This is a genomic window from Streptomyces sp. UG1, from assembly GCF_049974585.1.
Classification (GTDB): Bacteria; Actinomycetota; Actinomycetes; order Streptomycetales; family Streptomycetaceae; genus Streptomyces.
In genome coordinates this window covers 114,204-169,924 of sequence record NZ_JBNGGG010000018.1, presented here as the reverse complement: position 1 = coordinate 169,924, position 55,721 = coordinate 114,204, and the positions used below count along the sequence as shown (strand labels likewise).

Annotated in this window: 54 protein-coding genes, 2 pseudogenes and 1 riboswitch (2 of these 57 cut by a window edge); of the genes and pseudogenes, 24 read left to right on the top strand and 32 right to left on the bottom strand. The window is 71.1% G+C overall.

Features of this window, described 5'->3' with window-relative positions; genetic code table 11:
- The 3 genes in view from ACP4J3_RS21575 to ACP4J3_RS21565 are tightly spaced (each overlapping or abutting the next) and all read left to right on the top strand, a layout consistent with a single transcriptional unit that may run on beyond the window.
- Positions 1-11, top strand: partial view of a branched-chain amino acid ABC transporter permease gene (locus tag ACP4J3_RS21575; RefSeq protein ID WP_426536810.1) — the 3' portion only. 880 nt of this gene lie to the left of the window's left edge; the window shows 11 of its 891 coding nt (coding positions 881-891); its start codon lies beyond the left edge, outside the window; its stop codon occupies positions 9-11.
- Complete coding sequence (locus tag ACP4J3_RS21570; protein ID WP_426536808.1) at positions 4-1,086, top strand: branched-chain amino acid ABC transporter permease; 1,083 nt, start codon at positions 4-6, stop codon at positions 1,084-1,086. The genes ACP4J3_RS21575 and ACP4J3_RS21570 overlap by 8 nt, the downstream gene beginning before the upstream one ends.
- Positions 1,083-2,345, top strand: coding sequence for an ABC transporter substrate-binding protein (locus ACP4J3_RS21565; protein ID WP_426536806.1), 1,263 nt, complete (start codon positions 1,083-1,085; stop codon positions 2,343-2,345). Before ACP4J3_RS21570 ends, ACP4J3_RS21565 begins: the two co-directional genes overlap by 4 nt.
- 69 nt (positions 2,346-2,414) lie before the next feature.
- Here the strand turns inward: ACP4J3_RS21565 and ACP4J3_RS21560 are convergent, their stop codons facing one another.
- From ACP4J3_RS21560 to ACP4J3_RS21500, 13 genes are all read right to left on the bottom strand, one after another.
- Positions 2,415-2,678, bottom strand: a complete 264-nt coding sequence (locus ACP4J3_RS21560; RefSeq protein ID WP_426536804.1) for a hypothetical protein — start codon at positions 2,676-2,678, stop codon at positions 2,415-2,417.
- Positions 2,679-2,805: 127 nt separating this feature from the next.
- Positions 2,806-2,988 carry a hypothetical protein gene (locus ACP4J3_RS21555; RefSeq protein WP_426536802.1) on the bottom strand — a complete coding sequence of 61 codons (183 nt, stop codon included), beginning with the start codon at positions 2,986-2,988 and terminating at the stop codon, positions 2,806-2,808.
- The gene (locus tag ACP4J3_RS21550; RefSeq protein ID WP_426536800.1) at positions 2,985-3,230 is read right to left on the bottom strand and encodes a hypothetical protein; all 246 of its coding nucleotides are present in this window, start codon (positions 3,228-3,230) and stop codon (positions 2,985-2,987) included. Before ACP4J3_RS21550 ends, ACP4J3_RS21555 begins: the two co-directional genes overlap by 4 nt.
- A 284-nt stretch (positions 3,231-3,514) precedes the next feature.
- A complete protein-coding gene (gene pssA, locus ACP4J3_RS21545; RefSeq protein WP_426536836.1) occupies positions 3,515-4,333 on the bottom strand; it encodes a CDP-diacylglycerol--serine O-phosphatidyltransferase in 819 nt (272 codons plus the stop codon).
- A 22-nt stretch (positions 4,334-4,355) separates the two neighbouring features.
- Positions 4,356-5,015: a phosphatidylserine decarboxylase gene (locus ACP4J3_RS21540; RefSeq protein WP_426536834.1), complete on the bottom strand. Its 660-nt coding sequence runs from the start codon at positions 5,013-5,015 to the stop codon at positions 4,356-4,358.
- A 170-nt stretch (positions 5,016-5,185) separates the two neighbouring features.
- Positions 5,186-6,391 carry an acyl-CoA dehydrogenase family protein gene (locus ACP4J3_RS21535; protein WP_426536798.1) on the bottom strand — a complete coding sequence of 402 codons (1,206 nt, stop codon included), beginning with the start codon at positions 6,389-6,391 and terminating at the stop codon, positions 5,186-5,188.
- 2 nt (positions 6,392-6,393) lie between these two features.
- Complete coding sequence (locus ACP4J3_RS21530) at positions 6,394-6,906, bottom strand: MaoC family dehydratase (RefSeq protein ID WP_247465757.1); 513 nt, start codon at positions 6,904-6,906, stop codon at positions 6,394-6,396.
- Positions 6,907-6,911: 5 nt separating this feature from the next.
- Complete coding sequence (locus ACP4J3_RS21525) at positions 6,912-7,874, bottom strand: HpcH/HpaI aldolase/citrate lyase family protein (RefSeq protein ID WP_030948307.1); 963 nt, start codon at positions 7,872-7,874, stop codon at positions 6,912-6,914.
- Positions 7,871-9,919, bottom strand: coding sequence for a protein meaA (locus tag ACP4J3_RS21520; protein WP_426536795.1), 2,049 nt, complete (start codon positions 9,917-9,919; stop codon positions 7,871-7,873). The genes ACP4J3_RS21525 and ACP4J3_RS21520 overlap by 4 nt, the downstream gene beginning before the upstream one ends.
- A gap of 18 nt (positions 9,920-9,937) precedes the next feature.
- Positions 9,938-11,281 (bottom strand): crotonyl-CoA carboxylase/reductase, encoded by a 1,344-nt coding sequence (gene ccrA / locus ACP4J3_RS21515; protein WP_426536793.1) that lies wholly within the window; start codon positions 11,279-11,281, stop codon positions 9,938-9,940.
- 451 nt (positions 11,282-11,732) lie between these two features.
- Positions 11,733-11,951, bottom strand: a complete 219-nt coding sequence (locus tag ACP4J3_RS21510; protein ID WP_426536791.1) for a hypothetical protein — start codon at positions 11,949-11,951, stop codon at positions 11,733-11,735.
- Between the two features lie 77 nt (positions 11,952-12,028).
- Positions 12,029-12,841 carry a TetR family transcriptional regulator gene (locus ACP4J3_RS21505; protein ID WP_426536832.1) on the bottom strand — a complete coding sequence of 271 codons (813 nt, stop codon included), beginning with the start codon at positions 12,839-12,841 and terminating at the stop codon, positions 12,029-12,031.
- A gap of 187 nt (positions 12,842-13,028) precedes the next feature.
- Positions 13,029-14,834, bottom strand: coding sequence for a 3-hydroxyacyl-CoA dehydrogenase family protein (locus ACP4J3_RS21500; protein ID WP_426536789.1), 1,806 nt, complete (start codon positions 14,832-14,834; stop codon positions 13,029-13,031).
- 375 nt (positions 14,835-15,209) lie between these two features.
- Between ACP4J3_RS21500 and ACP4J3_RS21495 the strand changes: the two genes are divergently transcribed.
- Entirely contained in the window at positions 15,210-15,785 is a 576-nt protein-coding gene (locus tag ACP4J3_RS21495) for an adenylosuccinate lyase (protein ID WP_426536787.1), read from the top strand.
- Here the strand turns inward: ACP4J3_RS21495 and ACP4J3_RS21490 are convergent.
- The 4 genes from ACP4J3_RS21490 to ACP4J3_RS21475 form a co-directional block, all read right to left on the bottom strand.
- Entirely contained in the window at positions 15,776-16,312 is a 537-nt protein-coding gene (locus tag ACP4J3_RS21490; protein ID WP_426536785.1) for an N-acetyltransferase family protein, read from the bottom strand. The two genes, ACP4J3_RS21495 and ACP4J3_RS21490, sit on opposite strands and share 10 nt — an antisense overlap.
- A 40-nt stretch (positions 16,313-16,352) precedes the next feature.
- Positions 16,353-16,751, bottom strand: coding sequence for a RidA family protein (locus ACP4J3_RS21485; protein ID WP_426536783.1), 399 nt, complete (start codon positions 16,749-16,751; stop codon positions 16,353-16,355).
- A 62-nt stretch (positions 16,752-16,813) separates the two neighbouring features.
- A complete protein-coding gene (locus tag ACP4J3_RS21480; protein WP_426536781.1) occupies positions 16,814-18,361 on the bottom strand; it encodes an alpha/beta hydrolase in 1,548 nt (515 codons plus the stop codon).
- Positions 18,362-18,496: 135 nt separating this feature from the next.
- Positions 18,497-19,534, bottom strand: a complete 1,038-nt coding sequence (locus ACP4J3_RS21475; protein WP_426536779.1) for an Rv2578c family radical SAM protein — start codon at positions 19,532-19,534, stop codon at positions 18,497-18,499.
- A gap of 193 nt (positions 19,535-19,727) precedes the next feature.
- Between ACP4J3_RS21475 and ACP4J3_RS21470 the strand changes: the two genes are divergently transcribed.
- The 6 genes and pseudogenes from ACP4J3_RS21470 (at position 19,728) to ACP4J3_RS21445 (ending at position 26,195) form a co-directional block, all read left to right on the top strand.
- Positions 19,728-20,171 (top strand): SRPBCC family protein, encoded by a 444-nt coding sequence (locus ACP4J3_RS21470; RefSeq protein WP_426536777.1) that lies wholly within the window; start codon positions 19,728-19,730, stop codon positions 20,169-20,171.
- A 258-nt stretch (positions 20,172-20,429) separates the two neighbouring features.
- Positions 20,430-21,203 (top strand): MFS transporter, encoded by a 774-nt coding sequence (locus ACP4J3_RS21465; RefSeq protein ID WP_426536830.1) that lies wholly within the window; start codon positions 20,430-20,432, stop codon positions 21,201-21,203.
- Positions 21,152-21,547, top strand: a pseudogene (locus ACP4J3_RS21460) (MFS transporter); the annotation flags it as partial. The gene ACP4J3_RS21465 and the pseudogene ACP4J3_RS21460, both read left to right, overlap by 52 nt.
- Before the next feature lie 228 nt (positions 21,548-21,775).
- Positions 21,776-22,693 (top strand): MSCRAMM family protein, encoded by a 918-nt coding sequence (locus ACP4J3_RS21455; RefSeq protein WP_426536828.1) that lies wholly within the window; start codon positions 21,776-21,778, stop codon positions 22,691-22,693.
- A 186-nt stretch (positions 22,694-22,879) separates the two neighbouring features.
- Positions 22,880-25,315 (top strand): SpoIIE family protein phosphatase, encoded by a 2,436-nt coding sequence (locus ACP4J3_RS21450; RefSeq protein ID WP_426536775.1) that lies wholly within the window; start codon positions 22,880-22,882, stop codon positions 25,313-25,315.
- 154 nt (positions 25,316-25,469) lie between these two features.
- Positions 25,470-26,195 carry a class I SAM-dependent methyltransferase gene (locus tag ACP4J3_RS21445; RefSeq protein ID WP_426536773.1) on the top strand — a complete coding sequence of 242 codons (726 nt, stop codon included), beginning with the start codon at positions 25,470-25,472 and terminating at the stop codon, positions 26,193-26,195.
- 55 nt (positions 26,196-26,250) lie between these two features.
- On the opposite strand, the gene ACP4J3_RS21440 is transcribed toward ACP4J3_RS21445, so the two are convergent.
- Genes ACP4J3_RS21440 through ACP4J3_RS21425 form a run of 4 tightly spaced genes read right to left on the bottom strand, consistent with a single transcriptional unit; the run spans position 26,251 to position 31,137 of the window.
- Complete coding sequence (locus ACP4J3_RS21440; RefSeq protein ID WP_426536771.1) at positions 26,251-28,794, bottom strand: immunoglobulin I-set domain protein; 2,544 nt, start codon at positions 28,792-28,794, stop codon at positions 26,251-26,253.
- Between the two features lie 14 nt (positions 28,795-28,808).
- A complete protein-coding gene (locus tag ACP4J3_RS21435) occupies positions 28,809-29,336 on the bottom strand; it encodes a hypothetical protein (protein WP_426536769.1) in 528 nt (175 codons plus the stop codon).
- Between the two features lie 44 nt (positions 29,337-29,380).
- Positions 29,381-30,310: an HtaA domain-containing protein gene (locus ACP4J3_RS21430; protein ID WP_426536767.1), complete on the bottom strand. Its 930-nt coding sequence runs from the start codon at positions 30,308-30,310 to the stop codon at positions 29,381-29,383.
- A gap of 38 nt (positions 30,311-30,348) precedes the next feature.
- On the bottom strand, positions 30,349-31,137 hold the full coding sequence (locus ACP4J3_RS21425) for a hypothetical protein (protein WP_426536765.1): 789 nt from the start codon (positions 31,135-31,137) through the stop codon (positions 30,349-30,351).
- A gap of 85 nt (positions 31,138-31,222) precedes the next feature.
- Here ACP4J3_RS21425 and ACP4J3_RS21420 point away from each other — a divergent pair, with 85 nt between their 5' ends.
- On the top strand, positions 31,223-32,251 hold the full coding sequence (locus tag ACP4J3_RS21420; protein ID WP_426536763.1) for a heme/hemin ABC transporter substrate-binding protein: 1,029 nt from the start codon (positions 31,223-31,225) through the stop codon (positions 32,249-32,251).
- Positions 32,252-32,300: 49 nt separating this feature from the next.
- Here ACP4J3_RS21420 and ACP4J3_RS21415 read toward each other — a convergent pair whose 3' ends face one another.
- The 8 genes from ACP4J3_RS21415 to ACP4J3_RS21380 all read right to left on the bottom strand — a co-directional run bounded on the left by ACP4J3_RS21415 (position 32,301) and on the right by ACP4J3_RS21380 (position 37,524).
- Entirely contained in the window at positions 32,301-33,167 is an 867-nt protein-coding gene (locus ACP4J3_RS21415) for an ATP-binding cassette domain-containing protein (protein ID WP_426536761.1), read from the bottom strand.
- The gene (gene cbiQ, locus ACP4J3_RS21410; protein WP_426536759.1) at positions 33,164-33,913 is read right to left on the bottom strand and encodes a cobalt ECF transporter T component CbiQ; all 750 of its coding nucleotides are present in this window, start codon (positions 33,911-33,913) and stop codon (positions 33,164-33,166) included. The genes ACP4J3_RS21415 and cbiQ overlap by 4 nt, the downstream gene beginning before the upstream one ends.
- Before the next feature lie 3 nt (positions 33,914-33,916).
- Positions 33,917-34,267, bottom strand: coding sequence for an energy-coupling factor ABC transporter substrate-binding protein (locus tag ACP4J3_RS21405; protein WP_426536826.1), 351 nt, complete (start codon positions 34,265-34,267; stop codon positions 33,917-33,919).
- Positions 34,268-34,308: 41 nt separating this feature from the next.
- Entirely contained in the window at positions 34,309-35,010 is a 702-nt protein-coding gene (locus tag ACP4J3_RS21400; RefSeq protein WP_426536757.1) for an energy-coupling factor ABC transporter permease, read from the bottom strand.
- A 30-nt stretch (positions 35,011-35,040) separates the two neighbouring features.
- Positions 35,041-35,226, bottom strand: a riboswitch (cobalamin riboswitch).
- 492 nt (positions 35,227-35,718) lie between these two features.
- Positions 35,719-36,063, bottom strand: a complete 345-nt coding sequence (locus tag ACP4J3_RS21395) for a DUF6086 family protein (protein WP_426536755.1) — start codon at positions 36,061-36,063, stop codon at positions 35,719-35,721.
- Positions 36,060-36,542: a hypothetical protein gene (locus tag ACP4J3_RS21390; protein ID WP_426536753.1), complete on the bottom strand. Its 483-nt coding sequence runs from the start codon at positions 36,540-36,542 to the stop codon at positions 36,060-36,062. Before ACP4J3_RS21390 ends, ACP4J3_RS21395 begins: the two co-directional genes overlap by 4 nt.
- 21 nt (positions 36,543-36,563) lie before the next feature.
- A complete protein-coding gene (locus ACP4J3_RS21385) occupies positions 36,564-36,713 on the bottom strand; it encodes a hypothetical protein (protein WP_426536751.1) in 150 nt (49 codons plus the stop codon).
- Entirely contained in the window at positions 36,697-37,524 is an 828-nt protein-coding gene (locus ACP4J3_RS21380; protein ID WP_426536749.1) for an RHS repeat domain-containing protein, read from the bottom strand. The genes ACP4J3_RS21385 and ACP4J3_RS21380 overlap by 17 nt, the downstream gene beginning before the upstream one ends.
- A 48-nt stretch (positions 37,525-37,572) precedes the next feature.
- Between ACP4J3_RS21380 and ACP4J3_RS21375 the strand changes: the two are divergent.
- Positions 37,573-38,514, top strand: a pseudogene (locus ACP4J3_RS21375) (IS5 family transposase).
- A gap of 50 nt (positions 38,515-38,564) precedes the next feature.
- Here ACP4J3_RS21375 and ACP4J3_RS21370 read toward each other — a convergent pair.
- A complete protein-coding gene (locus ACP4J3_RS21370) occupies positions 38,565-40,835 on the bottom strand; it encodes an MMPL family transporter (RefSeq protein ID WP_426536747.1) in 2,271 nt (756 codons plus the stop codon).
- A 176-nt stretch (positions 40,836-41,011) separates the two neighbouring features.
- Between ACP4J3_RS21370 and ACP4J3_RS21365 the strand changes: the two genes are divergently transcribed.
- The 9 genes from ACP4J3_RS21365 to ACP4J3_RS21325 all read left to right on the top strand — a co-directional run bounded on the left by ACP4J3_RS21365 (position 41,012) and on the right by ACP4J3_RS21325 (position 51,435).
- Entirely contained in the window at positions 41,012-42,184 is a 1,173-nt protein-coding gene (locus ACP4J3_RS21365; protein WP_426536745.1) for a sensor histidine kinase, read from the top strand.
- A complete protein-coding gene (locus ACP4J3_RS21360) occupies positions 42,159-42,821 on the top strand; it encodes a response regulator (RefSeq protein WP_426536743.1) in 663 nt (220 codons plus the stop codon). The genes ACP4J3_RS21365 and ACP4J3_RS21360 overlap by 26 nt, the downstream gene beginning before the upstream one ends.
- 699 nt (positions 42,822-43,520) lie before the next feature.
- Complete coding sequence (locus tag ACP4J3_RS21355; RefSeq protein WP_426536741.1) at positions 43,521-44,354, top strand: M55 family metallopeptidase; 834 nt, start codon at positions 43,521-43,523, stop codon at positions 44,352-44,354.
- Positions 44,347-45,651 (top strand): M20/M25/M40 family metallo-hydrolase, encoded by a 1,305-nt coding sequence (locus ACP4J3_RS21350; protein ID WP_426536739.1) that lies wholly within the window; start codon positions 44,347-44,349, stop codon positions 45,649-45,651. The genes ACP4J3_RS21355 and ACP4J3_RS21350 overlap by 8 nt, the downstream gene beginning before the upstream one ends.
- Positions 45,652-45,656: 5 nt before the next feature.
- Entirely contained in the window at positions 45,657-47,621 is a 1,965-nt protein-coding gene (locus ACP4J3_RS21345; RefSeq protein ID WP_426536737.1) for an LpqB family beta-propeller domain-containing protein, read from the top strand.
- Entirely contained in the window at positions 47,618-48,553 is a 936-nt protein-coding gene (locus tag ACP4J3_RS21340; protein WP_426536735.1) for a S66 peptidase family protein, read from the top strand. Before ACP4J3_RS21345 ends, ACP4J3_RS21340 begins: the two co-directional genes overlap by 4 nt.
- Before the next feature lie 107 nt (positions 48,554-48,660).
- Positions 48,661-50,436: a CocE/NonD family hydrolase gene (locus tag ACP4J3_RS21335; protein ID WP_426536733.1), complete on the top strand. Its 1,776-nt coding sequence runs from the start codon at positions 48,661-48,663 to the stop codon at positions 50,434-50,436.
- Positions 50,437-50,554: 118 nt separating this feature from the next.
- A complete protein-coding gene (locus ACP4J3_RS21330; protein WP_426536731.1) occupies positions 50,555-50,809 on the top strand; it encodes a DUF1049 domain-containing protein in 255 nt (84 codons plus the stop codon).
- Positions 50,810-50,868: 59 nt separating this feature from the next.
- A complete protein-coding gene (locus ACP4J3_RS21325; RefSeq protein ID WP_426536729.1) occupies positions 50,869-51,435 on the top strand; it encodes a GNAT family N-acetyltransferase in 567 nt (188 codons plus the stop codon).
- Here ACP4J3_RS21325 and ACP4J3_RS21320 read toward each other — a convergent pair.
- A complete protein-coding gene (locus ACP4J3_RS21320; protein WP_426536727.1) occupies positions 51,426-51,773 on the bottom strand; it encodes a VOC family protein in 348 nt (115 codons plus the stop codon). The genes ACP4J3_RS21325 and ACP4J3_RS21320 overlap by 10 nt on opposite strands.
- A gap of 97 nt (positions 51,774-51,870) precedes the next feature.
- On the opposite strand from ACP4J3_RS21320, the gene ACP4J3_RS21315 reads away from it, so the two are divergent.
- Together ACP4J3_RS21315 and ACP4J3_RS21310 are read left to right on the top strand one after the other, a co-directional pair.
- Positions 51,871-52,299 carry a phage holin family protein gene (locus ACP4J3_RS21315; protein ID WP_426536725.1) on the top strand — a complete coding sequence of 143 codons (429 nt, stop codon included), beginning with the start codon at positions 51,871-51,873 and terminating at the stop codon, positions 52,297-52,299.
- 6 nt (positions 52,300-52,305) lie between these two features.
- Positions 52,306-53,364 carry an SDR family oxidoreductase gene (locus ACP4J3_RS21310; protein WP_426536723.1) on the top strand — a complete coding sequence of 353 codons (1,059 nt, stop codon included), beginning with the start codon at positions 52,306-52,308 and terminating at the stop codon, positions 53,362-53,364.
- Positions 53,365-53,593: 229 nt separating this feature from the next.
- Here the strand turns inward: ACP4J3_RS21310 and ACP4J3_RS21305 are convergent, their stop codons facing one another.
- Complete coding sequence (locus ACP4J3_RS21305) at positions 53,594-54,685, bottom strand: enolase C-terminal domain-like protein (protein ID WP_426536721.1); 1,092 nt, start codon at positions 54,683-54,685, stop codon at positions 53,594-53,596.
- Between the two features lie 188 nt (positions 54,686-54,873).
- Between ACP4J3_RS21305 and ACP4J3_RS21300 the strand changes: the two genes are divergently transcribed.
- Positions 54,874-55,721, top strand: the 5' portion of a protein-coding gene (locus tag ACP4J3_RS21300; protein WP_426536719.1) for an FAD-dependent oxidoreductase. The gene runs 640 nt beyond the window's last position; 848 of the gene's 1,488 nt are visible here — the first part of the coding sequence; its start codon is at positions 54,874-54,876; the stop codon falls past the right edge of the window.

Genomic DNA, 55,721 nt, shown 5'->3' with positions numbered 1-55,721 from the left:
CCCGTGTCTGAGGCCCTGGTCAAGCCGGTACGGCTGTTGCGCACGCGGACGTATGTATGGACCGCCGGTGCGGTCCTGCTCCTCGCCCTGCCCTTCTACCTGGACCGCTTCTGGCTGCAGGCGGGGCTGTTCGCGATGGCCGCCGCCATCGGCGCGATCGGCCTCAACCTCCTCACCGGCGCCACCGGACAGCTCTCCATGGGGCACGCCTTCTTCCTCGCCGTCGGGGCCTACGGCTACTGCGTCTTCGCGGGTGACGGCGGCGACGGGCTGTCCGGGCTCGGGCTGCCGACGTGGCTCGCGGCCGTCCTCGCGGTGCTCGTCGCCGGTGTCGCGGGCGGGCTGTTCAGCCCGATCGCAGGGCGGCTGAGCGGTGCCTACCTGGGCATCGCCACGCTCGCGCTCGTCTTCATCGGCCAGCACGTGATGTTCAACGCGCACGACCTCACCGGCGGTTCCAACGGCCGCGACGTCCCGCCGCTGAACCTTTTCGGCCTCACCTTCGACGACAGCGAACTCGTCGTCGCCGCCGTGCCGTTCGGCTCCGCCGAGAAGCTCTGGTACGCGGGCCTGGTGCTGCTCGTGGGCTGCGCGCTGTTCGCGCGCGGAGTGCTGCGCGGCCGTCCCGGCCGGGCCATGAACGCCATCCGGGACCACCGGATCGCGGCCGGGGTGATGGGCGTTCCCGTCGCCCGCTACCGGGCCGCCGTCTTCGTCCTGTCGTCGATGTACGCGGGTCTGGCAGGGGTGCTGCTCGCGCTGGTCTTCCAGCGGACGGTGCCCGACTACTTCGGCGTGGTGCTGTCGCTGGAGTACCTCGCCATGATCGTCATCGGCGGGCTCGGCTCGGTCGCGGGCGCGGTGGTCGGGGCGGTGTTCGTGTCCCTGCTGCCGCAGCTGCTGACCCGCTACAGCGACGCGCTGCCGCTGGTCTCCGCCCCCGGCACGGGCGGGGTCGCACCGGGCGAGGCGGCCCGGTATCTGTACGGCGCCGCCGTCGTGGCGGTGGTGCTCTTCCTGCCGGGCGGCCTGGTCAGGGTGGCCGCCCGGCGTCGCGTCAGCACCGATCCAGGGGAGGAACGATGAGTTCGACACATGCGGCGCGGGTGGCCGCCGGGGCACTGGCAGCCCTGCTCGTGCTGGCGGGGTGCAGCTCCAAGGCAAAGGACGACGATGCCGACAAGGCGGGCGCCGGCGGGGTGAAGACCGGCGACGGCATCTCCGGCAAGACCATCAACCTCGGCGTCCTCACGGACATGACCGGCGTGTACGCCACCCTCGGCAAGAGCGTCACCCAGGCCCAGCAGCTGTATGTGAAGCAGACCAACGCGGCCGGCGGCATCTGCGGCTACCAGCTGGCCCTCACCATCCGCGACCACGGCTACGACCCGCAGAAGGCCGTCTCCGGATACACGGAGCTGGAGCCGAAGGTGCTGGGCTTCGCCCAGTTCATAGGCTCGCCGTTCGTGGCCGCCGTCAAGCAGCGCGTGGACGGCCAGGACAAGGGTCTCGTGCTGCCGCAGGCCTGGGCCGCCAGCCTGCTGGGCAGCCCGTACATCCGCGTCATCGGATCCACCTATGACATTGAGACGATCAATGCGATCGACTTCTTGATCAAGGAGAAGGGCATCAAGAAGGGCGACAAGATCGGCCACGTCTACTTCGAGGGCGACTACGGCGAGAACGCCCTGGCCGGATCCAAGCACATGGCGCAGGAGTCCGGACTCACCGTCGTCGAGCAGAAGATCAAGCCGACCGACAACGACATGACCGCGCAGGTCGCCGCCCTGAAGCAGGCCGGCGTCAAGGCCGTCGTGATCAGCGCCGGACCGCGCCAGGCGGCCTCGTTCGTCGGGGTCGCGGCGGCCGGGAAGTTCAATGTGCCGATCATCGGCAACAACTCCGCCTTCGCCCCGCAACTGCTCGCCACCCAGGCGGGCCCGGCCCTGATGAACAACTACTACGTGTCCTCGCCGTCACTGCCGATCGGCGCCCACACCCCGGAGGCGAAGAAGCTGGTCGCGGACTATCAGAAGGCCTACCCGAACGACGCCCTCGACAACGGCATCGTCGCCGGCTGGACGGCTGCCTCCGTCTTCGGCGAGGCCCTGAAGAAGGCCTGCGAGAGCAAGGACCTCACCCGCGAGGGCGTCGACAAGGCGCTCCTCACCCTCGACTCCTTCGACAACGGCTTCGGCATCCCGCAGAACTTCACCGACCCGAAATCCCCGTCCTCGAAGCAGAGCGTCATCCTGCAGCCGGACAAGTCCGTCATGGGCGGCATGAAGGTCGTGCGGGAGGCCGAGGCGGCGCAGGTCGCGCAGGCGTACACGCCGGGTGCGTGACACCGGGTGGACACCGGTGGGCGGACCGTCCCGGCCCGCCCGTCGGTGTGGCATCGCTCCCGTATGCCGTCACTTGACCCCGGCGACCACCAGGTTGAACCCGGTGTCCGCGGCCGGCGTCACCTCGCTGAAGCCCGCCTCGGCGAGCAGGTCGAGGCGCTCGGCGGGGCCTCCCTGGGTACCGAGGCCGAACCCGCCGGGCTGGGCCGGCGAGCCCGGGGTGCACAGCGTGGCGGAGGAGGCGTAGGCAATCCGCACGGTCGGGTTGCCGATGCCGTCCTCGAGCCGGTCCGTGGACCACGGCTCGACGGCGACCATGATGCCGCCGTCCACGAGCACCTCGTGGGCGCGGCGCAGGGCCGCGGGCGGGTCGCGGTGCGGTCGCGTCGGGTTCGGTGGTTGCCGTCATGGCTCCACGGCGCCGGGGGCCGCTTGCCGGGGCCCTTGCCGGCGACTTGCTCTACGCCTGATCGTGCCGGGGGTGCGCTACGCCTGTTCGTGCGGGGAGGTGCGTACCGGCCTGCGCGGCGCCCGGTTGCACGGTGGCCACCGCACCGGCGGTCTCGCCGGGCTTGCCCGTCCCGGCGAGCTCGACGAGGTGCACGGGCTCGTCCTGACGGCCCCGGCCCAGCCACTCCGTCACCAGCCGCGTCTTGCCGACCCCACCGGGCCCCACCACCGGCACGGCCCTGTGCGCCTCCAGGGCGGCTGTGACCTGCGCCAGCTCGAAGCCGCGGCCCGCGCGGCGGTCACGTGCCGCTCCACCCGGCCGATGTCGACCTGCTCGGCCGCCACCCGCAGCCGGTATCCGGCGGGCTCCCGCCCGATCCGGTCGCCGCCCAGCAGACGCCGCAGCTTGGAGACGTAGCTGTGCAGATTGCCCACCGCGCCCCGCGGCGGCTCCTCGTCCCACAGGGAGTCGACCAGCTCGCCACCGGCACGACCCGCTGCGGCCGCAGCGCGAGGCGGGCCAGGAGCACCCGTTGCGGCAGGCTCGGTACCGGCACCGCCCGTCCCGCGACCCGCACGACGCCTGCCCTCACCCCCTCCGGCACCCCAACCGCCATTGTGGCCGAGCCGGGTCGTACGCGAAGGCCAAAGGCCATACGACAGGGGCCCGGACCTTAAGGTCCGGGCCCCTGAATGGTTCGATCCCCGCTATGGCTTCGCTATGGCAGCTGCGCCGCCCGCGCCTCACGCCGGTTGTCGCGGAAGTTGTTCACCCGGCGAGCCGTGGCGAACAGCGGGATCACCGCGCCCATCACAAGCTGCAGCGCACAGCCGGTCTGGAGCAGGAGCTGTCCGCTGGGGGCGTCGAAGGCCCACGCGGCCAGCAGGCCCATCGACATGACGATCCAGGCCAGCATCGCCACGGCCAGCCGACCCCGCGGCTTCGGGTACTCGACGCGGCTCACCATCAGCCAGGCCGTGCCCAGAATCGCCAGCAGCGTCGCCACGAACGGCAGTTCGAGCAGCACGATCGAGACCACCGTCAACGCCCCGAACGGCGAGGGCATGCCCTGGAACATGCCGTTCGGGACCGACACGCACGAGAATCTCGCGAGCCGTAGTACGACCGCCAGCAGCACCACGATCGCGCCGACCGCCGCCACCCGCTGGTGCGCGTCGTTGGCGACCATGCCGTAGACCAGGACGAAGTACGCCGGCGCCAGGCCGAAGCTGATCAGGTCGGAGAGGTTGTCCAGCTCCGCACCCATCGGGGAGGAGCGGAGCTTCCTCGCGACCAGGCCGTCGAACAGGTCGAAGACCGCCGCGCACAGCATCAGGATGACCGCCGTGGCCGCGCTGTGGCGGGCCATGCCGGTCTCCTCGCTGCCGGTGAGGTGCGGGATCAGGATGCCGGTGGTGGTGAAGTACACCGCCATGAAGCCGCACGTGGCGTTGCCGAGAGTGAGGGTGTCCGCTATCGACAGGCGCAGAGAGAGAGGCATCTCCTCCTCTTCGTCGACCTCGTCCGCCTCCGGCACCCAGCCCGGCTGGGTCTCAGGATCAATCACGGTCAATGCGAGTCACCCCAGCCACGGTCTTCTGCCCGACCTCGACCGCGACCTCCACGCCCTCGGGCAGGTAGATGTCGACACGCGAGCCGAAGCGGATCAGACCGATACGGTCGCCCTGCTCGACCTTCGTGCCCTGCGGGATGTACGGGACGATGCGACGGGCCACCGCGCCGGCGATCTGGATCATCTCGATGTCGCCGAGTTCGGTGTCGAAATGCCAGACAACGCGCTCGTTGTTCTCGCTCTCCTTGTTGAACGCCGGAACGAACCCGCCCGGGATGTGCTCCACGGAGGCGACCGTGCCGGAGAGCGGCGCACGGTTGACGTGGACGTTCAGCGGGCTCATGAAGATCGCGACGCGGGTGCGGCCGTCCTTCCACGGCATGATGCTCTGCACCACACCGTCGGCGGGCGAGATGACCCGGCCCGGGGCGATCTCGCGCTCGGGGTCGCGGAAGAACCACAGCATGCCCGCCGCGAGAGCGGTGGCAGGCACGGCGACGGCCTTGGCGACGCCGGAGCGGCGTGCGCGCAGCAGGCTGACGGCTGCGGTGGCGACGGTCGGGAGAAGCCACGGCGATGCTCCGCGCGCGAGGCGTACGCCGCCGACCTGGCTGTCGCGTGGTGCAGAGGTTTGGCTGTGGGGCATGGATGACCTTCGTAGCGGATGATGCCGCGCGGTATCAGGGGACGGCGGCTTTCCCGGGATCGTACCGGTCGCGGGCCACAACTGGGCAAGCCAGGAAGCCGAGTCGGCGGCCGAAGAGTGCTGACGGGGTGTGATCTTCTTCTCCAAGAAAACACCCCGTATCCGGACAATCAGCCCTGGAACCGATACTCTTCGAGCAACCGACGACCGATGATCATTTTTTGGATCTCGGCAGTACCTTCACCGATCAGCAGCATCGGAGCCTCACGGTAGAGGCGCTCGATCTCGTACTCCTTGGAGAAGCCGTAGCCGCCGTGGATCCGGAAGGCGTCCTCCACGACCTCCTTGCAGTACTCGGAGGCGAGGTACTTCGCCATACCGGCCTCAAGGTCGTTTCGTTCACCGGAGTCCTTTTTGCGTGCCGCGTTCACCATCATCGCATGCGCGGCCTCGACCTTGGTAGCCATCTCGGCCAGCTTGAACTGGATGGCCTGGTGCTGGGCGATCGCCTTGCCGAAGGTGTGACGCTGCTGGGCGTACTGGACACCGAGCTCGAAGGCACGCTGAGCGACACCACAGCCACGCGCCGCCACATTGACGCGCCCGACTTCGACGCCGTCCATCATCTGGTAGAAGCCGCGGCCGGTGACGCCGCCCAGCACCCGATTGGCCGGAATTCGCAGGCCGTCCATGATGAGCTCGGTCGTGTCGACGCCCTTGTAGCCCATCTTGTCGATCTTGCCCGGGATGGTGAGGCCGGGGCGGACCTCCCCGAAGCCGGGCTCCTTCTCGACCAGGAAGGTCGTCATCGACTTGTGGGGCGCCGTGCCCTCGGGGTGTCCTTCGTCACTTCGGACGAGCACGGCGACCAGACTTGACGTCCCGCCGTTGGTGAGCCACATCTTCTGGCCGTTCAGGACGTACTCCTCGCCGTCCTTGACCGCCTTCGACGTGATGGCCGACACATCCGAGCCCAGGCCCGGCTCGGACATCGAGAAGGCGCCGCGGATGTCGCCGGCCGCCATCTTCGGCAGGAAGTGGTCCTTCTGCTCCTGCGTGCCGTGCTGCTTGAGCATGTACGCCACGATGAAGTGGGTGTTGATGATGCCGGAAACCGACATCCAGCCGCGGGCGATCTCCTCGACACACAGGGCGTACGTCAGAAGGGACTCGCCCAGGCCGCCGTACTCCTCGGGGATCATCAGACCGAACAGGCCCAGTTCCTTCAGGCCGTCGACGATCTGCTGCGGGTACTCGTCGCGGTGCTCCAGCTCGGTCGCGACCGGGATGATCTCCTTGTCGACAAAGTCCCGGACGGTGGAGAGGATCTCCTGCTGGATCTCCGTCAGACCGGCGGTCTGGGCGAGGCGGGCCATCGTTACTTCCCCTGTTCCTTCAGCTCGGGGCGGCCCGGCTGCTCGCCGCCGCGCTCCTTGATGTACGTCTCGGTCGGCACCATCACCTTGCGGCGGAACACGCACACCAGCGTGCCGTCCTGCTTGTAGCCCTTGGTCTCCACGTAGACGATGCCGCGGTCGTTCTTCGACTTCGACGGCCACTTGTCGAGCACGGTCGTCTCGCCGTAGATCGTGTCGCCGTGGAAGGTCGGCGCCACGTGCTTGAGCGACTCGATCTCCAGGTTGGCGATCGCCTTGCCGGAGATGTCCGGCACGGACATGCCGAGCAGCAGCGAGTAGATGTAGTTCCCGACGACGACGTTCTTGCCGAAGTCCGTCGTCTTCTCCGCATAGTTGACGTCCATGTGGAGCGGGTGGTGGTTCATGGTGAGGAGACAGAACAGGTGGTCGTCGTACTCGGTGACCGTCTTGCCCGGCCAGTGCTTGTATGTCGCCCCGACCTCGAACTCCTCGTAGGTGCGTCCGAACTGCATCGCGCTCAGGCCTCCGGGATCTCGAACTTGCTGGTGCGCTGCATGCCGGCCGCGCGGCCCTTGCCCGAGATGACCAGCGCCATCTTGCGGCTGGCCTCGTCGATCATCTCGTCGCCGAGCATCGCGGAGCCCTTCTTGCCGCCCGCCTCGGACGTGTAGTAGTCGTACGCGTCCAGGATCAGCTCGGCGTGGTCGTAGTCCTCCTGCGAGGGCGAGAAGATCTCGTTGGACGCCTCGACCTGGCCCGGGTGCAGCACCCACTTGCCGTCGAAGCCGAGCGCCGCGGCGCGCTGGGCGACCTCGCGGTAGCCGTCGATGTTGCGGATCTGCAGGTAGGGGCCGTCGATCGCCTGGAGGTTGTTGGCGCGGGCGGCCATCAGGATCTTCATCAGGATGTAGTGGTAGGCGTCCGCCGGGTAGCCGGGCGGCTGCTCACCCACGACCAGGGACTTCATGTTGATCGACGCCATGAAGTCGGCCGGGCCGAAGATGATCGTCTCGACGCGCTGGGACGCCGTCGCGATCTCGTTGACGTTGTTCAGGCCCTGGGCGTTCTCGATCTGCGCCTCGATGCCGATCTTGCCGACCTCGAAGCCCATCGTCTTCTCGATCTGGGTGAGGAGGAGGTCGAGGGCGACGATCTGCTCGGCCGTCTGCACCTTCGGCAGCATGATGCAGTCGAGGTTCTGGCCGGCGCCCTCCACGACCGTGACCACGTCGCGGTACGTCCACTCGGTCGTCCAGTCGTTGACACGCACGACCCTCGTCTTGCCCGTCCAGTCACCCTCGTTGAGGAACTTGACGATGGTGTGCCGCGCCTCGGGCTTGGCGAGCGGGGCACAGGCGTCCTCCAGGTCGAGGAAGACCTGGTCCGCCGGGAGGCCCTGAGCCTTCTCCAGGAAGCGGGGGTTCGAGCCCGGTACCGCCAGGCAGGAACGCCGGGGGCGAAGGCGGTTGACCGTGGTCATGCGGGGACCTCCAGGGGGTCGAGCTTGTTCGCTTTCCGGATCTCGTCGACGATGCGGCCGATGATTCCGGTGATGTCGAAGTCCTTCGGGGTGAAGACGGCGGCCACTCCGGCGGCCCTGAGCTGCTCGGCGTCACCATTCGGGATGATGCCACCGGCGATCACGGGTATATCTGTGGCACCGGCCACACGGAGCCTTTCCAGCACGTCCGGCACGAGCTGTGCGTGCGAGCCGGAGAGGATGGACAGGCCGACCGCGTGCACGTCCTCCGCAAGGGCCGCGTCCACGATCTGCTCCGGCGTCAGCCGGATGCCCTGGTAGACCACCTCGAACCCGGCGTCACGTGCCCGCACGGCGATCTGCTCGGCCCCGTTGGAGTGCCCGTCCAGACCGGGCTTGCCGACCAGGAAGCGCAGCTTGCCCACGCCCAGGTCACCCGCCGTCAGCTCCACCTTGCGGCGCACCTGGGACAGCGCGCCGCCCTCCTCGGCCGGGACGGCCACCGGAGCGGAGGAGACCCCCGTCGGCGCCCGGAACTCGCCGAACACCTCGCGCAGCGCCCCGGCCCACTCGCCGGTCGTCACCCCGGCGCGGGCGCACTCCAGGGTGGCCTCCATGAGGTTGTCGGTGCCCTTGGCGGCCTCCTTCAGCCGCTCCAGCGCCTTGCACGGGCGCGGGTGGTTGAAGGGCGGCTGGTAGCGCGAGTCGCGCCAGCGCTGGAGCGAGGCGATGACGCGGGCCTCGACAGCCGGATCGACCGTCTGGATGGCTGTATCGAGGTCGGCCGTGAGTGGATTGGGCTCGGTCGTCTCGAAGATGTTGACGCCCACGATCTTCTCTTGACCGGACTCAATACGAGCGCGGCGCTCGGCGTGCGAGGAGACGAGCTGCGACTTCAGGTAGCCCGACTCCACGGCGGCCATCGCGCCGCCCATCTCCTGGATCCGCTCGATCTCGGCGAGGGACTCCTCGACGAGCCTGCTCACCTCCGCCTCGATGACATGCGAGCCCGCGAAGATGTCCTCGTACTCGAGCAGATCGCTCTCGTGGGCGAGCACCTGCTGGATGCGCAGGCTCCACTGCTGGTCCCAGGGCCGGGGCAGACCCAGCGCCTCGTTCCAGGCCGGCAGCTGCACGGCACGCGCGCGTGCGTCCTTCGACAGGGTCACGGCCAGCATCTCGAGGACGATTCGCTGGACGTTGTTCTCCGGCTGCGCCTCGGTCAGACCGAGGGAGTTGACCTGGACGCCGTACCGGAAGCGGCGCTGCTTGGGGTTCTCGATGCCGTAGCGCTCGCGCGTGACCTGGTCCCAGATCCGCCCGAACGCCCGCATCTTGCACATCTCCTCGATGAAGCGGACGCCCGCGTTCACGAAGAAGGAGATACGGGCCACGACGTCCCCGAACTTCTCGGCGGGAACCTGCCCCGAGTCGCGTACGGCATCGAGAACCGCTATCGCGGTGGACATCGCGTACGCGATCTCCTGGACCGGCGTGGCGCCCGCCTCCTGCAGGTGGTAGCTGCAGATGTTGATCGGGTTCCACTTCGGGATGTGGGAGACCGTGTACGCGATCATGTCCGTCGTCAGCCGGAGTGAGGGCCCCGGCGGGAAGACATGGGTCCCCCGCGACAGGTACTCCTTGACGATGTCGTTCTGGGTCGTGCCCTGGAGCTTGGTGATGTCCGCGCCCTGCTCCTCCGCGACGACCTGGTAGAGCGCCAGCAGCCACATGGCGGTGGCGTTGATCGTCATCGAGGTGTTCATCTGCTCCAGGGGGATGTCCTGGAACAGCCGGCGCATGTCACCGAGGTGCGCGACCGGCACGCCGACCCGGCCGACCTCGCCGCGGGCGAGGATGTGGTCGGAGTCGTAGCCGGTCTGCGTCGGCAGGTCGAACGCGACCGACAGGCCGGTCTGGCCCTTGGCGAGGTTGCGCCGGTACAGCTCGTTGGACGCCTCGGCCGTGGAGTGTCCGGCATACGTGCGCATGAGCCACGGCCGGTCCTTCTCCCGCTTGCCTTCGGCAGGCTGACGCTCAGTCATTGATGACCTCGACTGCTCTCAGATGTTGCGGAAGCGGTTGATGGCGTCGACGTGCTTGGCGCGCATCTCCTCGTCGCGCACGCCCAGGCCCTCCTCGGGGGCCAGGCAGAGCACGCCGACCTTGCCCTGGTGGAGGTTGCGGTGCACGTCGAACGCGGCCTGGCCGGTCTCCTCCAGGGAGTAGACCTTCGACAGCGTCGGGTGGATCTTGCCCTTCGCGATGAGCCGGTTGGCCTCCCAGGCCTCGCGGTAGTTGGCGAAGTGCGAGCCGATGATCCGCTTCAGGGACATCCACAGGTAGCGGTTGTCGTACTCGTGCATGTAGCCCGAGGTCGAGGCGCAGGTGGTGATGGTGCCGCCCTTGCGGGTGACGAACACGGAGGCGCCGAAGGTCTCGCGTCCGGGGTGCTCGAAGACGATGTCGATGTCCTCGCCGCCGGTCAGCTCGCGGATACGCTTGCCGAAGCGCTTCCACTCCTTCGGGTCCTGGGTGTGCTCGTCCTTCCAGAACCTGTAGCCCTCGGCGTTGCGGTCGATGATCGCCTCGGCGCCCATCGAGCGGCAGATGTCCGCCTTCTGGGGGCTGCTCACCACGCAGATGGGGTTGGCGCCACCGGCCAGTGCGAACTGGGTGGCGTACGAGCCGAGGCCACCGCTCGCGCCCCAGATCAGGACGTTGTCGCCCTGCTTCATGCCGGCGCCGTTGCGGGAGACCAGCTGGCGGTACGCGGTGGAGTTGACCAGACCCGGAGCCGCGGCCTCCTCCCAGCTGAGGTGGCCGGGCTTCGGCATCAGCTGGTTGGACTTCACGAGCGCGATCTCGGCGAGGCCGCCGAAGTTGGTCTCGAAGCCCCAGATGCGCTGCTCGGGGTCGAGCATGGTGTCGTTGTGGCCGTCGCTGGACTCCAGCTCGACGGACAGACAGTGTGCGACGACCTCGTCCCCGGGCTTCCAGGAGTTGACGCCCGGGCCGGTGCGCAGGACGACGCCCGCGAGGTCGGAGCCGATGATGTGGTACGGCAGGTCATGGCGCTTGGCCAGCTCGCTGGTGCGGCCGTAGCGCTCCAGGAACCCGAAGGTGGACAGCGGCTCGAAGATCGAGGTCCACACCGAGTTGTAGTTGACCGAGGAGGCCATGACGGCCACCAGGGCCTCGCCCGGGCCCAGTTCGGGCACGGGCACATCGTCCAGGTGGATCGACTTGCGCGGGTCCTTGTCGCGGGTCTCGAGCCCCGCGAACATCTCCGTCTCGTCCTTGTGCACGGTGATCGCGCGGTACGACTCGGGGAGCGGCAGAGCGGCGAAGTCGGCCGGCGTCGAGTCCGGCGACTGGATGGCGTCCAGAATGTCCTTCACGGTCACGGTGTTGCCTCCGGCGATACGCACCCTGAGGGAGGGGTGCTGAGGGTTACGTCGGTGCTGCTGAGGGTTTGTGGTGATTGCCGTCGGTTCGGCTGGTGGTGCTGTTCGGCAGCGCTTTGTGGCGCGGGAGGTTGCCTGTGACGCAGGCGCCCGGGCGCGCAGGCCCCGGGAAGGGCTTGCGGGGACAGCCGGCGTACGAAAGGTCTCTGCACGCCGGCCGCCCGGACTCCTTCAACGTATGGCACGGCGTGTCATCTAGCAAGGCACGGAGTGCCAGAACTTGCTCTCAGATGAAATCTTTACGTAACAAATGAGCGATGATCGATCAAAGCTACCCGTGAGTAGGTATCAATCGGGCGCTATCGGTCAGCCGTCGGTGCGGCCGCAACATGGCTCAGCCCGGCCACGGGACTTGCTTGTGGCCGGGCTGCTGATGGTGGGTGTCGGCGCGCTAGGCGCCCAGGCCGAGCAGTGCCACGTGCAGGGGGAGCGCCGGCTCCTCGGGGAGGGCCGGCGGCTCCTCGCCGCGGCCCGTGTGGGTGGGCGCGACGGGGCGCAGGCCCTTGATGCCGTCCGCGGCCCACTGGGCGTCGGTCGGCGGGAGCGAGAGGGTCATGCGCCGCCCGTCGGCCAGGGTGGCTTCGAGCTTGATCGGGTCGTTCGCCTGCATCGCAACTCGCTTCCGTCGCACACCATGAAGATCGTGCTTCGACATGGATGACGGATGAGCCGATGCGATGGTTCCCGCTACGCGTGCTCCTTCAGCGCCTGCTCGATCGTCCGCATCACCTCGTCCAGCGGCGCGTCCGTCCTGGCCACCGTCACCAGCACCTCGCCGTGCGTGGTCACGGAGGCCGGTGCCGTGCGCGGCGCGGTCTCCCGGCCCGCCCCGATCCCGGTCCCGAACGTCCGGCGCACGATCGCGAAGGCGTGATCGAGCTGTGCCTCCACATCGCCCTGGCCGCCCGCGCGCAGCCAGCGCCGCAGGACGTGGTTGTGCGCGGTGACCACGGCGGACGCGGCGACCTCCGCCAGCAGCGGGTCGTCGTTGGCGTCGTCGTCATGGGCGTGCTCGTCGAAGTGGCCGAGGAGGTAGCGGGTGAAGAGGCGCTCGTAGCGGGCCACCGACGCGATCTCGGCCTCGCGCAGGGTAGGCACCTCGCGCGTGAGCTTGTAGCGGGCGACCGAGATCTCCGGCCGGGCCGCGTACATCTTCATGACTTCCTTGATGCCGCGGCACACGGTGTCGAGCGGGTGCTCGTGCGCGGGAGCGGCGTTGAGTACCGCCTCCGCGCGGATCAGTGTGTCGTCGTGGTCGGGGAAGATCGCCTCTTCCTTGGAGCGGAAGTGGCGGAAGAACGTGCGGCGGGCGACCCCGGCCGCGGCCGCGATCTCGTCGACGGTGGTCGCCTCGTACCCCTTGGTCGCGAACAGCTCCATCGCCGCGGCCGCCAGTTCGCGGCGCATCTTGAGCCGCTGCGCGGCCGCGCGACTGCCTGCGGCACTTTCCGGCGCGTCGGGCGTGGCTGGTGTACGTGAGGACTTGGCGGGCTGGGACATGACCCGAACGTACTGCATGTGCGCAGCTTGATGCGCATGTACGGGGTTTCCCCCGCCCTGGGCGGGCGGGGGAGTGCCGGGTTCGGCGGGTGCGGCCGGGCCGCGCCGGGTGGCCGGGGGAGAGCTGCCGGGGTCCAGCAGCCCGCCCCACTCCTGACCGCCGCCGAACCAGTCGCCGGGGCGCCCCTTAGCGCCGGGCATATTCGCGGAAGCCGCGGCCGGTCTTGCGGCCGAGGCAGCCCGCGGCCACCAGGTGCTCAAGCAGCGGCGCCGGAGCCAGGCCCGGGTCGCGGAACTCGCGATGCAGGACCTTCTCGATCGCGAGGGAGACATCGAGCCCGACGACGTCCAGCAGCTCGAACGGGCCCATCGGGTAGCCGCCGCCCAGCTTCATCGCCGCGTCGATGTCGTCGAGCGTCGCGTAATGCTCCTGCACCATCTTGATCGCGTTGTTCAGGTACGGGAAGAGCAACGCGTTGACGATGAAACCGGCACGGTCACCGCAGTCCACCGCATGCTTCTTGATCTTGACGCAGACCTCACGGACCGTCGCGTGCACGTCGTCCGCCGTCAACACCGTACGGACGACCTCGACCAGCTTCATCGCCGGCGCCGGGTTGAAGAAGTGCATGCCGATCACGTCCTGCGGACGCGAGGTGGCGCGGGCGCAGGCGACGACGGGCAGCGACGAGGTGGTGGTGGCCAGCACCGCGCCCGGCTTGCAGACCTTGTCCAGCGTCGCGAAGAGCTGCTGCTTGATCTCCAGGTCCTCGGCGACGGCCTCGACGGCCAGATCGACGTCGGCGAACGCGTCGTAGGAGCCGGCCGCGGTGATCCGGTCCAGGGTCTGCGCGGCGGCCTCGGCGGTCATCCGCCCCTTGTCGACAGAGCGGGAAAGAGACTTGCCGATACGGGCCTTGGCGGCCTGTGCCTTCTCCGCGCTGCGGGCGGCCAGCACGACCTCGTACCCGGCCTTGGCGAAGACCTCCACGATCCCGGACGCCATGGTCCCCGAGCCCGCGACACCGACGGAGCGGACCGTCCGGCCGGGGGCCGGGGCGGCGCCCTCCAGCGGCGTCAGCGCGTCCCGCACGACGGTGGCGCTGCCGGGAGCCTCGTAGGTGTAGAAGCCGCGCCCCGACTTACGGCCCGTCAGGCCCGCCTCGCTGAGCTGCTTGAGGATCGGCGCCGGGGCGTGCAGCCGGTCGTGCGAGGCGGCGTACATGGCCTCCAGGACCCGGCGCGCGGTGTCGATGCCGATCAGGTCGAGCAGGGCCAGCGGGCCCATCGGCAGCCCGCAGCCCAGCCGCATCGCGGCGTCGATGTCCTCGCGGGAGGCGTACTTCGCCTCGTACATCGCGGCCGCCTGGTTGAGGTAACCGAACAGGAGCCCGTCGGCGACGAAACCGGGCCGGTCGCCGACCGCAACGGGCTCCTTGCCGAGGTCCAGGGCGAGGTTGGTGACCGCGGAGACGGCCTGCGGCGCGGTCAGCACCGAGGAGACGACCTCGACCAGCCGCATCGCCGGCGCCGGGTTGAAGAAGTGCAGTCCGAGCACCCGCTCGGGGCGCGCCGAGTCGGCGGCCAGGCGCGTGACCGACAGGGCGTTGGTGCCGGTCGCCAGGATCGTCTCGGGGCGCACGATCCCGTCCAGCGCGCGGAATATCTGCTGCTTGATCTCGTACGACTCCGGAGCCACCTCGATGACCAGGTCCGCGTCGGCGGCGGCCCGCAGGTCGGTGGAGGTGCGGACGCGGGCGAGGACGTCCGCGCGCTCCTCCTCGGCCAGCTTGCCGCGCTCCACGGCGCGGGCGGTCGAGGACTCCAGGGTGGCGACGGCCTGGGCGGTCGCGGCCTCGCTGATGTCGATGCCGATGACCTCGCGACCGGCCTTGGCGAGAACCTCGGCGATGCCGGTGCCCATGGTGCCGAGGCCGACGACGGCAACGGTCTTGAGCGGGGACAGAGGGGTGTCGGACAGGGGAGTGGCCATCGCGGGACTCCAGGAATGAGGGTGACGACTGGAAGCGCTCCCGGGTGCGCCGAGGAGGCGCACCGGGTGCGGAGAGAGTGAGTGCGGGTGTTGCCGGGCTACTGGCGCACACGCCCGGTGCCGTCGCCGAACGCGTGCACACGCGCCGGGGAACGGCGGATCCGACCGGCCCTGTCCCGGAGCCGGGTCGTACTGAGGTACCTGAAGTACCGAACCGACCAGCACTCGCAGTGGCTGCGTCACCAGGCCGCTGCAAGCAGATGTGCGAGTGGGTGACTCGCTCGTATGAGCTTAACCGGTGGGTAAAGAGCGCGCCAGGCCCCGTCTTTGTGATGTAGGTCCCGTGAGGCGGGCCGCTTGCATACGCTCGCCTTCATGGACGAAGAGTTGCGATCACTCACGGAGCGCTTACGGCAGGAGTCGGGGGCGCCCGCAGGATACGACCGCCTCGTGGCGACCGAGGATCTCGACGAGCTGGCGAGCGTGCTCACCGCGCCCGGGCAGCCGCTGTGGGCCAGGGAACTGGCCGCGTTCCGGCTGGGCCTGGCCGGCGACCGGCGGGCCTTCGAGTCCCTCGTCCTGCTCCTGAACCACCGCGACCCGCAGCGCTGCGTCTCCGCCGCCCACGCCCTCGCCCGCCTCGGCGACCCGCGCACGGCCCGCGCGGCGGCCGCCCTCGCCACCAACGAACTCCGCGTCGCCTACGCCCTGCATCCCGTCCGGCTCCTGGTCGAACTCCGCGCCCCGGAGGCCGTCCCCGCCCTGATCACCACCCTGCAGCGCCGGCTGCGCCCGCACGACCCCTACCGCCGGGTGGCCCTCGCCTGCGTGGACGGCCTCGGCACCCTGGGCGACGCCCGCGCCAGACAGGTCCTCAACGAGGCCCTGGCCCACCCGGCCCTGGCGGAGGCGGCGGTCCGGGCACTGGCGCGGATCCCCCGTCAACGGTGAGCCGTCAGCTCCCGTGCATACCGAACCTCGGGCACCTCCACCCCGTCCACCTCGAACGGCTCCTCGGCACCGTCCGCCCGGAAGCCCGCCCGCTCGTAGAACCGCCGGGCGCGGGCGTTGCCCCTGAGCACCCACAGCAGCATCCGGTGGTGCCCGGCGGCCGTACAGCGGCGCACCGACTCCTGCAGCAGGGCGCGGCCGATGCCGGCGCCGCAGCGCCCGGGATCGACGTAGATCGCGTACAACTCGGCGTCCGCGGTGCGCACTTCGCCGTCGCGGTACGGCCCGTGACAGGCCCAGCCCACGACCTCGCCGTCCTGCTCGGCGACGAGGTCGAGCACACTGCCGTCGGCCTGCGAGAAGTAGGACCGGCGGCGCGCGGCGTCCTGTGCCACGTCCAGGGCGTCCAGATACGACTGAGGTATCAGGCCCTGATAGGCGCTCCGCCAGCCGCCGATCCGGATCTCGGCGACACGGTCGCAGTCGGGCAGGGCCATGGGGCGGATCCGTATGCGGTCGTCGTCCATGAAGGGACCCTAGGCGCCGCTCCCGGGGGTCGGCCTCCGATTAACCCTGCAGCACCGCGTACGCCTCCACCTCCATCAGGAACTCCGGCCGCACCAGCCCGGCGACGCGCACCGCCGAGGCGGCCGGCAGGCGGTCGTCCGGTATGTATGCGGCGCGGGCCGCGCGGACGGCCGGCATGTGGGCCATGTCCGTGACGAAGTAGGTGAGCTTGACGACGTCGTCGAAGGTCGCCCCGGCCGCGGCCAGGCAGCGCCGGAGGTTCTCGAAGACCTGGCGGGCCTGCGCCGCCGGGTCGCCCTCGCCGACGAGCTCGCCGTCCTCGCCCAGGGCGACCTGGCCGGAGATGGCGACGAAACGGCCCGTGCCGAGCACGACATGGGAGTACTGCGCGGCGGGGGCGACCCCGTCGGGGGCGGGAATCCTGGTCAGCTCACTCATGCGTCCATCGTGGACCATGGCACTGACAACGCCCCTGACGGGCCGTCGGGGCGGTCAGCGGCTCAAGGGCGGAACCCGAGCAGCCCGTGCAGTTCCGCACCCCGCGACGCCGTCGCCGCGGCCTCGGGGCGCAGTGGCTTCGGATCGGGCTGCGCCTCGCACACGGCGTCGACCGCGCCCGCACCGCGCGGCACCGTGCCGTCGGCCAGATAGGCCGCGAGGTGCTGGTCCAGGCAGGCGTTGCCGCCCAGAGTGACCGCGTGGTTGCCGCCGCCGCGCTCGACCACGAGGCTGGAGCGGGCTAGTTGCCGATGGACCGTGACGGCGCCCGGGTACGGGGTGGCGGCGTCCTCGGTGGCCTGGAACAGCAGGACCGGCGGCAGCCTGTCGTTGGCGATGTCCACCGGGCGCAGCGAGTTCGTCGGCCAGAACGCGCACGGCGCGTTGTACCAGGCGTTGTTCCAGGTCATGAACGGCGCCTTCGCGTGAACCGCCCAGTTGTCCGCCCGCCACCGGCCCCAGTCCCGCGGCCAGGGCGCGTCCCGGCACAGCACCGCGGCGTAGACGCTGTAGCCGTTGGCGCCGGACGCGCCCGAGGCGCCGAAGTCCTCGTACGCCTCGATCAGCGGATCGGCGTCCCGGTTGTTCACGTACGCCGCGAACGCCTCGGCGAGGTGCGGCCAGTAGCCGTTGTAGTAACCGCCGGGGATGTAGGTGTCCTCCAGCTCGGAGGCGCCCACCTTCCCGGCGGCCGGCTTCCTGGCCAGGGCCGCCCGCATCGCGTACCACTTGGCCTCGACCCCGGCCGGATCGGCGCCGAGCCGGTAGGTGGCGTCGTGTTTGGCGACCCAGGCCATGAAGGCACGGTGCCGGTCGTTGAAGGCGAGGTCCTGCGCGAGGTTGTCCCGGTACCAGACGCCGGTCGGGTCGACCACCGAGTCAAGCGCCGCGCGCCGCACCCGCTCCGGGAAGAGCTTGCCGTAGACCGCCCCGAGGAAGGTGCCGTACGAGTAGCCGAAGTAGCTGATCCGCCGCGCGCCGAGTGCCGCGCGGATCCGGTCCATGTCGCGCGCGGCGCTGACCGTGTCCATGTACGGCAGCACGTCCGCGTGCTTCTCGGCGCAGGCCCGCGCGAAGGACTGGGCGCGCAGGAGGTTGGCGCGCTCGAGCCGGGCTGTGCGCGGTACGGAGTCGGGCCGCACCGGGGCGAAGTGGGCCGGTCTGCACTCGAGGGCGGGCGTGCTCCTGCCGACGCCGCGCGGGTCGAAGCCGATGACGTCGTACTGGGCCGCCACCGCCTTGGGCAGCGCGGAGGCCACGAATCCGGCGAGCGTGAGACCGCTCGCGCCGGGGCCGCCGGGGTTGACCAGCAAGGGGCCCTGGTACTTCCGCGCGGTGTGCGGGACGCGGGACAGCGCGAGGGTGATCTGCCGACCGTGCGCAGCGCCGTGGTCGAGCGGCACCTTCAGGGACGCGCACTGCAGCGTCGGGTACTTCTCGGTGCCGCACTTCTGCCAGGTGAGGGGCGTGGCGTTCGCCCGGGCGGGGGCGGCCGTCACGGTCCCGGCCACGAGGGCGGCGGCGCACAGCACAGCGGCGCGTCTTCTCATGGGGTTCTCCCCGGACGGAGGGTGCCGGACCGCGAGGGTCACGGTCCTGGCCGCATCGTCCCGGGAAGGCCGTACGAAAGAACCCTTTCCGTCAATACTTGACCCGATCGGGTCGAGGGGTGCGCCCCAATGCGCTCAAAGAAGCGAGAGTTGCGTCGGTTCGGTCGTCGCGGGCTCGGCCGGTGCGGGTTCGGGGATCCGCCGGGGCATCCCCGCGCGCGTGGGTCCGATGCCGTACTCCTGTGCCAGATCGTGCACCTGACGGGTGATCCGGCGCTGGTACCACTTCGGCGCGTAGGCGCCGTCCGCGTACAGCCGCTCGTAACGGCGCACCAGATGCGGGTGCTCGCGGTCGAGCCAGGCCATGAACCACTCGCGGGCCCCGGGCCGCAGATGCAGCACCAGCGGGGTGACGGAGGTGGCCCCCGAGGCGGCGATCGCCCGCACGGTGGCCCGCAGTTGGGCGGGGTGGTCGCTCAGGAACGGAATCACCGGCGCCATCAGCACACCGCACCCGAGCCCGTGCTCGGTCAGGGTCCGTACGACGTCCAGGCGCCGCTCGGGGGCGGGCGTGCCCGGCTCCACGCTGCGCCACAGCCCCGGGTCGGTGAAGCCGACCGAGACGGACACGCCGACGTCCGTCACCTCGGCGGACTGCTTCAGCAGTTCGAGGTCGCGCAGGATCAGCGTGCCCTTGGTGAGGATCGAGTAGGGGTTGGCGTGGTCCCGCAGGGCGGCGAGGATGCCCGGCATCAGGCGGTAGCGGCCCTCCGCGCGCTGGTAGCAGTCGACGTTGGTGCCCATCGCTATGTGCTCGCCCTGCCAGCGCCGTGCGGACAACTGGCGGCGCAGCAGCTGAGGCGCGTTCACCTTCACCACGATCTGGGAGTCGAAGCCGAGGCCGGTGTCGAGGTCCAGATAGCTGTGGGACTTGCGGGCGAAGCAGTACACGCACGCGTGCGAACAGCCGCGGTAGGGGTTGACCGTCCATTCGAAGGGCATGCGCGAGGCGCCCGGCACCCGGTTGATGATCGAGCGGGCCCGGATCTCGTGGAACGTGATCCCGGCGAACTCGGGCGTGTCGAAGGTGCGGGTGACCACGGCGTCCGCGCCGAACAGCGCGGAGTCGGCACGGCTGTGGTCGGACTCCAGGGCGAGGTTCTCCCAGCGCATGAGGCCTCCTCGGTAGCACTGACCCCAAGAATAGAACACATGTTCCCTTGATCGTGCGACCTATGCCCTGCCTTCGTTTTCGATCACTGTGCGATCGCTTCGGTGAGCGGTTCGGGACCCCGATTTGGGCGGTGTGGGAGCGGGGTGGTTGGCTTGCCCCAGCCCCCGAGAATTCTGGTCCTGGAGGAAGTCAATGGCGCAGGTCGAGGCCACTACGGAGCGGGTCGTCGCGGCGGACGCGGAGAATGTGTTCGACGCCCTCGCCGACTACAGCGGCACCCGGCACAAGCTGCTGCCCGAACACTTCAGTGAATACGAGGTGCGCGAGGGCGGCGACGGTGAGGGCACCCTCGTCCACTGGAAGCTCCAGGCCACCAGCAAGCGCGTCCGCGACTGCCTCCTGGAGGTCAGCGAGCCCACCGACGGCGAGCTGGTCGAGAAGGACCGCAACTCCTCCATGGTCACCACCTGGCGGGTCACCCCGGCCGGCGAGGGCAGGTCCCGGGTCGTCGTCACCACCACCTGGCAGGGCGCCGGCGGCATCGGCGGCTTCTTCGAGAAGACCTTCGCGCCCAAGGGCCTCGGCCGGATCTACGACGCGCTGCTCACCAGGCTGGCCGCCGAGGTCGAGGGTTAAGTCCCCGGTGTTCGGGGGTCGTTGACCCTCTCACCGGATCGAGTGGATCTCCGCAGGTCGTCCCGTTCTGCCGTAACTCGTCGTGCTTGCTCGTAGTTGTCGCCTTGTGCGGGGAATGCGTGGCAGGTGCGACGAGGGGAGCGGTTCGTGGGTGTGACGACTCCGGTGCGCGAGGAACGGGTCGAAGCCCCCTCGGAGGTTCCCGCCCGGACCACCGAACTCGGCCCGCGCCGGGTCCGGTTGGTCTTCTTCGGGCTGATGCTCGCGCTGCTCCTGGCCGCGCTGGAGCAGATGATCGTCGCCACCGCGCTGCCGAAGATCGTCGGCGAGCTGCACGGACTGGACCGGATGTCCTGGGCGATCACCGCCTATCTGCTCACCGCCACCATCGGCCTGCCGATCTACGGCAAGCTCGGCGACCTCCTCGGCCGCAAGGGCGTCTTCCAGTTCGCGATCGTCGTCTTCGTCGCCGGCTCCGCGCTCGCCGGACGCGCCGAGACCATGGACGAGCTGATCGCCTACCGCGCGGTGCAGGGCGTCGGCGCGGGCGGGCTCATGATCGGCGTCCAGGCGATCATCGCGGACATCGTGCCGCCCCGCGAGCGCGGCCGCTTCATGGGCCTGATCGGCGCCGCGTTCGGCCTCGCCTCGGTCGCCGGGCCCCTGCTCGGCGGCTACTTCACCGACCACCTCTCCTGGCGCTGGTGCTTCTACATCAACGTCCCCTTCGGCCTGGTCACCCTCGCCGTCGTGGCCGTCGTACTGAAGCTGCCCAAGCCCGAGGCCAAGGCCCGGCTCGACGTCCTCGGCTCGCTGCTGCTGGCCGCCGCCTCCACCTGCCTGGTCCTGCTGACCAGTTGGGGCGGCACCGAGTACGCCTGGGACTCCCGCGTCATCCTCGGCCTGGGCGCCGGAGCGGTCGTCGCCACGGTGCTCTTCCTCGTCGCCGAGCGCTTCGCCGCCGAACCCCTCATCCCGCTCCGGCTGTTCCGGGACTCCGTCTTCAACTCACCGGCCTGGTGGGCCTCGTGATCGGCGTCGCCCTGTTCGGCGCCGCCAGCTATCTGCCGACCTTCCTGCAGATGGTCGACGGGGCCACGGCCACCGAGTCCGGCCTGCTGATGCTGCCGATGATGGGCGGCATCGTCGGCGCCTCCATCGTCTGCGGCCAACTCATCAGCCACACCGGCCACTACCGGACCTACCCCGTGCTCGGCAGCGCCCTCTCGGCCGTCGGCATGTGGCTGCTGTCCCGCCTCGAGGTCGACACGCCCCGGCTGCACTACAGCCTCTGGATGGCCGTCCTCGGCGCCGGCCTCGGCATGGTGATGCCGGTCCTGATCCTCGCCGTGCAGAACTCCGTGCGCCCCGCCGACCTCGGCGCCGCCACCAGCGCCAACAACTACTTCCGGCAGATCGGCGGCAGCGTCGGCGCGGCGATCTTCGGCACCCTCTTCGCCGACCGGCTCACCCACGCCCTCGCCCAACGCCTCCCCGCGCAGGCCGGCGCCGATCTGCCCGACCCCGAGTCCATCACCCCGCAGCTCGTCCACAGCCTGCCCCCTCAGCTGCGCGACACCTACATCCGGGCCTACGCCGACGCCATGCCGAGGATCTTCCTCTACCTCGTGCCGGTGCTCGTCCTCGGCCTGCTCATCGCCTTCTTCCTCAAGGAGAAACCACTGGTGGCCCACGACGCCCCGGCCCCGGAGACAAAACCGGCGCCGCTGAACAGCCCGATCCCTCCGGCCCGTTCGCCGGACACGGCCGGAGTCCCGGTCCGCGGCACCGTGCAGCATCCCGACGGCACCTTCGTGTCGCACGCGGCCCTCACGCTCATCGACATCGCCGGGCAGCAGGTCGGACGCGGAGCGAGCGGCGACGACGGACGGTACGCGCTGACGACGCCCGGTCCGGGGGCGTACGTCATGATCGCCGCCGCGGGCGGCCACCAGCCGCAGGCCGTCACCGTGACCGTCGGCGAGCGCCCCGTCGAACTGGACATCGTCCTCGGCGGCGCCGGACGCCTCGCCGGAAGGGTGCTCACCCCGGACGGCACGCCCGTCGACGCCACCGTCACGCTCACCGACGCCCAGGGCGAGGTCGTCGCCACCACCCGCAGCGGACGCGAGGGCGGCTACGTGATCACCGAACTCGTCGCCGGCGAGTACACCCTCGCCGCGAGTGCCCCCGCCTTCCGCCCGGCCGCCGTCCCGGTCACCGTCAAGGCGGCCCGCGAGACCCGCCAGGACATCGAACTCGCCGGTGGCGCCCTGCTGCGCGGCACTGTGCGGGCGGGCGGCGGACGGCCCGTCGAGGACGCGCGCGTGACCCTGCTCGACGCGGCCGGCAACGTCCTGGACACGCTCGCCACCGGGCCCGACGGCACGTTCCGGTTCGTCGACGTGGCCTGCGGCGAGTACACCGTCATCGCCGCGGGTTACCCGCCGGTCGCCACCGTGCTCCAGGTCCCCGCGGGAGGCCGAACGGAACGCGATCTTCAGCTCGGGCACGAGGACTGAACCGAACCGTCCGCACCCGCGCTGTCCAGGACGAACGCGCAACGGGCGGGCCTTGCGCCCCCCTTCCGCGCCGTCGTGATCCGAGCACACCAATTCCCGTATTGCCGCACATCACCACGGCCGGGAGCCGTACGGTGGTGAGGGCGCGCAGATCTTGCGGAGCCTTGGGGAGAGAGGGCCTGGGCCATGGACCGTGGCACCGAGAGGGACGGCGCGGCGACGGAGTCCGCCGCGTCCGGACGTATCCCACTGGCCGTGGTCGTGGTGGACCGCGAAGGCCTGGTCTCCCACTGGAGTACCGGCGCACGCCGACTGTTCGGTGCGTCCAAGGAGGAGGCGCTCGGCCGCCCCGCCGTGGATCTGCTGCCCGTCTCCGGAGCGCTGCCCGAGGACGACGACATCTCCCCGTACGGGGCCTACTCGGCGTACGACGGACTCGGCCACGACCTCGAGACGTCCCTGGACGGACGGCTGTACTACCCGGCCGCGGGCCGCGCCCGCCTCACCGTGCCCGACAGGGACCGCGTCGACGTCCTGTGGTGGGCCTACCCGCTGGTGGGACCCGGCCCGGAACGGCTGCTCGTGCTCGGCGCCGACGTGGGCCGGCTCCGGCAGGACGACCGTGACGAGGACCCCGGCTTCGAGCGCGTCGCACCCGCCTTCGCCCTGCACACCGACTTCCCCGGCGCCACGGAACTCGCCGGCAAGCTCCCCGAGATCCTGCCCAGCATGAGCGTCGAGGAGAGCGCCCGCATCGTCGGGCAGATCCTCGAACTGGGCTATCCCGTCCTGGAGTTCAGCCAGAACGACCGCGTGCCCGTCACCCCCGACTGGGGCGTGCCCCGGCGCGTCGAGCGCAGGGCCCGCCGTGAGCGCGCCGCCCGCGCCGCGGCCGAAGGGCTGCCGTTACCGCAGGAGTACGCCGACGAGGCCGAGGACCTCGAATACGCCGCCGTACGCGAACGCCTGGAGTTCCTCAACGAGGTCAGCGGACGCATCGGCACCTCCCTCGACCTGGCGCGCACCATCATCGAGGTCAGCAAGGCCGTCGTGCCCCGCTTCACCGACGTCGCCGGCACCTATCTGCGCGAACAGGTCGTCGCCGGCGAGGGGTTCCCCGACGGCGTGCCGGACACCACCACCATGTGGCACCGGGTCGCCGTCGAGCACACCGACGAACCCGGCCGCTGGGACGACGTCGTACCGGTCGGCGAGGCCATGCCCTTCCCGGCGCACACCCCGTTCTTCCAGTGCATGACCAGCGGCGAGCCCGTGCTCGTGCCGCGCATCAGCGAGCAGATGGGGCACGCCATCGCCTCACAGTTCGAGAAGCGGGACATCCGGCCGCTCATCACCGGCCGTTCCATGCTGGTCGTGCCGCTGAAGGCCCGCAATGTCGTCCTCGGCTTCATGATCCTGCTGCGCCACCCGGAGCGCGTCGAGTTCAACGACATGGACCGCGTCACCGGCGCCGAACTCGCCGCCCGCGCGGGCCTCGTGCTCGACAACGCCCGCATGTACACCTACCAGGAGAGCGTCGCCGAGACCCTCCAGGACAGCATGCTGCCGCACATCCCGCCGCGCATGGCGGGCTGCGACATCGCCACCCGCTATCTGCCCGGCACCCTCCTCGGCCGGGTCGGCGGCGACTGGTTCGACTCGGTCAAACTGCCCGGCGCCCGCACCGCCCTCGTCGTCGGCGACGTCATGGGCCACGGACTCAACTCGGCCGCCATGATGGGCCAGTTGCGAACGGCCGTGCAGACCATGGCCGCCCTCGACCTGCCGCCCGCGCAGCTGCTCCGCAACCTCGACGACCTCGCCCAGCGCCTCGGCGACACCTACCTCGCGACCTGCCTCTACGCCGTCTACGACCCCATCGCGAGCGAACTGCACATCGCCAACGCCGGTCACATCCCGCCCGTCCTGGTCCGCGCCGACGACGGGCGCAGCGAACTGCTCGACCTGCCCACGGGCGCGCCGATCGGCGTCGGCGGAGTGCCCTTCGAGGCGGTACGCGTGCGCGTGGACGCCGGCGACCGGCTCGTGATGTGCACCGACGGACTGGTCGAGGTGCGCGGCGAAGACATCGGTGTCGGCCTCGCGACCCTCTGCGAGTCCGCCGCCCACCCGGCCGCGTCCATGGACGACGCCTGCGACACCATCATCCGCTCCCTCAACACGCGTGGCGGCCGCAAGGACGACGTGGCCCTGCTGATGGCCCGCCTCAACGGCATCGAGCCGGACGACGTCGCCGAATGGCGGATCGCCCGCGACCCCGAGGAGGTCGGCCGGGCCCGCGCCGTCGCCCGCGAGCAACTGCACGACTGGGGCCTGGCGAAGCTGGCCGACACCGCCGAGCTGTTGGTCAGCGAACTCGTCACCAATGCCGTACGGCACTCCCACGGCCGCCCGGTCGAGCTGCGCCTCGTGCGCGGCGACACGCTGCTGTGCGAGGTGGACGACGACGATCACGAGCTGCCGACCCTGCTCAACGCCGGGCCCGGTGACGAGGCCGGACGTGGGCTGCGGGTGGTGAGCACGCTCGCGCGCGAGTGGGGCACGAGCCATACGAGCGCCGGAAAGACCGTCTGGTTCGAACTCACGCTCCCGCGCCGCTGACGATCGCGCCACAAACGTGCGTACGACGGCGTCAAGAGTCTCGAATGCGGAGTGAAGGAGTGCGCCGCGCGCTTGTGGCCGAAACGGTGTCGCGATAGACCGTACTCGCCCGTCACTTCACGGCGGGTCGCCGTCGCAACCTGGGGAGTCGGTCATGAGCGTGACGAATCGGTACCGGGAGGCCTGGGAGGGCTTCTGGCGTGAAGCCCCCGACGAGCAGGGGGCGGTGTTCTGGGACGCTGAGCCCGCGCTGACCGCCGCCCGCCATCTGGCCCTGTTCGAGGCGCACTTGGCCGATCCGGGCCTGCCGATGCTGGACCTGGGCTGCGGCAACGGCACCCAGACCCGCTTTCTCGCCGACCGCTTCAGGAAGGTCGTCGGCGCCGACCTGTCGGCCGCGGCCCTCGACCACGCCCGCCGCGCCGACCCCGCCGGGCAGGCGGCGTACCGGCTGTTCGACGGCGTGGAGAAGTCCGAGGCGGAGACGCTGCACGCCGAACTCGGCGACGTCAACATCTATATGCGGGGCGTGCTGCACCAAGCCGAGCCGGACGACCGGCAGTTGATGGTGAACGGGATCGCCACCCTGGTCGGCGAGCGCGGCCGGGCCTTCCTCGTCGAGCTCTCCGAGGCCGCCAAGCCCGTCCTGCTGGGCCTGGCGCAGAGCCCGTCGGGGCCCCCGCCCAAGCTCGCGCCGATCTTCCGGCACGGCATCGCCCCGGGCGAGGTCGCCGACGCTTCGGTGCCCGAGTATCTGCGCTCGGCCGGCCTCACCGTGCTCGCCGACGGTGAACTGCCGCTGGTCACCACGGAGTACGGGCCGGACGGCACACGGATCGAGCTGCCGTCGAGGTGGGTGGTGGCGGGCCGGCGGGCGTGACGGCGACAGCCCTCCGGAGCGTTCCGGAGGGCCGCCGACTCGCGGCGCTCGTCGGTCAGTTGACGCTACGGCCCTTGCGGTACGCCGCCCAGCCCGCCGCCAGCAGCAAGGCCGCGAGCGCGGCGACCGAGAGCACGGTGACGCCGGTCGAGGCGAGGCTGCCGCCGCCGCCCGCGGCCGAGGTGGCGGTGCCGCCGGATCCGCCCGTGGTGGAGTCCGTGCCGGTGCCGCCGGTGCTGCCCGTGCCGCCGCCCGTCGTGCCCGAACCATCGCCGCCCGTACCGCCGTTGCCGCTGTCGTCGTCCGTGTCCACCTGGTCCTGACCGACGAAGGCGACCGGGACCTTGACGTCCTGGGAGCGGTCGCCGGACAAGGTGTGATCGTTGCGGGTGGCCAGGACGCAGGTGGCCTTGAAGCAGTCGGTGTACTCGTCCCTGGCGTCCACGGTCAGCTCGACCTCGAAGGTGCCGCCCGCGCCGTAGGGGATCGCCAGCTCCTCGCCGTAGTCCGGAGGGTCGGAGGAGATCCACGCGGAGGAGTGCGAGCCGCCGGACATGTCGACGCCGCCGATGCACGGCGTGGGCAGTTCGCCGTCGCCGTTGTCGACGCACAGGGCGACGTAGATGCCCTTATTAGTGTCGTAGCCGGTGCCGGTGACCTTCAGGGTCTGGTTCTCGGTGGCGAGGTCGTTGACCGGGGTGACGGTGAGCTTCTGGCCGTTCGGGCCGGTGACGGTCTTGGAGCCGGAGGGCTCGACGCCGCCTCCATCGCCCTCGCCGCCGTTGTCGTCGGGCTCGGTGACGGTCAGTGTGACCGGTGAAGTGCGCGTCGTGCCGACGGAGTTGGTGAACTCGGCGCGGTAGCGGTAGCCGTCCTGCGTCGCCTTCGCGGTGAAGGAGTACGCGTTCCGTGTCGCGCCCTCGACCGTGGACCAGGTCTGGCCGTCGTCGGGGCTGACCTGCCAGCGCACGGCCGGCTCCGGGGTGCCCTCGGCGGCCGCGACGAGCGTGACCTTGTCGCCGGGTGCGACGGACTGGTCGGTGGGGGACTGGACGACCTTCGGGGAGACGTGGCGGTCGAGCTTGACGACCTCGCTCTCGGCCTGGTTGGTGACGTAGACGGAGGTGGCGCCGGGGGCCACGGCGACGCCCGCGTAGGCGCCGGCGCGGCTGCCGGGCAGGGCGACGGGCTCGGCCGCCCGCTCGGCCGTGGCGCTGTCGTAGACCTCCAGGGCGCCGATGTTGTCCGCGCCGTCCTCGGCGGTGCCCCAGTCCTCGCGCAGCACGAAGGCCTCGCCGGTGGCCCGGTCGAAGGCCATCGCCGTGGCGCGGTCCTCGCCGGTCAGCTTGGCCAGTGGCTCGCCCTCCCGGTCGAAGACGAGCACGTCGTAGGCGCTGCCCACCCAGACGTTGCCCGTCGCCGGGTCCGTTTCGACGAAGTAGACGGAGGCCGCAGGGAGTTCGGCGGTGGCGGTGACGGCCAGGGTGCCGGTGTCGACGCGGTACAGCGTTCCGCCCGCGGAGTCCGCCGACCAGGTGACGCCGCGCGCGGTGTCCACGCCGAGGATGCCGCCGCCGGGCAGGGTGGCGGTCTTCCGTGCGGCGCCGCTGGCCGTGTCGACCTCGGACAGGACGGCGCCCTGGGCGACCAGCGTGGTGGACGCGTCCGTGCCGGGACCGACGCCGGTGACCGTGCCGCCGGACAGCCACACGCCCTGCGCGGCCGCGTCCCCGGCCTTCGCGGTGCCCAGGCCGCGCAGCGGGTAGTGGAAGGCGACGCCGTCACCGGCCAGCGGGGCGGCGATCCGGCGGACCACGCGGGCCGCGAGGGCGCCGCCCGCGCCCGGGGCCTGCTGGACGTGGCCCAGCAGCGCGCCGTCCTTCGGGTCGATGGCGTACAGGCCCTGTTCGGCGACGTCCGCGGTGTCGGGGATGTTGTCCGAACCGACGTACAGCTTCCCCGAGTCGGGGTGCAGCAGCAGGTCGAGCGGGCGGCCCGCGGTGGTGAACTCGGCGGCCGGTACGTAGCCGACGGTGCCCGGCGGCACGTCCACACCGTCACCGCCGTCGCCGTTGCCGGGGTCCTGGCCCTCGAAGGCGACGGGGATGCGGACGTCCTGGGAGCGGTCGCCGGGGCTGCGGTGGTCGACGCGGGTGACGACCGAGCAGGTGACCTTGGTGCAGTCGAGGCTCGCGTCCTTGGCCTCGACGGCGATCTCGACGTCGAAGGTGCCGCCCGCGCCCCAGGTGACGGCGAGGTCGCCCGCGTACTCGTCGCCCTCGGGCACGATCCACTGCGAGGAACTGCCGGTACCGCTCTGGTCGGCGCCGCCGAGACACGGCGTGGGCACGCGGTCGTCGCCGTTGTCCTTGCACAGGGCGACGTAGACGCCCTTCGTCGCGTCGTAGCCGGAGCCGGTGACGCGTAGCGTCTCGCCCTCGGGGTCGAGGCGGGCGGAGGCGGAGACGGTGAGTCTCTGGCCGTCCTTGCCGAGGGCGGTCTTCGGGGTGTCGGCGGCCCGCGCGGCCGGGCCGACGGCTACGGAGGCGGCCACGAGCGCGGCGGCGCCCAGGAGCGCCGCCGGTCGTCTGTGCTGCATCGGGGTTCCTCCGGTCACTGGAAGGTGATCGGCGCGTGGACGTCGTACTTGCGGTCCTCGCTGTCGAAGTGGTCCGCGCGCGTCACCACCGCGCACTCGACGTCCTGGCCGCAGACGCTGCCGTCGTCGAGGGCGGCCTTGACGAAGATCTGCACCCTGAAGCTGCCGCCCGAGCCGAACTTGGAAGTGTTGGCGAACATGCCGCCGAAGGTGTTGTTGACCCAGTGCGAGGCACCGGTCGAGCCGCTCTCGTCCTGGCCGCCCAGACACGGCGTCGGCTTGTTCGCGCCCGGCGCCCCGTCGACCACGCACAGGCTGACGTAGATGCCCTGGCCGGTGTTGTAGCCGGCGCCGGAGACGGTGATGACCTGGCCCGCGGCGGCGGCCGTGTCGGGGGAGGTGAGCGAGAGGTTGTACGTCGTGCCGCCGTCGGTGACCGTGCGGGTGGCGGTGGCCGCCGAGGCGGAGGTGGCCAGGCCGAGGGTCAGGGCGGAGGCGGCCAGGACGGTCAGGCCCGTGCGGGTGGCGGTGATGGTTCTCATGAGGTGCCTTTCCAGGAGTGGTGTGAGGCTGGATCCAGGAGTGGTCAGGAGGAGGAGCCGGCGCGTACGTCGAACTCCACGACGGCGTTCCGCCCACCGGTCACCGCGTACAGCTCGACCGTGTGCGCGCCCTCGGCGGCGCTGTCGTAGACCGGGAAGGTCCGGGAGATCCGGCCGGTCTCGTCGGCCAGTGCCTGGTAGCGGGTGTCCTTGTCGATGGCGACGAGGACGATCTCGCCGGGGGCGAATCCCGTGCCGGTGACGGTCTGTTCGCCGCCTGCGGTGAGTGCGTCGGCGGCCACGGCCGCCGCGGGTGCACGCGCCGGTTCCGGGGCTGCGGTGTCCGGTGCCGGCGGGGGTGTCTCGACGGGCGGTTTCGTGGTGGGCACGTCCTCTGTGCCGACCGTCACGTCGAGCAGGCCGAGGTCATCGCCTTGCGCAAAAGACTCCCCGCTCCACTGCGACAGCAGCCGCGCGCCCTCGTCGGTGAGCGACGCCCGTAGCCCGGTCCACGTCACCCCGCTCGTCCGTACGACAGGGCCGGCACCGTTCGCCGTCACGTCCGCCAGGGCAAGCTCCCGCGCCCGGCCGTCGACGGCCGTACGGGCGTGAAGCGCGCCGTCGCCACCGTCCAGCCGCAGCCGCAGGCCGGCGAGCGTCAACGGCTGGTCCGAGTCGGCGGCCGGCACGATCCGGGCGGCGCCGCCCAACTCGACGTCCACGGCACCGGTTTCGAGGTCGGTGCTGCCGCCCGTGGCCGGGAACGAGGTGCGGTCCGCGGATCCCCGTACGGCGGGTTCGGTGACGTCGATCGACAGGTCGTGGCCGACCGTGGCCGTCCAGCTCGCGTATCCGCCGGACACCGCGCGACCGAACGCCTGCGTGTCCTGCGCGACCGCCGGCCCCGCGGCCGGGCACAGCAGCGCGAGCAGGGCGCCGCCTGTCACGGCGGCGGCGCCGGGTCTCTTCGTCATCTTCGGGTCTCCCTCCGGAGGGTGAGGTCGGGTGCGGGTCAGCCCGCGGTCGAGGCGCGGCGCCTGCGCGCCCACAGCCAGGTCCCGGTGCCGGCCGCGACCAGGGCCGCCGCCGTCGCGCCCGCCGTCAGGGCCACGGAACCGGTGCTGGCGAGCGGGCCGTCGGGCGTCTTCTCGCCGGTGCCGGACGCGCCGCCACCGCCGGTCGTGCTCGCCTCGGCCGGCGCGCTCGGCGTGGCCCTGGCGCCGTCGCCGTCATCGCCGTCGTCGGCCGCGCTCCCGCCGCTGCCGCCGAAGGTCACCGGGACCCGGACCGTCTGGCTCTGGTCGCCGCCCCGGGTGTGGTCGTTGCGGGTGATGACCGCGCAGGTCACGCCGGACTTGGTGCAGTCGGTGGTGGCGTCCTTGGCGCGCACCTTCAGCCGCACGCTGAACGAGCCGTTGTGGCCGCTGCCTTCGTACGGTTTCGCCAGCCCCTCGCCGTAGGAGGGCGGGTTGGAGGAGATCCAGGCGGACGCCCCGGACTCACCGGACATGTCGACTCCGCCCACGCAGGGGGTCGGGGTCTTCCCGGCGCCGTTGTCCACGCAGAAGGCGACGTAGACGCCCTTCTCGGTGTTGTAGCCGGAGCCGGTCACGGTCACCGTCTCGCCGGCCGCGGACAGTCCGGAGGACTTGGAGACGGTGAGCTTCTGGCCCTCGGGGCCGGTCGCCGAGCCGCCCGCCGCCGAGGCCGGGCCGGCGGTCGGCAGCAGCAGGGCGGCGGTGCCGGCGACCCCGAGGAAGCGCCCAACTCTCTTTCGGTGCAGGCCAGTTGCCCACGCCATGGAATACCCCCCATGAGTGAAAACTAAGGGAAGCCTAACCTAAACTATTGCTCAGTTGTGTGTCAGGAGAGAGGACAGGAAACCCATGCGCGCAATCCACAGACCCCTCGCCGCCCTCGGTCTGACCCTCGCGCTGCTCACGGGTGCCTGCGGCGGCGGGGGAGGCGGGCCCTCGGCGGCGGACCCGTCACCCGTCTCCGCGAGCGAGCGCGCCGCCGCGGCCGAGAGACAGCTCGCGAAGAACACCCTCGTCCCCCTCGAAGGGGAGCCGCCCACCCCGGAGTTGCCGGTCACCGTCGACTCCGCCGACGGACGGAAGGTGACCGTCGAGGACGCCTCGCGCATCCTGCCGCTCAACGGGGGTGTCGCCGAGATCGTGTTCACGCTGGGCCTCGGCGACCGGGTCGTCGGCCGGGACATCACCGCCACCTTCGCCGAGGCGCAGAAGCTCCCGCAGGTCACCAAGGCGCACGACGTCAGCGCCGAGAGCGTGCTCTCCCTGCGTCCGACGGTCGTGCTGGCCGACACCGACACCGGCCCCAAGGAGACGATCGACCAGATCCGCGGCGCCGGCGTCCCCGTCGTCGTCCTCGAAACGGCCACGAACCTGACCGACGTCACCACCCGCACCACGCGCGTCGCCGAGGCCCTCGGCGTCCCCGGCGCGGGCAAGGCCCTCAACCGGCGCATGAGCGACGAACTCGCCGCGGCCCGCGCCGCCGTGCCCCGGGGCAGCAAGCCCAAGGTCGCCTTCCTGTACCTGCGCGGCAGCGCGGCCGTCTATCTCATCGGCGGCAAGGGCTCGGGCGCCGACTCGCTGATCGAGGCCGCCGGAGCGGTGGACGCGGGCAAGGACGCCGGTCTGGACAAGCCGTTCACGCCGATCACCAGCGAGGCCTTGGTGCGGGCCCGGCCGGACGTGATCCTGATGATGACCAAAGGGCTGGAGTCCGTGGGCGGCGTCGACGGGCTCGTGAAGATCCCCGGGATCGGCGAGACCCCGGCGGGGATGGACCGCCGGGTGGTGGACATGGAGGACGGGGTGCTGCTCGGGTACGGGCCGCGGACTCCGTTGGTGATCGACATGCTGGTGGACCGCATTCATCGGGCGTGACGTCAACGATGCGGCTGTACAGGCAAGTTCGCGGTGGCGGTTGTCAGTGTCAGCCTTCGGCCGGCAGCGCGGGCGTCGTGTGCGCGCCCGCCAGCGCGGCCAGCTCCTCCGCGTCGCGTGGACCGGGTGCCGTGTCGCCCAGCAGCCCGTGGGCGCGCAGGAACTGGGCCGCCGCCACCCCCCACGGCAGCCGCAGCCCCGCCTGCCGGAGGAGATCGGTGCGGGCCAGCATCGAGGGCGCGGGGCCGGTGCGGACGCCGGACGGGGTCAGGAGCGCCGCGTCGTCGGCCCAGCGCAGGGCGAGGTCGACGTCGTGGGTGGCCATGACGACCGTGGTGCCGCCCGCGCGCAGCCCGTCGAGGGTGGCGAGCAGCCGTTCCTGGCCGTCGGGGTCGAGCCCGGCGGTCGGCTCGTCGAGGATCAGCACACGGGGCCGCATCGCGAGCGCCCCGGCGATGGCGGTGCGCTTGCGCTGCCCGTACGACAGCAGGTGCGTGGGCCGGTCGGCCAGGGCGGCGATGTCCAGCGCGGCCAGCGCCTCGTCGACCCGCGCCCGCACCTCGGCGTCGGGCAGGCCGAGGTTGAGCGGGCCGAAGGAGACGTCCTGGCCGACGGACGCGGCGAAGAGCTGGTCGTCGGGGTCCTGCACCACGAGCTGCACGGTCGTGCGCAGCCGGGTCAGCCCCTTGCGGTCGTACGTGACCGGCGCACCCTGGAGCGTCAACCGCCCCTCGTACGGCCGGAGCCCGCCGCTGAGCAGCCGCATCAGCGTGGTCTTGCCGCTGCCGTTGCGGCCCAGCAGCGCCAGCGCGCGCCCTTCGGGCACGTCGAAGTCGAGGCCACTGAGCACGACGGGGCCCTCCTCGTAGGCGTAGGACGCGCCCCGCAGGGCGACCAGTGCGGTGGGCTCGCTCATGACAGGGCCTTCTCCAGTACGAGGGTGAGGGCGGCCAGCGCTGCGAGCAGGGCGCAACTCGCGGCCGTGAAGCGGACGGAGACCCGGGCCTCGGGCACCAGGACGCGCAGGGTGCCGTCGTAGCCGCGCCCGGCGAGCCCTGCCTGCAGCCGGGATGCCCGGTCGAAGGACCGCACGAAGGCGGTGGCGCCGAGCCCGGCGAGCGAGCGCCAGGTGGCGGCCCGGGTGGTGTGCCCGAGCCGGGCGGCCTGGGCGTCCCGCACGCGGCGCACGGAGTCCAGGAGCAGGAAGCTCATGCGGTACGTCACCAGGGCGACGTCCACCACGGGCGCGGGAACCCCGGCCTTGACCAGGCGGGGCAGCAGGTCGGACATCGGGGTGGTGAACGCGAGCAGCAGCACTCCGAGGGAGGCCGCCGAGGTGCGCAGCAGCAGCTCACCGGCCCGCAGCGGACCGTCGGCGGCCAGGGACACCAAGCCCTCCGGCCCGCCGACCTGTACCAGCAGCGTGGCCGCCCCGGTCACGCAGAAGCCCAGCGGCACGCGATAGGCCCGCCACAGCCGCCGCCCGGGCACGCCCGCCGGACCCAGCAGCACGGTGAGCGCGGTGACCAGGACCAGCGCGGCGCCCGGCCAGGGCGGCAGCGAGATCGCGAGCACGGTGAGGCCGAGTCCGAGCACGGCCTTGTCCACGGGGTGACGGCGGCGCCAGCGGCTGCTGTGCGCCGCCGCGTCGATCGGCAGCACCCGTCAGACCCCGTCGGCCTTCGACTCCTCGGCGTCCCGCTGTCGCTCCAGTGCCCGCTGCTCGCCCTGCCGCCGGCCCCGGCGCAGACCGAAGTAGTAGGCGAGGACCCCGGCGCCGAGGGCCGCCTGGAGGGAGAACAGCGCCGACTCGATCTCGCCGGACGGCGGCTCGTACAGCGGCGAGAACCAGGGCTCGTAGTCCGGCTCGATCTCGGTGATCGCCGTCTCCGCCTCGCCGTCGGCCCCCGTGAACGGCTCTTCCTTGTGGTCGCCGAGCCCGAGCGCGAGCGGCAGCACGGCGAGTGCGGCCACGACTGCCAGCAGCAGGATGTTGATCTTCGTGTTCCTGCTCATCGTCTTCTTGCCCACCGTCTTCTTGCTCGTTGTGTTCTTGCTCATGGGGCCACCGCCTCGCTTCCGGACCGGGACTGCTTCCTGGCGAGGAGCACACCCAGCCGGGTCAGTTCGCCCTTGCTGGACTGCACCAGCAGCCGCATCACGAGCACCGTCAGCAGGCCCTCGCTCACCGCGAGCGGGATCTGGGTGACGGCGAAGATGGAGCCGAACTTGCCGAGCGCGCCCAGGAATCCGCTGCCCGGGTCCGGGAAGGCGAGCGCGAGCTGGACGCTGGTGACGCAGTAGGTGGACAGGTCGGCGACGAACGCGCCGAAGAAGACGGCGACCATCAGCGGCGCGTCGTAGCGCCGCAGCAGCTTGTAGACGGCGTATCCGGCCCAGGGGCCGACGATCGCCATCGAGAAGACGTTCGCGCCGAGCGTGGTCAGGCCGCCGTGTGCGAGCAGCAGCGCCTGGAAGAGCAGGGTGATGGTGCCCAGGACCGCCATGATCGGCGGCCGGAACAGGATGGCGCCGAGCCCGGTTCCGGTCGGATGCGAGCAACTGCCGGTCACCGAGGGCAGCTTCAGCGCGGACAGGACGAAAGTAAAGGCCCCGGAGGCGCCGAGGAGCAGCGTGCTCTCGGGATGCTCCCTGACCTCACGGGTGAGCGAACGGACTCCGTGGACGACGAACGGCGCGGACGCGACGCCCCAGGCGACCGCGTGCGCCGGAGGGAGGAAACCCTCGGCTATGTGCATGGCTCGGCAGACCCTCTCCAGCACCTCGTGGATGGTTGACGCGCCTTGGCCGGTCTCCTGGCTGACGGGTACCACCGCCCGCGCTCCGCCTTCCCGGGTCCCGAAGAACCCAGTGGCTGCCCGTGAGGGCCGGAGCCGGACTTCCCGATTCACAGTGGCGAGGGCCGCACCGGCATCACACCGGATTTCCCGTTCACCAAGGCGTGGTGACAGTAGTGCCCGCGCAGGGTGACTGACAAGCACGCACAGGGGGCGCGAAAGGGGACCTGCGGCGTTGGGTGGAACGGCGCAGGCCGTCGGGCCACTGATGCCCGTCGAAACCCACTGCGGGCCAGGGCGGCAGATGTCAGAACTGATGTCAGGGCCCTCGTGGAGTCACTGCTGGTAGTCAGCCGCCGGAGCCGTCGTGGCGCGCCCTGCGTCTTGCCCCTGCTGCGCAGACAGCCTCCGGTTTTGGCCGGAGGGTGTCTGAGGCTGGGCGGAAGCTCGGGCATCTGCGACCTGCCGCAGTTGACGAAGCCAAGAAGACGGCAGGAGTGCCGGCCCTGGCGGTTCACCGATCAGCGGTAGGGCTGCAGGACCGCTGGAATCGCCGCTTGGTGGGTGTGATGGGGGACCCGGCTGGAGCCCTTCCCTGAGAGTCGTCACACGCGACTCTGGCACCGGTCATGGAACTCACCGACCACCCCGGTGTCCTAGCAGTCCCGATCACTCGAAGCCTGGCATCGTCCGGGGCAAGGAGTCAGGAACGTCCACGGCGGGTGAAATCGATCCGCCAGCCCTGGAGACGAGGACGGCACACACCTCAAGAATCCCTTGGAGCATTCCTCGGAATGCGAGGTTGTTCGTTCTCTGTACGGCTGCCGAAAGCACAGACGTGAAAGCTTCGAATTTTTCGGCGTCGATATGACACTCGTCCTCGACGATTGGTTCGACGCCCGAATCCACTCCCAGAATCCGTGATGCGATTCCCACTTGCCCGACGAAAACCTCGGCAACCTGATTTGCGGGGTTCCACACGTCCCGATCCGCGATCATCACGTAGCAGCTCACTGGGCCCACCTTACTCGAACTTCCACGCCGGGATTGTTCGCCTTCCACTGCCCGATGGCCTGCTCAACGGCGGCCTTGAACTCGGGAGTTGCCCCTGGCGTGGTGAAGTCCATGCCGAGTTTGGCGTTCTGCCACCCCTCCAGGTGGGACCGGGCCTCCACGTAGGAATCAAGCTTCTTGAACACGTGCTTCTCGACCCGGCGTTCGGTGGTGATCCGCGGGTCCTGGCCGGTCGCCTGCTTCTCCTCCCACAGGGTGTCTCCCTCCACGCGGTCGATGTCCGTGATGGTCTTCGACCAGTCGTTGGGATCGTCGACGATGTAGTTCGTGTCGCCGTCGACCGGCGGCCTTTCCCTGTTGGTCATCCCGTCGGCCGGGTCGCACTTCACGAGCCCCAACGGATCTGTCCAGGCAAGCGGATTCTGGACCCAGGCTACGGGGTTCGGCGCCGGCCCGAGCCCGAGGGGATCGGCGCTCATGTAGCGAGCGGTCGCCGGATCTTAGTGGCGATTCAGGTTGCTGCGGGTACGCCAGGCCAGCTCGCCTTCCATGGTGACCAGCTCCCTCGGTGTACCGACAAGGTCGGTCACGATGGCGAAGAAGCGTGTGTCGACGGCCTGTGGGTTGTCCTGGTCAAATGCACGTTCCACCTGGGTGAGGGGGGTGAGCCCGTTGTACTCCAAGCTGGTTGCCGTCCCAGGTGAATACGGTCTCCTCGACCACTTGTCCACCAGCGTCAAGGCGCTGTTTGGCACTGCGACGCCCCAGCGGGTCGTAGCGGTAGCGCCAGACCGTGCCGTCGGGCGTTGTGCAGGAGACCAGACGGCCTTCGGCATCCCAGGCGTATCGCCACACATCCGGCTTGCGGGACAGGCTAGTCTTGCGACGCTCGATGACACGGTCGGCCTCGTCGTAGGTGAATGTCCAACGACCAGCCGTGGTCAGGCGCGTTCCGGTGTACTCACGTGCGCCGACGGCGTCCTCGCCGTGTGTCTGCGGCCAAGTCGCGTGAGCAAGGTTGCCCGCAGTGTCGTACGCGTAGGTCTCGGTCCAGTCCTGCCCGGTCACCTGCGTGATACGGCCAACGCGGTCGAGGCGGAGGCGTCGAGTGCCATCGAGATGGTCGGTGAGGCTGGTGAGGTGACGTATGGCCAGCGCCCAGCGGCCGCAGAACTGACCGAACACATCCGCCAGTTCACCCGAACCCATCTCCATCCCCGACATGACCAGGAACTGGAAACCGTGCCCCTGCTGCGCGGTGATCGAGAAGTAGCCCGTCTCCTCCAACTCGTTGATCGCAGCGATCAGGCCGCGCGGATCGCCGTCACCGCCACGTGACCGGGCCACAATGCCCTGCGCCGGAGGCACCAGGAACGCCCCTTCACTGCCCACATCCACCGCGACTCCACACGGCACGCCGATCTCCGCGAGGGTCTCATCCAGAAGACGGGCACCGTACACACGCCGGAACTCCCACCGACCGCCCTCACCTAGGGCGCGTATCGAGTCGTGATCAATTTGCGGGATGTGCCTTCGTGGCACCCGTACCTGCCGATCGGCGAGTACGGCCCGTACCCCGAGCGACTGCGGCAGCAGTTCGAGGGCGTGATCTGGCGGTTCAAGACGGGCGGGCAGTGGCGGGAGATGCCGACGGAGTTCGGCACCTGGTCGACCGTCCACAACCGCTTCCGGCAGTGGCGTGACGCCGGCGCCTTCGAGGCCCTGCTGGAGGGCCCACCACCCGAGCCCACCACGACGCGGCCGGGATGCACCTCGACGAGGACGTCGTCACCGCCCTGGAGAAAGCCGCGGCCGAGGAGGAGAAGGCCAGGTCAAAGGGGGCGGCCTCGAAGAGCAAAACGGGCAAGAGATCGAAAGTGATCCCGCACTGGAAGAACGACGACGCATCCGGCGTCGGAGGAAACTCCGCCTGAAGGCCGCCCTCCTCGGACGTTCCAGAGGCGGGCAGACCAGCAAGGTCCACCTCGCCGCCGACCGCAAGTGCCGCCCGCTGGCGTTCATCCTGACCACAGGCCAGCCAGCGGACAGCCCGCAGTTCATCCCCGGGCTGAAGAAGGTACGGGTACGCGGGCCCGTCGGCCCCGCATCCGGCCCGACGCGGTCGCCGGGGACAAGGCGTACTCGTCCCACGGAAACCGCACCCCACCTGCGTAAACGCCGTATCAAGGCGGTCATCCCGGAGGAGAAGGACAGGCCGCCAACCGGAAGAAGAAGGGCTCCAGAGGTCGCCGACCCGTCAGCCACGACGCCGATCTCCACAAGGAGCGGAACACCGTCGAACGCCTGATCAACAGGCTCAAAGCATGGCGAGGCATCGCCACCCGATACGACAAGACTCCCGACAGCTACCTCGCCGGTCTCCACCTGCGCGCCTCGATGATCTGGATCAAGGCCTCACCAGGACCACCCGATGATCACGACTCGATATGACCCAGGTGACGCGCTGAGGTGCCGGACGCCAAGGGCGGGCAGGAGTTGAGTCAACGGTCAACCAGCCGTGGACGCGGGGCCTCACCCGTGGATTCCGCGTCGGTGTCGTCGGTGTCGACCGGGCCGCGGGGAAGCATCCGGTCCAGCCACTTCGGCAGCCACCAGTTGGTCCGGCCGAGGAGTGTCATGGTCGCCGGTACCAGCACCATGCGTACGACCGTGGCGTCGATGAAGATCGCGGTGGCCAGGCCGAGCCCGAACATTTTGGTGGAGGGGTCCTCGGCGACGGCGAAGGACAGGAAGACCGCCACCATGATGAGGGCGGCCGAGGTGATGATCCGGGCGGTGCCCGAGACGCCCTCGACGATCGCCGTGCCGTTGTCGCCGGTGCGCAGGTACTCCTCGCGTACGCGGGAGAGGAGGAACACCTCGTAGTCCATCGACAGGCCGAACAGGATGGCGAAGAGGAACATCGGGATGAACGACACGATCGGAACCGTCGCTTCCAGCCCGATGAGTGCGCCTCCCCAGCCCCACTGGAAGACCGCGACCATGATGCCGTAGGCCGCGCCGATGCTCAGCAGATTCAGCAGTACCGCCTTGAGCGGTACGAGTATCGAGCGGAAGACCAGCATCAGCAGCAGGAACGACATCGCCAGCACGGCGGCGACGAACACCGGCAGGCGTTGGCTGGTGCGTTGGCCCACATCGGACAGGCTCGCGGCGGCGCCGCCGACGTGAGCCCTGGCCGGGCCGTGCCCGATCGCCGTGGGCAGCACGTCGGTGCGCAGCCGGGCGATGGTGTCGGTAGTGGCCTTGTCCTGAGGGCTGGTGGTCGGGAACACCACGAGGGTCGCGATGCCGGTGGCCCGATCGATGTGCGTCGGCGCGACGGATGCTATGCCCGGATCCGCCGCGACCGCCCCGACGAGTCGGTCCAGCACTCCCGGATCACCGGCGGGGTCCGCGGCGATGACGAGGGGACCGTTGGTGCCCGGGCCGAATCCCTCAGCGACGAGGTCGTAGGCCCGGCGCTCGGTCCGGCTCTGCGGCAGCGAGCCGTCGTCGGGCAGGCCGACACGCAGGCCGAGCACGGGCAGCGTCGCCGTCAGCAGCAGCCCCGCCGCGCCGACCGCGTACGGCACCGGGTGACGGCTGACGTGCCCGATCCAGCGCCGCCACCCGGCGGCGGGGGCGGCGCCCGCCGCCGGGTCCCGCCGCCGTGCGAGTCGGCCCAGCCTCCTGGTCCGCAGAGCCCGTCCGACCCGGCCGACCCGGGCCAGGCGCGGGCCCGCCGCGCCGAGGAAGGCCGGCAGCAGCGTCACCGACGCGACCACCATGGTCAGAACGACGATCGAGACGGCGAGCCCGCCCACCGTCATGAACGGCACGTTCGCGACCGCCAGGCCGAGGATCGACACGACGACGGTGCCGCCGGCGAAGACCACCGGCCGCCCCGCCGTGGCCACCGCTCGTCCGGCCGCCTCGTGCGGATCGAGCCCGCGCGCGAGGTACTCCCGGTGCCTGGCGAGCACGAAGAGCGCGTAGTCGATGCCCACTCCGAGCCCGACCATGCTGCCCAGGACCGGTGCGAAGGTGGGGACGTCCGTGACCCCCGCCAGTACCGTCATCGTGGCGACACCGACGGTCAGTCCGAAGACCGCCATGCCGATCGGCAGCGCGGCGGCGACGAGCGAACCGAACGCCAGGAACAGGATCGCGGCCGCGGCGAGGAGGCCGGTCAACTCGCTCGCGCCGCCGTCGGGGTCGGAGAAGGCGTAGAAGAGGTTCCCGCCCATCTCGATGCGCAGGGGCAGTTCGGCGCGCAGCCGGTCGCCGAGATCGACGAGGGCGTCGAGGTCTTCGGCCGACAGCCGGCTCTGGTCGGGGTACTGCACCCGGACGACCGCGATCCGCCCGTCGGCCGAGACGAGGCCGCCGCGCACGGCGGTGTCCCCGCCTGCGTCGAGTGCCCCCGCCGGGTCACTCGTGCCGAGCACGTGCGGCAGCCGCTTCACCTCGGTCTGCAGCCGCGTGAGAGCGGTGCGCGCGCTGCCGTGGTCGAAGAACGTCGCAGCACCGTCGAGGGGGGTGACGACCACTTGGGCGGTCATCCCCTCCTGGCCGGTGCCGGACCGCTCGATCAGTTCCGCGGCCCGCTGGGAGTCCAGTCCCGGAGCAGTCATCGAGTCCGCGGTCCGCCCGCCGAAGGCGATCGCGGCGAGGACGGCGAGCGTGGCAGCGATCAGCCATGCCGCGATCACCCGCCAGGGATGGCGGGCGGCGCCTGCGCCCAGGCGCAACAGGGCTTTCGAGAGCATCGGGTCCTCCAACCACCTCGTCGGCCGTCCTTGTACGGCCGCCGATGCGTAAGGCTCGTCGCCACGGCGCTCTTCGGCATCGGCTCGCGGGCCGCGGATCCGTCGGCCCCAAGTCGGAGTGAGGCCCCGTCCTTTCGGCCGATGCGCGGCACGGCGCGGTCCCTAGGCTGAGAACCGTGCTGCGCGACGACCTGCGAACCCTGTGGACCGAACCCCGGCCGCCCGACGCGCCCGCCCGGGTGTGGCGGGACTGGGCGCTGCTCGCCGTGGGCCTGGGCGGTGTGGTGCTGGAGGCCACCCTGCGCGAGAACGTCGTGTGGCGGCCGGTGGCGGTGGTGTTGACAGTATGGCTGTGCCTGCTGCCCCTGTGGCGCCGGACCCGCCCGCTGGCGATGGTCACGCTGGCGTTCGGCGCGGTGCTGCTGCTCCAGCTGGCCTGGCTCGTCGCCGCACCCGGCGAGCCCGTCGGCCTGGACACCGGCGCGGTCGTGCTCGTGCTGGTGTACGCGCTGCTCCGGTGGGGATCGGGACGCGAGATCGTGCTGGGCGGCGCGGTGATCCTCGCGGTCGGCGCGCTGTGTGTCATCACGTACGAGAGCCCGGTCGTCGAAAAGGTCGTGGGCTTCGTCTTCCTGCTGCTGCCCGGCGTGGTCGGGGCCGCCGTGCGGTTCTGGGGGACCGCTCGCGAGCGGCAGTTGGAGCAGGTACGCTCCCGCGAGCGTGAGCAGCTCGCCCGGGAACTGCACGACACGGTGGCCCACCACGTGTCGGCCATGGTGATCCGCGCCCAGGCGGGCCGGGTGCTCGCCGGCACCGACCCGTCCGCCGCCGTCGAGGCGCTGGAGGGGGTCGAGGAGGAAGGGGCGCGCACGCTGGAGGAAATGCGCGCCATGGTCGCCGCGCTGCGCGACCGCGGGGTCGGCGCCGAGCTGGCGCCGCCTGCCGGCGTCGCGGATCTGGAGCGCCTGGTGTGCACGCCGGATGGTCGCCTCAAGGTCGACCTGGGGCTCGACGGCGAGCTGGACTCGCTGCCCCCGGCCTTGGACGCGGCCGTCTACCGCATCGTGCAGGAGTCGGTGACCAACGCGATGCGCCATGCGGTCAGCGCGACCGAGGTCGTCGTCCGGGTCACCGCGGAACGGCACACGGTACGGGTGAGCGTGCGCGACAACGGCCAACGCACCGGCCGAGGTCGCGACGGATATGGACTCGCCGGACTGCGCGAGCGCGCGGCCCTGCTCGGCGGCGCACTACGAGCCGGCCCGGGCGCCGACCAGGGCTGGCATGTCGAAGCCGAGCTGCCGAGAGCGAGGAGCGAGAGCGGTGTCCATTCGCGTCCTCGTCGCTGACGACCAGGCGATCATCCGCACCGGGTTGCGGATCATGCTGAACGCCCAGCCCGGAATCGCGGTGGTCGGCGAGGCCGCCGACGGACACGAAGCGGTACGTCTGGCCCGTGAACTGCGCCCCGACGTCTGTCTGTTCGACATCCGCATGCCCGTGCTCGACGGGCTCGAGGCCACCCGGCTGATCGCCGGCCCGGGCGTCGCCGACCCGCTGGCCGTGGTCGTCATCACCACGTTCGACCTCGACGAGTACGTCTACGGCGCGCTGCGTGCGGGCGCCCGCGGATTCCTCCTCAAGGACACGGGACCGGACCTTCTCGCGCAGGCCGTACGGTCGGCGTCCGACGGTGAGGCGCTCATCGCGCCCAGCGTCACCGTCCGTCTGCTCCAGGCATTCGCGGACCTGCCCGCCGGCCGGCCGCCGGCCCAGCCGGTCTCCCCCGTCACCGCCCGCGAGGAGCAGGTGCTCCTCGCCGTCGCCCGCGGGCTGACCAACACCGAGATCGCCGATGCGCTGCATATCAGCCTCAGCACGGTGAAGACGCATCTGGCGAGCCTGATGGCCAAACTCGGCGCCCGCAACCGGGTCGAGATCGCGATGTGGGCCTACGAGACGCGCCGTATCCTCCCCGGAACCTGAGCCGGGTGGGGGGCCATGTCCCCTGAGTCCCCGCCCGGACATCAGTGCACCGGTCGGCTCACGTCGGCTCCACGTGCCTCACCCGCCCCAGAGCGTGACGTACCAGGAGGCCGGAACTGGGACGGTGAGACACCCGATACGACAAGACTCCCGGCAGCTACCTCGCCAGTCTCCACCGGCACGCCTCGATGATGTGGATCAAAGACCTCACCAGGACCACCCGATGATCACGACTCGATACGCGCCCTAGGTGAGTCCCCGGCAGCGGCTGCGCGGACAGCAGGCCGTCGTCGGAGCAGATCGGTCAGGGCGGTCGCCCCCGGCGCCCCGGGCAGCCCGCCACTCGATGATGTGCGAGCGGCACAGCCCTCACACCGCAGGATCGCGCCTTTCTCCCCTGCCAGGGCGGCTACCTGCAGGAGTTCCTTTTGCGGGTTCACCGGGATGCGCTGGGCCACCGACTCCTGCACCATTGATCCCTTCCTGCCGGACCACTGCTCCCGGTGCGGGTGCCTGGGCAGACCCCTGTTGCAGAGCGAGGTCCGGGAGTGGGCTCAAGCTCTCTCTGCCTGAGAGGAAGTTCCCCCGCCGACGCGTAACGTGAAGTGACATGAAGATCCCCGTCACCGCTGCATGCTGTCGCACACTGCTGTCACCAGCCGGACGACAGGCCTCCGACCATCGATGGGACGGACCCGCATGAAGATCCTCATCAGCGCCGACATGGAGGGCGCCACCGGCGTGACCTGGCCGGCCGACGTGCTGCCGGGGACGCCTCAGTGGGAGCGGTGCCGGGGGATGTTCACCTCGGACGTCAACGCCGCCGTGCTGGGCTTCCTCGACGGCGGTGCCGACGAGGTCCTGGTCAACGAGGCGCACTGGACGATGCGCAATCTGCTGCTCGAGCAACTGGACGAGCGCGCCGAGATGCTCACCGGACGGCACAAGGCGCTCTCCATGGTCGAGGGCGTGCAGCACGGCGACGTGGACGGCATCGCCTTCGTCGGCTACCACGCGGGCGCCGGCATGGAGGGGGTCCTCGCCCACACCTATCTCGCGAACCAGATCACCGGGGTGTGGCTGAACGACGTACGCGCCAGCGAGGGCCTGCTGAACGCGCACGTCGTCGCCGAGTACGGCGTGCCCGTCGTGCTCGTCACCGGTGACGACGTGGCCTGCGAGGACGCGCTCGGATACGCGCCCGGGGCGCTCAAGGTCGCCGTCAAGGACCACGTCTCGCGGTACGCCGCGGTGTGCCGTACCCCGGCCAGGACCGCCGCCGACATCCGCGCCGCCGCCAAGGAGGCGGCCGGGCTGGCGGTCCGTCACGAGCCGGTCAGCGGTGGCCCGTTCACCGTCGCCGTCGAGTTCGACGCCGAGCATCTCGCGATGGCCGCCACCGTCGTCCCCGGCGTCGAACGTATCGGCGAGCGCAAGGTGGCGTACACCAGCGAGCGGATGTACGAGGGAATCCGTACTTTCAAGGCGGTCACCACGATCGTCTCGGCTGCGGTGGAGGAGCAGTATGGCTGACGAGCAGGCACTGGACGAGGTCGTCACGTTCACGTCCGACCTCATCCGCATCGACACGACCAACCGCGGCGGCGGCGACTGCCGGGAGCGCCCCGCCGCCGAGTACGCCGCCGCCCGGCTGACCGAGGCCGTCCTGGAGCCCACCCTGCTGGAGCGCACCAAGGGCCGTACGAACGTCGTCGCCCGCTTCGAGGGCACCGACCCGTCGGCCGACGCGCTGCTCGTGCACGGTCATCTGGACGTGGTGCCCGCGCAGGCCGACGAGTGGAGCGTGCACCCCTTCTCGGGGGAGATCCGCGATGGCGTGGTGTGGGGGCGCGGCGCGGTCGACATGAAGAACATGGACGCGATGATCCTCGCCGTCGTCCGGGCCTGGGCCCGCGAGGGCGTACGGCCCCGCCGGGACGTCGTGATCGCGTTCACCGCCGACGAGGAGGCCAGCGCCGAGGACGGCTCCGGATTCCTCGCCGACCGGCACGCCGCCCTCTTCGAGGGCTGCACCGAGGGCATCAGCGAGTCCGGCGCCTTCACCGTCCACGACGGCACCGGCCGGCAGCTCTACCCGCTCTCGGCCGGCGAGCGCGGCACCGGCTGGATGAAGCTCACGGCACGCGGGCGGGCCGCGCACGGCTCCCAGCCCAACCGGGAGAACGCGGTCACCCGCCTCGCCGCCGCCGTCACCCGCATCGGCGCCCACGAGTGGCCGGTCCGCCTCACTCCGACGGTCCGCGCCGCCCTCACCGAACTCGCCGCCCTGTACGGCCTCGACGCCGACCTGGACGACGTGGACGGCCTGATGGAGAAGCTCGGCCCGGCCGCCAGGCTCGTGGAGGCGACCGTCCGCAACAGCGCCAACCCGACCATGCTGGCGGCCGGTTATAAGGTCAACGTCATCCCGGGGGAGGCCGTGGCCTACGTCGACGGCCGCTATCTGCCCGGCTTCGAGGACGAGTTCCGCGCCACGATGGACCGGCTCACCGGACCCGACGTCGACTGGGAGTTCCACCACCACGAGGTGGCCCTCCAGTCGCCCGTCGACTCGCCGACGTACGCCCGTATGCGCGCCGCCGTCGAGGAGTTCGCGCCCGAGGGGCACGTGGTGCCGTACTGCATGCCCGGCGGCACGGACGCCAAGCAGTTCTCCCGGCTCGGCATCACCGGCTACGGCTTCTCGCCGCTGCGGCTGCCGGAGGGCTACGACTACGGGGCCATGTTCCACGGCGTCGACGAGCGGGTGCCGATCGAGGCCCTGCACTTCGGCGTCCGGGTCCTCGACCGCTTTCTGCGCACGGCCTAGGCGAGGTGGGGGAGACAGTGCGGACACTGGCGTACGGTTCCTGGCCCTCGCCCATCGACGCGGCCACCGCCGCGGCACACGAGGGGCACCCCGAGTACGTGGGCTTCGTCGGCGACGAGGCGTGGTGGACCGAGCCACGGCCCACGGAGGGCGGACGGCGCACGCTGGTGCGGCGGCGGCCCGACGGCACCGAGGAGCCGGTGCTGCCCGCGCCGTGGAACGTGCGCAGCCGGGTCGTCGAGTACGGCGGACACCCCTGGGCCGGTGCGGTGGTCGACGGGCGGCCGCTGGTCGTCTTCGTCGACTTCGCCGACCAGCGGCTGTACCGGTACGAGGAGGGCGGCACGCCGCGTCCGATCAGTCCGGTGTCCGAGGTGGGCGGCGGACTGCGCTGGGTGGAGCCGCAGTTGCGGCTCGACCTCGGTGAAGTGTGGTGCGTGCTGGAGGAGTTCACGGGGGAGGGGCCCACCGATGTGCGGCGCGTCCTGGCCGCCGTCCCGCTGGACGGCTCGGCGGCCGAGGACCGGGATGCCGTACGCGAACTCACCGACGGCCGGCACCGGTTCGTCACCGGAGCGCGGATCTCGCCCGACGGGCGGCGCGCGGCCTGGCTCGCCTGGGACCATCCGCGGATGCCGTGGGACGGCACGGAACTGCTGGTCGCCGAGGTCGGTGACCACGGCACGCTGGGCCGCCCGCAGATCGTCGCCGGTGGTACGGAGGAGTCGATCGCCCAGGTCGACTGGTCGGCGGACGGGCGGCTGCTGTACGCGAGCGACCGCAGCGGCTGGTGGAACCTCCACCGGGACGGGCAGCCCCTGTGCCGGCGCCCGGAGGAGTTCGGCGGGCCGCTGTGGAAGCTGGGCCTGCGCTGGTTCGCCCCGCTGGCGGACGGGACCATCGCCGTCGTGCACGGCCGCGGCTCGACGGCCCTCGGTATCCTGGACCCCGAGACCGGCGAGATCGTCGACGCCGCCGGCCCCTGGACCGAGTTCGCGCCCACGCTCGCGGTGAGCGGCGAGCGCGTCGTGGCCGTCGGCGCCAGTCCGCGCAGCGCCTACGAGGTGGTCGAGCTGGACACGCGGACCGGCCGGTCCCGGGTGATCGGGGCCGCGCACGACGACGCCGTGGACCCCGCCTACTACCCCGAGCCGCAGATCCGCACCTTCACCGGCCCCGCCGGCGACGAGATCCACGCGCACATCTACCCGCCGCACAACCCCGGCTGCGTGGCCCCCGCCGACACCCCGCCGCCGTACGTCGTCCGGGCGCACGGCGGCCCCACCGACCGCGCGCCCCTCGTGCTCGACCTGGCCATCGCCTACTTCACCTCGCGCGGCATCGGCGTCGCCGAGGTCGACTACGGCGGCTCCAGCGGATACGGCCGCGCCTACCGCAACCGGCTGCGCGAGCAGTGGGGCGTGGTCGACGTCGAGGACTGCGCGGCCGTCGCGCTCGCCCTCGCCGACGAGGGCACCGCCGACCGCGACCGGCTCGCCATCCGCGGCGGCAGCGCGGGCGGCTGGACCGCGGCCGCGTCGCTCACCACGACCGACGTCTACGCCTGCGGCACCATCCTCTACCCGATCCTCGACCTGGCGAGCTGGGGCACGGGCGAGACCCATGACTTCGAGTCCCGGTACCTGGAGTCGCTCATCGGCCGGCCCACCGAGGTGCCGGCGCGCTACACCGAACGCTCGCCCGCCGCCCAGGCCGACCGCCTCACCGTGCCGTTCCTGCTGCTCCAGGGCCTGGACGACGTGATCTGCCCGCCCGCCCAGTGCGAACGGTTCCTGGCCCGCATGGAGGGGCGTCGGGTGCCGTACGCCTACATCGCCTTCGAGGGGGAGGGCCACGGCTTCCGGCGGGCCGAGACGATGATCCGCGTCCTGGAGTCCGAGCTGTCCCTGTACGCCCAGGTCTTCGGCCTCAACCCGCCCGGAATCCCCAAGCTGGAGCTCGCCAAGTGACAGAGCCCATACGGCCACTCGTACGTCCGTCCCGACTCGCCCCCGGCGCCCGTGTGGCCGTCGTCGCGCCCAGCGGACCCGTGCCCGAGGAGCGGCTGGAGGCCGGACTGGACGTGCTGCGCGGCTGGGACCTCGATCCGGTGGTGGCGCCCCATGTGCTGGACCGGCACGGGGAGTTCGGCTACCTGGCGGGCGCCGACGCCGACCGGGCCGCCGATCTGCAGAGCGCCTGGTGCGATCCGGCCGTCGACGCCGTGCTGTGCGCGCGGGGCGGTTACGGGGCACAGCGCATGGTCGACCTCCTCGACTGGGAGGCGATGCGGGCGGCCGGGCCGAAGGTGTTCGTCGGCTTCAGCGACATCACCGTGCTGCACCAGGCCTTCGCCGCCCGGATGGGCCTGGTCACGCTGCACGGTCCGGCGGCGGCCGGGGTCGACTTCGTCAAGAACGTCCGTGCGCAGGAGCATCTGAAGGCCACGCTTTTCGAACCGGAGACGGTCCGGGTGATCCCCTCCGACGGTACGGCCATGGTCCCCGGGCGGGCCCGGGGCGTCACCCTCGGCGGCTGCCTGAGCATGCTCACCTCCGATCTCGGCACTCCGCACGCCCGAGCCGGTGCGCGGGGCGGGCTGCTGCTGATCGAGGACGTCGGCGAGCAGCCGTATCGCATCGACCGGATGCTGACCCAACTCCTGCGCACGCGGTGGCTCGACGGGGTGGCCGGGATCGGGCTCGGGTCCTGGGCGGGGTGCGGTCCGTACGACGCGGTGCGGGCGGTTCTGGTCGACCGGCTGGGTGGACTCGGCGTGCCCGTCGTCGAGGAGTTCGGCTTCGGGCACTGTGAAGGGGCGTTGACGATGCCCTTCGGTGTGCGGGCCGAACTCGACGCCGACGCCGGTGAGTTGGCGCTCGAGGAACCCGCGCTGCGCTGAGCGCCGTTCGCTGAATTGCTGTCAAGAAACCACTCGTCCCGGTGATTGACCCCGTCTGACACGTGTCACACCATGACAGCCGGCCAGCCCTCAGTGTGGAGGTCTCAGTGCCCCGTCGCGTGCCCAGATTCCGAGCCCCACTCGCTCTCCTCCTCGGCGCCACGCTCACCGCACCCCTCGCGCTCACCGCTCCGGCCGCCGCGGCCGGTCGGTTCACCGTCACCGCCCTGAAGTTCACCGTCCAGGCGGGCGGCCGCACCTGCACCGTCGACGCCGATCTGTACCGGCCGGCCGGTGTGGACCGGGACCGTCCCGCGCCCGCCGTCGTCGCCACCAACGGCTTCGGCGGCAGCAAGTCCGACGGCTCCACCAACATCGTCGGCGAGGCCTTCGCCCAGCGCGGCTACGTCGCCCTCGTCTACTCCGGGCTCGGCTTCGGCAGGTCCGGCTGTCTGATCTCGCTCGACGATCCCACCGTGGACGGCGTCGCCGCTTCCCAACTCATCGACTTCCTGGGCGGCCGGCGCGCCGCCGACGACGGCACCGAGGCCGACTTCGTCACCCTCGACGCCCCCGGCGACCCGCGCGTCGGCATGGTGGGCGGCTCCTACGGCGGGGCCGTCCAGCTCGCCACGGCCGCCGTCGACCGGCGCCTCGACGCACTGGTGCCGATGATCACCTGGAACGACCTGGCGTACTCGCTCGACCCGAACAACGCCGTCGGCAGCCGCAACGTCCCCGGCGCCTTCAAATGGCAGTGGGCCAACGGCTTCTACCTCATCGGCGAGGGCCAGCCCCTGCTGGAGCCCAACCTCGACCCGTCCCGCATCAACTCCATGGCCTGTCTGCACTTCGTCACCCGGGCCTGCGACACGATCCGCACCCTCAACTCCGGCCGCTACCCGGCGAGGCAGACGGCCGAGCTGCTCGCCTACGCCCGCAGCGTCTCACCGGTGTCGTACCTGCACCGCGTCGAGGCACCCACCCTCCTGGTCCAGGGCCAGGCCGACAGCCTCTTCAACCTCAACGAGGCGACGGCGACGTACAAGACGCTCAAGGCGCAGGGCACCCCGACCAAGATGATCTGGCAGTCCTGGGGCCACAGCGGCGGCCGCACCGACCCGGCCTCCGGTGAACTCAACCTCGGCCAGGGCAACCTGGAGACCAGCTACGTCGGCCGCCGCGTCCTCGCCTGGTTCGACCGTTACCTCAACAAGCGGCACGTCGACACCGGACCCGCCCTCGCCTACTACCGCGACTGGATCACCGACCCGGACCACACCTACGCCACCACCCACCGCGTGCCCGGGCTCAGCCGCACGCTCTACCTCTCCGGCGACGGCAAACTCGTCGACAACCGCCGCAAGGTCGTGCGCGGCAGCCGCACGTACACCAACCGGCTCGTCCCCACCAGCCACTCCGAGAGCTCGCTCGCCGCACTCATCGGCCTTGCGGACCCGGCGCCGTACGACACCCCGGGCACCCACCTCGGCTGGACCAGCGAGCCGCTTACGCGCACCACCGACGTGGTCGGCGCGCCCCGGGCCACGCTGCGGGTCGTCTCCCCGAAGGCCGAGCGCACCCAGCACTCCGGGGACGCCGCCGACAAGCTCGTGCTCTTCGCCAAGCTGTACGACATCGCGCCCGACGGCACCCGGACGCTGGTCCACCGGCTGGTGGCACCGGTGCGGGTCCCCGACGTCACCAAGAGCTTCACCGTGACCCTGCCGGGGATCGTGCACCGGTACGAGAAGGGGCACCGGCTGCGCTTCGTGATCGCGGCCAGTGACGACGCGTACTTCGGGAACCGGGGGATCAAGCCGGTGACCGTGGTCAGCACGCCGCGGGACACCGGGGTGCTCCGGCTGCCGGTGATCGACTGAGCGGCACCGATCGACACCGATCGACACCGATCGACACCGAGCGGTGCCGAGCGGTGCCGAGCGACCCGGCGGGTCGCTCACCGTGCGTGATCGCGTCCGCGGGAGCATCCTTGGTGGTATGACCCCGAAGACGTCGCAGAAGGGCACGAGGGCCCGCGGGAGGCGCGGTGGCCTGGCCGAGGCGATGACCCCGGCCAGGGTCACCGTGCTGGTGCTCGCCGTCCTCGCCCTGATCTTCATCTTCGAGAACACCCGCGAGACCGAGATCCGGCTGCTGGTCCCCCTGGTGACGATGCCCCTGTGGCTGGCGCTGCTCGCCATGGGCCTCATCGGCGCGCTGTTCGGCGCGTACTTCATGAGCAGGCGCCGCTAGGGGGTGCATCGAAGGTCCCGTCCGGTGGATCCGGCTCCGGCGGGCCGTAGGCTGGCAGGATGCCGCACCCCGCGTCCCGCTACCTCGCCGAAGGCCCCCGCGTGGGCATACGTCACTTCACCTACGAGGACGGCGCCGAGTTCACCGCGTGTGCCCGCGCGAGCAAGGAACTGCACCAGCCGTGGCTCTTCCCGCCGGACAGCCCCGCCGCCTATGCCGCCTATGCCGGGCGGCTGATCGAGGATCCGACCAAGGCGGGGTTCCTGGTCTGCGCCAAGGAGGACGGCGGGGGCATCGCCGGGTTCATCAACATCAACAACATCGTCGAGGGCGCCTTCCAGAGCGGCGCCCTCGGCTACGGCGCCTTCGCACACGCGGCCGGGCGCGGGCTGATGCGGGAGGGCCTCGACCTGGTGGTCGGCCACGCCTTCGGGCCGATGCGGCTGCACCGGCTGGAGATCAACGTCCAGCCGGCCAACACCGCCTCCATCGCCCTCGCCCGCGCCTGCGGCTTCCGCCTGGAGGGCTTCTCGCCGGGCTTGCTCTTCATCGACGGGGCCTGGCGCGATCACGAACGGTGGGCGATCACCGCCGAGATGCGGGCGGCTGAGTCGGCTCAGGCCTGACGGTCCACGTACTCGTAGATCATCCCGTCCGGGTGCATCGCGATCAGATTGCGGCCCGCCGGTGTCGGGAGCGGCCCCGCGACGATGTGCGCGCCCATCTCGCTGAGCACCTTGTGGGCCTCCTCCACGTCGGTGACGGCGATGGTCGCCGCCACCTTGCGCAGCACCTCCAGCTCGGCCTGAGGGCCGCTCATCAGCAGGAAACAGCCGACCGCGGCCACCTGCACGCCACCGCGTTCGAAGCGGAGTGCTGTGCCGCCCGCAAGGCGTTCGTAGAAGGGGACCGCGGCCTCCAGATCATCGACGCACACGCGCAGCGTGGCTCCCAGAATGTCCATGTGGAGAGCCTAGTTGGGCCCGGCCGGGAACGGAGATCGTTTCACGTGATCCCCTCACTCCCCGTTATGCGTACGGCCGCACGGGTACCCGGCCGCCATGGATCGCTTGGATCATCTTGAGCATCTGGACAGGGAACTGGTCGACGAGCTGGCACAGGTGGCCCGCGAGACCGTACGCGACGAGCTGCGCGAGCAGACGCGCAGGCAGCGCCGCCGCGCCACGCTCTACGCGGCGTCCGGCGCCGTCGCCCTCTACGCGGGCGCGGCCCTCGCGCTCGCGCTGGGGCTCGGCCTCGCCGCCGGGCTGCCGGACTGGGCCGCCGCGCTGATCACCGCGGTGATCCTGGGCGCGGTGGCGTACGTGCTGCGCGGCGCGGCACGGCCGACGGCGGAGCACCGCGCCGGGACCGCCGCGCAGATGCCGTATCCGCCGATGCCGTCCGCGGCGCCGACGACGGATGCCGGGGCCCAGGTGCCGCCGCGTCCCGACGACATCGACCCCGAGCAGCCGCACCACCGGGCGTGACGCGCCATGCGCACGTCGTGGGAGAGGGCCCTGCCGGGGCACGGCAGGGCGGTCGTGGTGACGGGGGCCAGTGGCGGTGTGGGCCGGGCCGCGGCCCTCGCCTTCGCCGCGCGGGGCGACCGGGTCGCCCTGCTGGCCCGGGGGCGCGAGGGCCTCGCCGCGGCGGCGGACGAGGTGCAGCGGGCCGGCGGTGAGGCACTCGCCGTCACCGTGGACATGGCCGACGCCAAGGCCGTCGACGACGCGGCCCAGCAGGTCGCCGACGCGTTCGGGCGCATCGACGTCTGGGTCAACAACGCCTTCACCGGGATCTACGCGCCGTTCACCGAGATCAGCCCGGACGAGTTCCGGCGGGTGACCGAAGTGACGTACCTGGGCTATGTGTTCGGCACCCGGGCCGCCCTGCGCCACATGCTGCCGCGCGACCGGGGCACGGTCGTGCAGGTCGGGTCGGCGCTCGCCTACCGGGGAATCCCGCTGCAGTCGGCCTATTGCGGGGCCAAGCACGCCATTCAGGGGTTCAACGAGTCCCTGCGGTGCGAACTGCTCCACGAGGGGAGCCGGGTGCGGACGACGATGGTGCAGCTTCCGGCCGTCAACACCCCGCAGTTCGACTGGGTGCTGAACCGGCTGCCGGGACGCGCCCGGCCGGTGCCGCCGGTGTTCCAGCCGGAGGTGGCCGCGCGGGCGATCGTGCACGCGGCCGGGCACGGTCGGCGGCGGGAGTACTGGGTCGGCGGTGCCACCGCGGCGACGCTGCTCGCCAACGCGGTCGCGCCCGGGCTGCTGGACCGCTACCTGGCGCGAACCGGGTTCGAGGCGCAGCAGGACGGGGGCAGGACCGGACCGGCCGGGCCGGGCAATCTGTGGACGCCGGCGGACGGGCCGCACGGGCGGGACTTCGGAGCGCACGGGCGCTTCGACGAGGAGGCGGTGGGAGGCGGCCCGCAGGAGTGGGCGTCGCGCAACCGCACGCGGGTGGGGGCGGGGATCCTGGCCGGAGGGCTGGGGGCCGTGATGACCGCTGGGCTGCGCCGGCGGGGGCGGCTGTCGAGGCGGGGATGATTGCGCCTCGAGGTCGACGCGGGGCTGATTCCGCCTCGCGGCTGATTGCGCCTCGCGCCTCGCGGTGCCGCCGTCACCCCCGGTGGCGACGCTCATGGCCCTTCCCCTGGCGGCCCTTGTCTGTCCTCCTCGTCTCCTCGTCTTCGACGGCTGGGAGACAGTGGCCACACAAGCGTCGTCCGTGGGTGTGGTGCGCGGAGCTGGTACTGCCGCTACTGCTCCACGACCCTCACGCCACCCGGTACTGCTCCACCTCCTCCGCCCGCAGCGTCAGCCCGTGGCCGAGGCCCTGGGTCGGGGCGATCGTGCCGCCCGTCGGGTCCAGGACGCCCGCGAAGAACATGTCCTCGATGCGGACGTGGTCGTGGAACCACTCGACGTGCCGGAGGTTGGGGAGCGCGGCGGACGCGGCGGCGTGGGCGTGCGGGGCGCAGTGGGCCGAGACGTCCAGGCCGTGCGCCTGGGCGAGGGCGGCGGCGCGCAGGAACTCGGTGAGGCCGCCGCACCGGGTGGCGTCGATCTGGAGGCAGTCGACCGCGCCCGCGGCGATCATGCGGGCGAAGTACGGGAGGTCGTAGCCGTACTCGCCGGCCGCGACATCGCAGGGCACGGTGTCACGGACCAGGCGCAGCCCCGTCAGGTCGTCCGACGACACCGGCTCCTCGAACCAGCCGACGCCGTACTCGGTGAGCGCCTGGCCCACCCGGACCGCCTGCTTGCGGGTGTAGGCGCCGTTGGCGTCCACGTACAACTCGGCCCCGGCGCCGATCACTTCCCGTGCCGCCTGCACCCGGGCCACATCGCGCTCGACCGCACGGCCCCAGTCCTCGCCGATCTTGATCTTCACGCGCGGGATGTGCTGACCGTGCACCCAGCCGTTCAACTGTGCGGCCAGATGGGTGTCCTGGTACGTGGTGAAGCCCCCGCTGCCGTACACGGGCACGCGCTCGCGGCAGGCGCCCAGCAGCCGGGCCAGCGGCAGTTCCAGGATGCGGGCCTTGAGGTCCCACAGGGCGATGTCCAGCGCCGAGATCGCACACGCGGCGATCCCCGGCCGCCCGGCGTTGCGGACCGCGCGGCACATCGCGTCGTGCGCGGCCGGGATGTCCAGGGCGCCGCGGCCCTCGACCAGCGCGGCGAGATGGTCACGCAGGAAGTCGCCCACCGCCACCGGGCCGTACGTCCAGCCCGTGCCGGTCACGTCGCCCGCCGTCACCTCGGCGATCACCACGGTCGTGGCGTTCCAGGCGAGGGTGCCGTCCGCCTCGGGGGCGTCGGTGGGCACCGTGTAGACGGATATCACGGGCAGGTGGAGTTTCATGATGAGGGCCGGGACTCCTCGCTCGCCAAGACGTGCACGGCGACCGGGTACCCGCAGACCCTGCACGAAACCGGACCGGCCCCGTCCGGCGTGCCGGAGGGACGAGGCTGTCCGGGCGCACGTTTGGCGGTCATGACCTGGGGGACGCGGAAGGCTCCCGAGGTACGCGACAGCGCCGGAGGTCCACCGTGAGCCGACCCCGCATCGTGATCGTCGGAGCCGGATTCGCCGGGTACCGGGCGGCCCGCACCCTGTCCCGGCTCATCCGGCGCAAGGCCGAGATCACCCTGCTGAACCCGACCGACTACTTTCTGTATCTACCCCTGCTGCCCCAGGTCGCCGCAGGCATCCTGGAGCCACGCCGGGTGACCGTCTCGCTCTCCGGCACTCTGCCGGACGTACGGCTCGTGCTGGGCGAGGCCGGAAGCATCGACCTCGACGGGCACATCGTGCACTACACAGGACCCGAGGGCGACGCCGGGACCCTGTCCTTCGACCGGCTGATCCTGGCCGCGGGCAGCGTCAACAGGCTGCTGCCCATCCCCGGCGTCGCCGAGCACGCGCACGGCTTCCGCGGTCTGCCCGAGGCGCTGTATCTGCGGGACCACGTCACCCGGCAGATGGAGCTGGCCACCGCGGCCGACGACCCCGGGAGCTGCGCGGCGCGCTGCACCTTCGTCGTGGTCGGCGCCGGCTACACCGGAACCGAGGTCGCCGCGCAGGGCAAGCTCTTCACCGACTCCCAGGTGCGCAGGCGTCCCCTGCGGGCCGGGATGCGGCCGCGCTGGCTGCTGCTCGACATCGCCGGGCGCGTTCTGCCCGAGCTGGACGAGCGGCTGTCGCGCACGGCCGACCGGGTGCTGCGCCGGCGCGGCGTCGAGGTGCGGATGGGGACCTCCGTGAAGGAGGCCACGCACCGCGGGGTGCTGCTGACCGACGGCGAGTTCGTCGACACCCGCACGCTGGTGTGGTGCGTCGGCGTACGGCCCGATCCGCTCGCCGAGTCCCTCGGACTGCCCATGGAGCGGGGCCGGCT

Excerpts from the sequence above, each read along its gene's own strand:
- ACP4J3_RS21465 (WP_426536830.1), top strand. The coding sequence starts at position 20,430 with ATGCTCGCGCTGCTCCTGGCCGCGCTGGAGCAGATGATCGTCGCCACC.
- ACP4J3_RS21305 (WP_426536721.1), bottom strand. The coding sequence starts at position 54,685 with ATGAAACTCCACCTGCCCGTGATATCCGTCTACACGGTGCCCACCGAC.
- ACP4J3_RS21510 (WP_426536791.1), bottom strand. The coding sequence starts at position 11,951 with ATGCAGGCGAACGACCCGATCAAGCTCGAAGCCACCCTGGCCGACGGG.
- ACP4J3_RS21370 (WP_426536747.1), bottom strand. The coding sequence starts at position 40,835 with ATGCTCTCGAAAGCCCTGTTGCGCCTGGGCGCAGGCGCCGCCCGCCAT.
- ACP4J3_RS21315 (WP_426536725.1), top strand. The coding sequence starts at position 51,871 with ATGGATCGCTTGGATCATCTTGAGCATCTGGACAGGGAACTGGTCGAC.
- ACP4J3_RS21445 (WP_426536773.1), top strand. The coding sequence starts at position 25,470 with ATGAGCGTGACGAATCGGTACCGGGAGGCCTGGGAGGGCTTCTGGCGT.
- ACP4J3_RS21485 (WP_426536783.1), bottom strand. The coding sequence starts at position 16,751 with ATGAGTGAGCTGACCAGGATTCCCGCCCCCGACGGGGTCGCCCCCGCC.
- ACP4J3_RS21475 (WP_426536779.1), bottom strand. The coding sequence starts at position 19,534 with ATGCGCTGGGAGAACCTCGCCCTGGAGTCCGACCACAGCCGTGCCGAC.
- ACP4J3_RS21355 (WP_426536741.1), top strand. The coding sequence starts at position 43,521 with ATGAAGATCCTCATCAGCGCCGACATGGAGGGCGCCACCGGCGTGACC.
- ACP4J3_RS21540 (WP_426536834.1), bottom strand. The coding sequence starts at position 5,015 with ATGCCCCACAGCCAAACCTCTGCACCACGCGACAGCCAGGTCGGCGGC.
- ACP4J3_RS21405 (WP_426536826.1), bottom strand. The coding sequence starts at position 34,267 with ATGAGCAGGAACACGAAGATCAACATCCTGCTGCTGGCAGTCGTGGCC.
- ACP4J3_RS21500 (WP_426536789.1), bottom strand. The coding sequence starts at position 14,834 with ATGGCCACTCCCCTGTCCGACACCCCTCTGTCCCCGCTCAAGACCGTT.
- ACP4J3_RS21505 (WP_426536832.1), bottom strand. The coding sequence starts at position 12,841 with ATGTCCCAGCCCGCCAAGTCCTCACGTACACCAGCCACGCCCGACGCG.
- ACP4J3_RS21525 (WP_030948307.1), bottom strand. The coding sequence starts at position 7,874 with ATGACCACGGTCAACCGCCTTCGCCCCCGGCGTTCCTGCCTGGCGGTA.
- ACP4J3_RS21430 (WP_426536767.1), bottom strand. The coding sequence starts at position 30,310 with ATGACGAAGAGACCCGGCGCCGCCGCCGTGACAGGCGGCGCCCTGCTC.
- ACP4J3_RS21425 (WP_426536765.1), bottom strand. The coding sequence starts at position 31,137 with ATGGCGTGGGCAACTGGCCTGCACCGAAAGAGAGTTGGGCGCTTCCTC.
- ACP4J3_RS21490 (WP_426536785.1), bottom strand. The coding sequence starts at position 16,312 with ATGGACGACGACCGCATACGGATCCGCCCCATGGCCCTGCCCGACTGC.
- ACP4J3_RS21470 (WP_426536777.1), top strand. The coding sequence starts at position 19,728 with ATGGCGCAGGTCGAGGCCACTACGGAGCGGGTCGTCGCGGCGGACGCG.
- ACP4J3_RS21440 (WP_426536771.1), bottom strand. The coding sequence starts at position 28,794 with ATGCAGCACAGACGACCGGCGGCGCTCCTGGGCGCCGCCGCGCTCGTG.
- ACP4J3_RS21350 (WP_426536739.1), top strand. The coding sequence starts at position 44,347 with ATGGCTGACGAGCAGGCACTGGACGAGGTCGTCACGTTCACGTCCGAC.
- ACP4J3_RS21420 (WP_426536763.1), top strand. The coding sequence starts at position 31,223 with ATGCGCGCAATCCACAGACCCCTCGCCGCCCTCGGTCTGACCCTCGCG.
- ACP4J3_RS21520 (WP_426536795.1), bottom strand. The coding sequence starts at position 9,919 with ATGACTGAGCGTCAGCCTGCCGAAGGCAAGCGGGAGAAGGACCGGCCG.
- ACP4J3_RS21480 (WP_426536781.1), bottom strand. The coding sequence starts at position 18,361 with ATGAGAAGACGCGCCGCTGTGCTGTGCGCCGCCGCCCTCGTGGCCGGG.
- ACP4J3_RS21415 (WP_426536761.1), bottom strand. The coding sequence starts at position 33,167 with ATGAGCGAGCCCACCGCACTGGTCGCCCTGCGGGGCGCGTCCTACGCC.
- ACP4J3_RS21450 (WP_426536775.1), top strand. The coding sequence starts at position 22,880 with ATGGACCGTGGCACCGAGAGGGACGGCGCGGCGACGGAGTCCGCCGCG.
- ACP4J3_RS21400 (WP_426536757.1), bottom strand. The coding sequence starts at position 35,010 with ATGCACATAGCCGAGGGTTTCCTCCCTCCGGCGCACGCGGTCGCCTGG.
- ACP4J3_RS21325 (WP_426536729.1), top strand. The coding sequence starts at position 50,869 with ATGCCGCACCCCGCGTCCCGCTACCTCGCCGAAGGCCCCCGCGTGGGC.
- ACP4J3_RS21320 (WP_426536727.1), bottom strand. The coding sequence starts at position 51,773 with ATGGACATTCTGGGAGCCACGCTGCGCGTGTGCGTCGATGATCTGGAG.
- ACP4J3_RS21330 (WP_426536731.1), top strand. The coding sequence starts at position 50,555 with ATGACCCCGAAGACGTCGCAGAAGGGCACGAGGGCCCGCGGGAGGCGC.
- ACP4J3_RS21455 (WP_426536828.1), top strand. The coding sequence starts at position 21,776 with ATGCCGAGGATCTTCCTCTACCTCGTGCCGGTGCTCGTCCTCGGCCTG.
- ACP4J3_RS21565 (WP_426536806.1), top strand. The coding sequence starts at position 1,083 with ATGAGTTCGACACATGCGGCGCGGGTGGCCGCCGGGGCACTGGCAGCC.
- ACP4J3_RS21390 (WP_426536753.1), bottom strand. The coding sequence starts at position 36,542 with ATGAGCGCCGATCCCCTCGGGCTCGGGCCGGCGCCGAACCCCGTAGCC.
- ACP4J3_RS21535 (WP_426536798.1), bottom strand. The coding sequence starts at position 6,391 with ATGGCCCGCCTCGCCCAGACCGCCGGTCTGACGGAGATCCAGCAGGAG.
- ACP4J3_RS21495 (WP_426536787.1), top strand. The coding sequence starts at position 15,210 with ATGGACGAAGAGTTGCGATCACTCACGGAGCGCTTACGGCAGGAGTCG.
- ACP4J3_RS21310 (WP_426536723.1), top strand. The coding sequence starts at position 52,306 with ATGCGCACGTCGTGGGAGAGGGCCCTGCCGGGGCACGGCAGGGCGGTC.
- ACP4J3_RS21530 (WP_247465757.1), bottom strand. The coding sequence starts at position 6,906 with ATGCAGTTCGGACGCACCTACGAGGAGTTCGAGGTCGGGGCGACATAC.
- ACP4J3_RS21435 (WP_426536769.1), bottom strand. The coding sequence starts at position 29,336 with ATGAGAACCATCACCGCCACCCGCACGGGCCTGACCGTCCTGGCCGCC.